Below are 56,572 nucleotides of genomic sequence, written 5' to 3' on the forward strand. Positions count from 1 at the left end.
ATGGATGACCGCTATCGTGGTGTTTATGGTGAGCGGCAGGTGGTGTTTGTCAATCCGGCTGATATGGCGGAAATGGGTGTTGAAGCCGGAGACAGAGCCGATATTATCGGCCAGTTTGATGATGGTATCAAGCGGGTTGCCGAGAATTTCCGCTTCGTGCCATATGATATTCCGCGCGGATGCGTGGCCGGTTATTATCCGGAAATGAATGTGCTGGTGCCATTGGTGAGTTTTGGCGATGAAAGTTATACCCCGACATCTAAATCGGTGATTGTTACTTTTCGAAAAACTGCAAAGCTTGCCGCATGAGCGAGCATGAGACGGCTTACAAAGAAATATCGGATACAATTCAACTGTCTGATTTAACAAAGCATTTTGTTACTTTGGTTGAGGCAATTGAAGCAAAGCAATTGCCGATAACCCGTTTGGGCGCTGGTATTATCGCGGCATTGCTGTTGGATGGGGCGCATGACAGCCGCTCGTTTTCAAGGCTGTTTGAAATTGAACACGCATTGGTGCTGCGTGCGCTTGCCTATCTGGCAGCGGAAGATGGTTTTTTGACAATTACCCGACGGGATGAGCGCACCCAGCGCAGTTTTTATAGTTTGAGCGAAAAAGGTGAGAAACTGAAAGCTCAATTGATCACCTGATCGGCTTAAAAGTTAAAACAGCTCTTGCTAAATGGTTCCATACAGGTTCTATTCATCTATCATGGAGCAAATCAGTTTAAAAGAAGCGATTGAACTTACAGGCTTGCGCGAGCAGGAACGCAGCGGGCCGCTTTATAAACATTTAGCCTCTGTTTTAAAAAAGCTGATCCAACAAGATGTCTTGCCTGCGGGCAGTGCCTTGCCGCCTGAACGTGAATTGGCGGATATGCTCAGTATCGGCCGTGTCACGGTGCGAAGCGCTTATCAGGTGCTAGCTGATCAGCAATTGATTGAAACGCGCCACGGCAGCGGCAGATTTATAGCGGAGCGTCCGGCGCGTATCAGCCAGCCTTTATGGAAACTGACATCGTTTTCGCAAGCCATTTTAGCACGCGGTAAACAGCCCGAAGCCAAAACGCTGGATATGAAGATTGCTTTTCCAAGCGCTGAAGAAGCCGAAATTTTGCAAATTGAACGTAATACGCAGATTGTGCGGTTGCATCGTTTGCGCCTCGTTGACCAGATGCCATTGGCGCTGGAATGGGCTGTGGTGCCGCGTCATTATTTAGGCGATGGGCTTGATAATATCCGCTCGCTTTATAAGGCTTTTATGGCGCAGGGTTATGAACCGGTACGCGCGCAGCAACGATTTCAGGCGGTAGCATTAGACAAGAAAAATGCACAATTGTTAAAAACCCCACCCAATGCACCCGCCTTGCTGATCGAGCGGATATCCTATCTGACAACGGGTGAAGTGGTTGAGCTGACACGCACCATGTATCGCGGTGATGCCTATGATTTTGTCGCCGAACTCAGCATCGACGAACATCCCGACCGATAATCCATCGATTTTCCAAGATTACTCTTGCGGGTGCAATGTGGGCAGTGCATTACAGCTGCCATGCAATTTTGGCGAACGCTCCGGGTGGAGGAGCATGGGGTTTTTTGAGGAAATAAAATGCATAATTATGTTTTGACGGTGAGCTGTCGTGCGTCCCGCGGTATTGTTGCCGCGATTTCGGGCTATCTGACGGCGAAGGGTTGCAACATCATTGACAGTGCGCAATTTGACGATCTCAAACATGGGCGTTTTTTCATGCGCATCAGCTTTATTTCCGAGGAAGGGGCGGGGCTGGAGGAGCTGCGCAGCGGTTTTGGCGAAGTCGGCGCGCCTTTTGAGATGCATTTTGAATTTCACGACACGAATGAGCGCATGAAAGTGCTGCTGATGGTATCGCGTTTTGGCCATTGCCTGAATGATCTGCTTTATCGCTGGAAAATCGGTGCGCTACCGATTGATATTGTCGGCGTTATTTCCAACCATTTTGATTATCAAAAAGTGGTGGTCAATCATGATATTCCGTTCCATCATATTGTGGTGACAAAAAACAACAAGGCGGAAGCCGAAGCCCGCATGATGGCGATTGTTGAAGAAACCGGCACCGAGCTGGTGGTTCTGGCGCGCTATATGCAGATTTTGTCGGATGATCTGTGCCAGAAAATGTCAGGCCGCATCATCAATATTCACCATTCATTCTTGCCGTCATTCAAAGGGGCAAACCCTTATAAACAAGCCTATGAACGCGGGGTAAAATTGATTGGTGCGACCGCGCATTATGTGACAGCCGATCTCGATGAAGGGCCGATTATCGAACAGGATGTGGCGCGTGTGACCCATGCCCAAAGTTCGGCTGATTATGTGTCGATCGGGCGTGACGTGGAAGCGCAGGTATTGGCACGTGCCGTTCATGCCCATATTCATCACCGCACATTTTTAAATGGTGATCGCACCGTTGTGTTTCCGGCAAGCCCGGATTCTTACGCTTCCGAGCGAATGGGATGAATACAAAAAAGCCCCGAAAATCGGGGCTTTTTCCATTATTCAATGTCGAATGATACACCTTGCGCCAGTGGCAAGGCTTTGGAATAATTAATCGTATTGGTGGCGCGGCGCATATAGGCTTTCCATGCGTCGGAACCCGATTCACGGCCACCGCCCGTTTCTTTTTCACCGCCGAACGCACCGCCGATTTCTGCGCCCGATGTGCCGATATTGACATTGGCAATGCCGCAATCAGAGCCTTCAGCCGAAAGAAAACGCTCCGCTTCCTGCAAATTCAGCGTGAAGATGGAAGAGGAAAGCCCAGCGCCAACCGCATTGTGCTTTTCCAGCACATCGTCAAAATCACTGTATTTCATCACATAAAGAATAGGGGCAAAGGTTTCTTCGGTGACGGGTGAGGTTTGGTTCGGCATTTCTACCAAAGCTGGCTTGGTGTAATAGGCATATTCAAATCCTAAATCGACGCGGGTTCCGCCGGTTATTTTGCCGCCATTGGCGGAAGCTTTTTGCAAACTTGCCTGCATCGCATCAAAAGCTTGTTTGTCGATTAAAGGGCCTACCAGTGCGGTGCTGGTGAGTGGGTTGCCGACGGACACTGACTGATAGGCTTTTTGCAGGCGCGGCACAAATTGATCATAGATGCTTTCATGCACAAACAAGCGGCGCATGGTGGTGCAACGCTGACCGGCTGTGCCCATCGCGCCAAAGGCAATAGCGCGCAAGGCCATATCCTGATCGGCTGACGGGCAGACAATACCGGCATTATTGCCGCCAAGCTCAAGAATGGAACGAGCAAAGCGTTTGGCCAGACGAGGGCCCACTTCGCGCCCCATACGGGTGGAACCGGTGGCGGAAACGAGCGCAACTTTTGCGTTGTCAACAAGCGCTTCGCCCATCGCTTTATCGCCAAGCAGCACAGAGGAAAGATTTTTCGGAGCATCACCGAAGCGCTTCAGAGCACGCGCCAGCAGAGCGTCACAGGCAAGTGCTGTGAGTAAGCTTTTTTCGGATGGTTTCCACACGACGCTATTGCCGCAGACAAGCGCCAAAGCGGTGTTCCATGCCCAAACCGCAACAGGGAAGTTGAATGCAGAAATTACACCGACAACGCCCAGCGGATGCCATGTTTCCATCATGCGGTGGCCTGCGCGTTCGGTTGCGATGGTGAGGCCATAAAGCTGACGGGAAAGACCGACGGCGAAATCGCAAATGTCGATCATTTCCTGCACTTCGCCCAAACCCTCGGAGGTGATTTTACCCGCTTCAATGGAAACGAGGCGCCCGAGATCGTCTTTGGCGGCACGCAGTTCCTCGCTGAACAAGCGGATCAATTCACCACGGCGCGGTGCAGGCACCATGCGCCATTCTTTAAAGGCGTCATGCGCGGCATCAATGATAAGTGCCGCATCTTCTGCATTATGCGCTGGGATGGTAGCGATTTTTTCGCCGGTGACAGGCGTATAAGCATCCAGATTGCCGCTGCTAAAAAGAGAGTTTTGCACACCAAGACGGGTCAGAAGCTCTGCGGTTTCTGTTTTCACATTGCTGTTTACGCTTGTCATTGGGTATTTTCCTTTATGCTCACGACACGTCTTCATGAATTTATAGTATTATATCAGCGATTTTTGGCCTAAGATTGCAATTAAAATAACTATGTTGATGCGAGATCGGAATGAAGCTTAATCGTCGGCTGATACCGGATATCGGTAATTTGCAAGCTTTTGAATGTGCAGCGCGTCACGGCAGTTTCACGCAAGCTGGCTTGGAACTTAACCTGACACAAAGTGCTGTGAGCCGCCAGATTAAAGAGCTGGAAAACCAGCTGGGTGTGTTGTTATTCGAGCGGGTACGCCAGCGGATTTTATTGTCTGATGCGGGCAAGAAATTTTTGCCGGAAGTGCGGCGGCTCCTGAGCCAGACAGAAGATACAATGTTGCGGGCGATGGCATCGGCGCAATCCACATCCGCTTTGAGTATTGCCACTTTGCCGACCTTTGGTAATCGCTGGTTGATGCCGCGTTTGCCGGATTTTACCAAAAACCATGCCGGTATCGCTCTGCATATTGCTTCGCGCTCGACGATTTTTGATTTTGACGAGCAGCCTTTTGATTTAGCCATTCATTATGGTAAACCGGTTTGGGCGCATGCCAGTTGCACCTATTTGTGCAGTGAAATGATTGTGCCGGTAGCATCACCGGCTTTGCTTGCAGGGCGGTCATTTAATGTGCCGGAAGATTTGCAGGCAGAGGCTTTGTTGCACTTGGAAACACGGCCGAAATTATGGGCGCAGTGGTTTGAAATGTGCGAATGCGAGATGCAATCTGCCTATCACGGTCATCGTTTTGATCAGTTTTCCATGGTGATTGGTGCGGCCATTGCTGGCATGGGCGTGGCACTTCTGCCGCTCTATCTGATTGAACAGGAGTTGCGATCAGGGCAATTGCAGGTGTTGTTTGAGCAGCCGTTGCAGACGGATAATGATTATTATCTGGTGGTGCCGGAGGGCAAACTTGATAATCCGCTGACGCAGATTTTCTGCCAATGGATTTTGGGGCAGGTGCAGAAGAAATAAAAAAACGGGCTTGTCATCAACTGACAAGCCCGTTTTGTTTTTTACTTTTTGCGCATCGCTTCCAGCAATGCCGCACCAAAAGTGCCTTGCGAGCTTTCGGTACTTTTTGCATTGTTTTGCGGCTTATTTTTAAACTGTGGTGCAGTCTTTTGGGCTGTGCGCGGTGCAGGGGCAGTTTCACCACCACCATCTTTGCGCATGGTCAGGCCGATGCGCTTGCGTGGCACATCGACTTCCGTCACGCGCACCTTTACCACATCACCGGCTTTCACCACTTCATGCGGATCTTTGACGAAACGGTCAGCCAGTTGTGAGACATGCACAAGGCCGTCTTGATGCACACCGATATCTACAAAAGCACCAAAGGCAGCCACATTGGTGACGGTGCCTTCCAGTTGCATACCGGGTTTGAGGTCTTTGATGTCATCAATGCCATCGGCAAAGGTCGCGGTTTTAAAGCCCGGACGCGGGTCGCGGCCTGGTTTTTCCAGTTCTGCGATAATGTCTTTAACCGTTGGCAGACCAAAGCGCTCATCGACAAAAAGTTTTGGATCGAGCGCCTTCAGCATCGAGCTGTCACCCATCAGAGCGCGTACATCGCGGCCACAGGCTGCAACGATTTTTTTGGCAACGCCATAGGCTTCAGGGTGTACTGAAGAGGCATCCAGCGGTTCTTTACCATCCGGAATGCGCAAGAATCCTGCTGCTTGCTCAAAGGTGCGGTTGCCGAGGCGAGGAACCTTCAAAAGCTCTTTACGGGTTTTGAAAGGGCCTGTTTCATTGCGGTGCGTAATGATCGCCTCAGCCAAGGATTGCCCAAGACCGGAAACGCGAGCCAGCAGCGAAGCGGAAGCGGTGTTGAGATCAACGCCAACCGCATTCACCGCATCTTCCACCACAGCATCCAATGAGCGGGCGAGACGTGATTGGTCAACATCGTGCTGATATTGGCCGACGCCAATGGATTTCGGCTCGATTTTCACAAGTTCCGCCAGCGGGTCTTGCAGACGGCGGGCAATGGAAACCGCACCACGGATGGAAACGTCCAGATCAGGAAACTCTGCCGCTGCCGTTTCGGATGCTGAATAGACCGATGCACCCGCTTCAGACACAATGACTTTCAGTGGTTTTGGAGCAGGCATGTCGTTTAACATATCCACCACCAGACGTTCGGTCTCGCGGCTGCCGGTACCATTACCAATGGCGATCAGTTCGATCTTATGTTTGCGGATGAGCGCTGCCAGTTCGGCTTGCGAGCCGCGCAGATCATTTTTCGGTGGAAACGGATAGACGGTCGAGTGGTCAAGCAGTTTGCCGGTGCCATCAACAACCGCGACTTTGACACCGGTGCGGATGCCCGGATCAAGTCCCATGGTAGCGCGCGATCCGGCAGGGGCGGCGAGCAGCAGGTCTTTCAAATTACGGGCAAAAACCTGAATGGCTTCTTCTTCTGCGCGCTCACGCAATTCACGCATTAAATCAAGTGACAGCGACAAAGAAAGCTTGACGCGCCATGTCCAGTTGACCACTTCCATCAGCCATTGATCGGCAGGCAATGTGTTGCCGATCTGGTAGCTGGCGGCAATCATACGGATGACAGGCTTGAGCGGTGAAGTGTCGTCTTCATCGACTTCAATGTCGAGGGAGAGAAAATCTTCATTGCGGCCACGCAACATAGCAAGTGCGCGGTGTCCGGCAATATTGCTCCAGCGCTCTGAATGGTCGAAATAGTCGGAGAATTTAGCGCCCGCTTCTTGCTTGCCTTTCTCCACTTTGGAGCGCAAATGTGCATTAGAGCGCATGTGCTGACGCAAGCGCCCAAGCAGGTCGGCGTTTTCGGTAAAACCTTCAGCGATAATGTCGCGCGCACCTTCAAGGGCAGCTTTCACATCGGCGACATCACCTTGCACATAGGTCTCAGCCAATTTTGCAGGCACAACCGTGCGGTCAGCCATAATAGCTTCGGCCAGTGGTGCAAGGCCACGCTCGCGGGCAATTTCGGCGCGTGTACGGCGCTTAGGCTTATAGGGCAGATAAATATCTTCAAGCTCGGCTTTGGTGGCGACACCGGCAATTTTCAATTGCAGATCAGGTGTCAGCTTGCTTTGTGAATTGATCGATTCAAGAATGGTATTACGGCGTGCTTCCAGCTCGCGCAAATAGGTCAGGCGCTCGGAGAGAGTACGCAATTGCGTGTCGTCCAGCCCACCGGTGACTTCCTTACGGTAACGTGCCACAAAAGGAACAGTGGAACCCTCATCGAGCAACTGAATGGCTGCGGCGGCTTGTTCCGGCCGCGCATTGATTTCCGTTGCGATGAGGGGAGCGATACGCTTGATGTCGTCTGCCATATGTAATTCAACCTTGTTTATTCATTACAGAATGATAGTTGGCTGCGAGCCTTATGCAATCAAACTGCATCATCTATGTAGCACATCCACAGGAAATGAGCTTGCTTTAATGGCTTTATTTATAGACGGGCGCGGGTGCTGCGCGGAGTGGCCAGAAGCAAATTGGTTTCACTTGCGGTAATGCCCGGAAGCAAACGGATGCGGCGCAAAATAGCGTCGAAATCGGAGAGTGTTGCAGCGCCAAGTTCGACGATCAAATCCCAGCGGCCATTGGTGGTGTGGATGGCGGAAATTTCGGCAAAGCCGCCGAGCGAGCGCACAATACGGTCGGTCACATGGCCTTCAATTTCAATCATCATAATGCCGCGTACGGGTAGTTCGACGGCATCGGCGCGCAAAATCACCGTATAACCAAGAATGTCGCCTGATTTTTCCAGACGTTCTATGCGGGCACGCACAGTGGCGCGGGAAAGGTCGGTTTCGAGCGCCAAATCAGAGATGCTGCGCCGCCCGTTATGACGCAATAATGTGATGAGTTTTTCGTCAATCGAATCCATGATTTTCCAAAGTGATAAATTAATCTGCCATTATGATAAGTTAAAATAACATATTTGCCAATTCGACCTGTTCGTTTTGCCAGTGCCTTATGTTCAACTGAAAACTTAAAAAATGAGGATTTGCGGATGGATTGCAAAATTATCGGAGTGCCGGTGCAAGAAGGCACCGGACGTATGGGCTGCAATATGGGGCCAAATGGTTTTCGGGCGGCTGGACTTATTCAGGCGATCACAGAGCTTGGTCATAAAGTGGAAGATCTGGGTGATCTGGTGCCGGCAGAAAAAGGCAATCTCACCCATCCTAATTTGGTGATTAAAAATCTTAATGAGACGGTTGCATGGATTAAAGCCACCAGTGAAAAAGCCTATCAGCTTGCAGGTGAGGGTTTCCCGATCTTTTTAGGCGGAGATCATTTGGTGGCCGCTGGTTCTGTTGCCGGTATGCAGCGCTATGCGAGCGAGAAAGGCAAAAAGCTTTTTGTGCTCTGGCTGGATGCGCATACGGATTTTCATAATCTAAACACCACCGACAGCGGCAATCTGCATGGTACGCCTGTTGCTTATTATACCGGTCAGGCCGGGTTTGAAGGTTATTATCCGGACCTTGCTGCCCCTGTTGACCCGAACAATATTTGCATGATGGGCATTCGCAGTGTTGATCCGGCAGAGCGCCAGATGATCAGCAAAACCGGTGTTACCGTGCATGATATGCGCGTTATTGACGAGCACGGTGTGGGCGTGTTGTTGCGTGATTTTCTGGCTCGTGTGAAACGTGAAGACGGCATGTTGCACGTCAGCCTTGATGTCGATTTTCTTGATCCACAGATAGCGCCAGCCGTTGGCACCACTGTGCCGGGCGGCGCGACGTTCCGCGAAGCGCATCTGATTATGGAAATGCTGCATGATAGTGGCTTGGTCACGAGCCTCGATCTGGTGGAGCTTAATCCGTTTCTGGATGAGCGCGGACGTACCGCGCATGTGATGGTGGATTTAACCGCCAGTCTGTTTGGGCGTCGTGTGATGGATCGCCCGACGGTGAGTTATACGGGGGAGTGAGGTAGCATGTCCGTAAAATTGAATAATGTACCATTTGTCAGTGTCGATCACATGATGAAACTGGTGCTCAATATTGGTGTTGATGTTTTTTTGAAAGAACTGGCAGCCTATGTGGAAGAAGATTTCCGCCGCTGGGAGCTGTTTGATAAAACCCCACGTGTTGCGGCTCATTCCGATGAAGGCGTGATTGAGCTGATGCCGACCAGTGACGGCACGCTTTACGGTTTTAAATATGTCAATGGCCATCCCAAAAACACGCGCGAAGGTTTGCAGACGGTCACTGCCTTTGGTGTGCTTGCCGATGTTGCCACAGGCTATCCGATTTTGCTGACCGAAATGACCATGCTGACGGCGCTGCGCACAGCTGCAACCTCTGCGGTGGTCGCCAAATATCTGGCACCGGAAAATTCCCGCACCATGGCAATGATCGGCAATGGCGCGCAATGTGAATTCCAGGCTCTGGCTTTTAAAGCTTTGCTGGGTGTCGATTATTTGCGTCTTTACGATATTGATCGCACGGCCAGCGAAAAAGTTGCGGTCAATTTAAAAGATGCAGGTTTTGATATTCAAATTTGTTCTTCTGTTGAGGCCGCAGTTGAAGGGGCGCAGATCATCACGACTGTGACGGCTGACAAACAAAATGCCACGATCCTCACCGACAATATGGTGGGCGCTGGTGTGCATATTAATGGTGTCGGCGGCGACTGTCCGGGTAAGACCGAGCTTCATGCCGACATCTTACATCGCTCGGATATTTTTGTTGAATACACCCCTCAGACCCGCATTGAAGGTGAAATTCAGCAACTGCCGCAAGATCACCCGGTCACCGAAATGTGGGAAGTGATTACCGGCAAAAAAGCAGGGCGCACGACCAAGGAGCAAATCACATTGTTTGACTCGGTCGGGTTTGCGACGGAAGATTTTTCGGCATTGCGTTATGTGCGCGACAAATTGGAAGGCACGGATTATTTCGTGCAACTGGATATGCTGGCCGATCCGGATGAACCGCGCGATCTTTATGGCATGTTGATGCGCGCCAAACAGAACTAATTAGTTGATTCAGAAAATCCCTTTGCAACATTGATGGCAAAGGGATTTTTTATTTTGATGCTCTATTCAGGCCGATAATCTATACCCGACGGCTGTGGCGCGGGCTTTTATATTCACCGGCCTGTGTGGAAATTGCCATTTCAAAACTGTCGGCAATGCGCTTGGCACGGTAGATAAAAATATTGGCTGCTTCTTCGGGCCAGATTTCGAGGGCTGTTTTTTCAAACAAATGAAGCCAGCGGTCGAAGTGCTTTTCCTGTAAGCCAAGCCGCAGATGCGGCGGTAGTGGGCGCCCGTCATAGCGCCCAGTCTTCAAAATGATCGACGACCAGAAATCGGTAATGGTTTGAAGGTGATGCTCCCAGTCTTCTACATTGCTGTTGAAGATCTCACCGATCTGGTCATCTTGGCGTGCGCGGGTGTAAAATTCCCGTACCAAACGGGAAATACTAGCCTCATCAATAGCATGATGAACTTCGTTGATAAGTTGATTCATATCCGCGCAACCTTTGGCTTTAATATGATCTGTCGGCGCTCAAACGCGCCCGATCATGTGGGGTATTAAAATCAATTTCCGGCCCTAAAGGCACAACCCCGGTTGGGTTGATAGTTTTATGGCTGGTGTAATAGTGCCCCTTTATATGCTCCATATTCACCGTTTCGGCAATTGTCCCAAATTGATACAGTTCGCGGGTGTAATTTGAAAGAGCCGGATAATCTTCAATCCGGCGCAAATTACATTTGAAGTGCCCGACATAAACCGGATCAAAACGGATCAATGTAGTGAACAAACGCCAATCAGCTTCAGTTAACGCTGAACCTGTTAAATAACGGTTATTTTGCAAACGAATTTCTAACTGGTCAAGGGCTGCAAAAACATCCTTGTAAGCCTCTTCATAAGCTTCCTGAGAGGTTGCAAAACCGGCACGATAAACACCGTTATTGATGTTCGGATAGATGAAATCATTGAGCGCATTAATTTCGGTGCGTAAAGCTTCCGGATAAAAATCGACATCACTCTTGCCGAATTCATTAAAGGCCGTATTAAACATACGAATGATTTCTGCCGATTCATTGGAGACAATGGTTTGCAGTTTTTTGTCCCACAAAACTGGAACTGTAACACGGCCGGAATATTGCGGGTCGGCGCGGGTGTAGATCTGGTGCAGAAATTCTGAACCATAAAGCGTGTCGCCGGTGGCGCCATGTTCGCCTTTAAAAGTCCAGCCGTCTTTGCCCATATAATAATCAACGACAGATACCGAGATAATATCGCTCAAACCTTTGAGCGCACGGAAAATCAATGTGCGGTGTGCCCAGGGGCAAGCATAAGAAACATAGAGATGATAGCGTCCGGCTTCTGCTTTAAAGCCATCGCGTCCCGTGATACCAGCCGAGCCGTCTTTGGTCACCCAATTGCGGAATTGCGATTTGGAACGTTCAAAACGGCCTTGGGTTTTATCGGTATCATACCAGACATCATGCCATTTACCGTCTACCAGCAGTCCCATGGGATAATTTCCTTATATTGAAACATGACGCTTCCGCACCTGTTTTGACCCTGTCTTTTTATATAAATAGCGATCAAACTGTATATTTACAGCCATGATATGAGTGAACACAGTGTAACACCACTTTACGTGAAGATTTATTGGTGCTAGGTGGGAACTGTTCGCGGGCAATGAATGCCCCTTTGGAGACGTGTTTTGACAGGTATGCTTTTCATCCGACGATGAGACTGGTGAGCGCTTTTAAAGCGTTGAACTTGCATGCCTGAAGGCCAACGGCCATCCTTTACACTCTCAAGAATGCGAATATTGCCATGAAGCAAACAGAACTGACCTACGTGCAGGAAAATGCTGCGCATAACCAGCAGATCGAAGACATTAATGCTGAGGCTTTCGGGCCGGGTCGTTTTACCAGAGCTGCGCATTTTATCCGTGAGGGTGGCCCGCATGATGAGGGCTTGTCTTTTGTAGCTCTTGATGGCGACAGAGTGATTGCCTCGGTGCGCTTGACCCGCGTTACAATCGGCAGCACACCAGCTGTGATGCTTGGGCCTTTGGCGGTCAGACCAGAATTTAAAAACCGCGGTATTGGTCGCCATTTGATGCAAATGTCGATGGATGCATCAAAAGCTGTTGGCGACAAGCTGATCGTGTTGGTGGGGGATGAGCCATATTATGGCCCTTTCGGTTTTAAAATGATCAAACCAGGTTCGGTAACCATGCCGGCACCGGTTGATCCGCGTCGTTTGCTGGCTTGCGAATTGCAAGAGGGGGCGATGGAGGGTGTTTCCGGCATGATGCGTTATGCCGGTCAGGCTGCGCCAGCTCTCGTATTGAAAAAAGCGTCCTGAAATTCAAAACAGGTAATCAGGCATCGCATGTCATGTTGATGCCTGATTTTTCATCTTATCGCCCTTCGCGGTACCACAGGCCGGTGAAGATCAGCAGCAGTGCCGCCAGACTTAAAAAGCCGGAGAAAAGTGGTAGACGATTGACGTTTTTAAGCTGTGTATCGGCGGTTTCGCGCAAACCCATCCAGCCATCACCTGAGGCAGCTTTACCATCTTTTACGGCAACGATTTGCGGCAGTTTGACCGCGTCATTTTTTGCTTCATGCAAACGAATGACATTGCCACCGGTAAGCTTTGCCAGCGGGGTAAGCTTGTCAGGTGTTGAAATAATATCGGTAAATTCCGGAGCATCGACTGGCCCGACATGGGCAAGCGTTTCATAATCACCGTTTTTGATCTGATAAAGACCGACTTCTTTAGTCTCCAATACGGTTTCAAACAGGCCGGGTTGGGTTTCTTTTAACTCCAGCTCGATTTCTTTGCCCGAAGGCGTGGTGATAGTGGCTTTATCAGCCTTATCACTCATGGTTTGGCGGGTGATTTTTAATGAGCGCGCATCACCTTTGGCGGTGAGGGCTTCTTCGGCCAGATCCGGTTCCTGCATCAACCAATGGGCAATGCGGCGATAAAGCGGCGCATAGGGGCCGCCACCTTCAAAGCCACGCGCCCACAACCAGCCCTGATCGGAAAGCAACGTGCCCACACGGCCTTTACCCACACGGCTGAGCACCAAAAGCGGCTTGTTGTCCGGCCCGCTCATCACCACTTCGCCTTGCGGGGTATTAATATCAATACTTCGGAACCACCGGCTCCATTGTGGCGGCTCTTGATCACTGCCTTCAAGGCCGCGGGTGACGGGATGGCGTTTTCCGGCATCGGTCAGACGCGGGTAAAAGGCTTTTTCAGTCACTTCACCTGTCGGCAAGGCAGGCAGCACACTATAAAGCGGTGTGCGGGCAATGGATGAGTAGCCAGCATATTCAGGCCCTGCTGCTACCAGCAAAGCACCGCCATTTTCGACATATTGCGCGATGAAATCATAATAGAGCAGCGGCAGCACATCGAGATGCTGATAGCGATCAAAAATGATCAGATCAAAATCATTGACCTTATCGACAAACAGCTCACGCGTCGGGAAGACGATCAGCGATAATTCTTCAATCGGTGTGCCATCCTGTTTTTCCGGCGGACGCAAAATGGTAAAATGCACCAAATCGACAGCGGTGTCGGATTTCAACAGATTGCGCCATGTGCGCTCACCGCTATGAGGTTCACCCGATACCAGCAAAACACGCAGGTTTTCGCGGATTGCATCAACGACCGCAACCGCCTGATTGTTGATGCCGGTCACTTCACCGTCAAGCACATCGGTGCTGAGCTCAATGATGTTTGCACCCGCATGTGGTAGTTCGATGGTAAGCGAGGTTTCCTCACCAATACGGGCTTGTTGCTGGCTTACTTCTTTGCCATTGATGCGAATTTTGACATTGGTAATTGTGTCTTGTGCTGGTAATTTGCCTTGATCTGTTACGGTGAAAGACATTTGCAATGGTTTACCACTGATGCCAAAGCGCGGGGCTTTGTTAAATGCAATACGGCGGTCAAATTCATCCGGCTTACCGGTAATCAGACTATGTACTGGTGCATTAAAACCTAATGCTTGCGCATCTGCAGGAATGTCGTGCACCTGACCATCGGTGAGCATAATGGCACCACCAATGCGAGAGGGTGGCACATCGCGCAAAGCATTGCTCAAAGATGAGAATAACCGGGTTTCGTTGCCGTCATTATTATCATCAACAGCACCTGCTTCCACCACACGTACATCAAATTGCGGCAGTCCTGCCAGATACCCGGTGAGGGCTTTCAACGCTTCATCCGTATCTTGTTTGCGTTTGTCCAGTTCCTGACTTTGGCTGCGGTCAACCACCACGGCGATAGTGCTTTTCAGTGGTTCACGATTTTCATCAATGATAACCGGATTGGCCAATGCCAAACCCAAGGCAACAAGTGCCAGAAGGCGCAAAAAACAACCGCGTTTACGGACATAAAAACCGATCAGCACCATCAGTGTCAGCGGCGCCAATATGAGCAGCAGAGTAACGAGATCAAAAAGCGGTTCGAAATTTACATAAGTCATTTTTTCACCGCTTACTTGCCTAACCGCTCAAGGAGATCGGGAACATGCACCTGATCGGATTTGTAATTACCGGTCAGCATATACATTACGATATTGATGCCGCCACGAAGAGCATAAATGCGCTGCATCGGATCATTAGGAATGGTCGGATAAAGCGGTTCACCCTGTTCATTTACCGCCCATGCACCGGCAAAATCATTGGCCGTAATGAGAATGGAACTGACACCATCGCCGGCACTGACCGGGCGACTGGCATCATCATTGCTGCTTTTGGTGGCTTCAACCCATAAGGGACTGCCGGTAAAGCGCCCCGGAAATTCAGGCATGATGTAAAATGTTTTGCTGATGACGTGATTTTCAGGCACCGGTTCAAGGGCTGGCACATTCATTTGATTGAGAATGGCGCGCAACCGCTGATTGTTTGCCGAACCTGCATTGTTAAAAAGAGAACCGGCAGTCAGTTGATCGCGCGTATCGAATAAAACCGTGCCTCCTTGCTGCATATAGGCACTGATTTTGGCGATTTTTTCGTCGCTTGGCATCGGGGCATCGGCTTCAATCGGCCAATAGATCAACGGATAAAATGCCAAAACATCTTTTTCCGGATCAACACCCATTGCTTCTCCGGCTTCAATCGTTGTTCGGTCGGCAAGGGCAAAGGTCAGCCCGCGCAATCCGGCACGGCTTATATCGTCGGTTTCGGCTTTGCCGGTGATGACATAGGCAAGTCTGGTTTGTGAAAGCGAGTTGATGATCGCATCATCATCGGGCTTGCTGTCATCATGCAGCTGCGGCTCGGTCTGCTCTTGCGCGATGGCTTCCGGCGTTGGCGAGAGATGTTGCATACCGCCAAGTGCACAAAGAATGATCGCAGCTTTTAATAATTGTCGGCGGCGTTTATTGAAAACACCGCTCAAATAAAGCAGCACAGCACTGTCGAGCGCGAGCAATAAAGCGGATGTTGCCAAGAACAGCCCGCGCAATGCAAAGCTTGTTTTTTCAAGGTAGTTTTGGACGGTCACCGGCACGGTTAAAGCGGGGCGTTCTAACGGCTCCAGCTTGACATCTTTATCCAGCAGATTGAGCGCAAAGAGATTGTCTTGCGTGCCGTAAAAACCGGCAGGTGTTTGATAATCCGGCTTTGGAGCCTGATCTCTTTTGATTATTAGCGGTAAACTCTGTTTGGCAGGCGGTATTAAAGTGCCATCGGCAGCAAGGCTTAAAAATGGCGGCAGAGACATAGCTGATTCTGTTGCATTATCTGGCTGGCTGGATTGGCGTGAAAGCGCTAAGGTGCGGCGCAGCATTTCAACAAATGTGCCCGATAGCGACAGGTTCGACCAACTGTTATCCGGCGCGACATGGAACAAGATCAAATGGCCGTTGCCGCGCTGTTCGCCGGTTACAAGTGGGGTGCCGTCGGTGAGGCTTGCATAGGTCTTGTCGAAAAGATCAGGTGACGGCTCGGCAATTACCTGTCGTTTGACCGTGACATCACCAGCCGTTTTCAAACCGGCAAAAGGGCTGTTTTTAGGAAAATCTTGTAAATGCTGTGGCTCTGTCCATGATAAAGCGCCGCCGAGCGAGCGCTCGCCACGGCGCAGCATCACTGGCAGCAGCTTATCATCTGTTTCAGCATTGGCGAGTTTTGAACCTGCAAAACGCAATAAAGTGCCGCCGTTTTCAACCCATTCGACCAGCTGTTTTTCGGCGCTTTCAGGCAATTTACCAACATCGGCCATGATAATCACGGCCGGTTTTTGTGCGATCAATTCCGGCACTGCTTCCAAAAGATCAGCGGCAGCAGGGTTGATCAAATCGGCATATGGTTCAAGCGCTTTATTGATATAATAAAGCGGCGACAGCAACGGCTGTGACATATCGGTTGAGCCGCCCGACAATAGCCCCACACGGCGGCGCTGATTGGCAGCATCGAGCAGATAGGTAGCGCCCGCTTGAAAAGCTCCTTCAATATGCAACATGGTGACATCATTGCGCATTTCGACGGGTGCAAAGAAATCAGCCGTTGTGCTTACCTCATTGGCGAGAAATTGCACATCGGCACGGCCAAGCGAGCGGTTTTTCTGATCATAGGCAATGACAGAAAATTGCTGCGGCGCTTTATTGTCGGCAGCGCGGGTGGCGGTGATTTTCAAACTGTCGTTGGTGTTTTCGGCATTATTGAGAACAACAAGAGAAGCAATATCCGACGGGTACCAATCAACTGATCCGGCAACTTTATTGAGACGCCGGAAAGCCAGTTCATCGTCCGCGGTTTTCAAGCCATCGGAGAGATACGCAATATGCGGGCGTCCCGCTTTTTCAAGCGCTGTTTCTACCCGCTCAAAAGCAAAACCGCGTTGCAACGAAACTGCACGCGGTTTGATGAGATTAAGCGCTTTGCGCGCGCTTTCTCCATCAAACGGGCCGAAAGTCTGTTCAGAATTTTCAGCCGTTGCAAAAAGATAGATCGGTTGCTCAGCCTCTTCAGCTTGTTTGATCAGGCTTTCCGCCGTATCAAGCCGCAATTGCCATTCAAGCGCTGAAGCCCATCCATTATCAATGATGAGTGCGAGCGGTTTTTCAGCAATGCCTGAGCGGGCAGGTGGGTTCCAGACCGGATTTGCCAGAGCGATAATAACCAAAGCAGCAATCAAGAGACGCAATAATGTCAGCCACCACGGGCTTTTGCTCGGGGTGTTTTCATGGTGCAATAACCGCGCCAAAATGGCAAGCGGTGCAAAAACCTCACGTGTCGGACGTGGCGGTGTGATGCGCAACAGCCACCAGATCACGGGAAGTGCGAGTAGTCCTATGAGCAAATAAGGCGCAGTAAAACTTAACGGAAGGCCAGTCATTTAAAATGCCCCGCTTGATGATATGTTGGGTGCAAATGACAAGGCATTATGAATATGGCTCAGAGCTTGGCTCATGGGTTTGTCGGTCCGGCTGATCGTATAGCTCCAGCCTCGGCGCTTGCAAAAATCAATCAGTTCGGCACGGCGCGCCTGATAAAGACGCTGATAATCTTGCGTATAGGTTTCAGCGCGTCCCACCACCAGAACCTCACCGGTTTCCGGATCGGTAAATTCGGTGCGTCCGGAATAAGGAAACAATTCTTCTGCAGGATCGGCCACTTCAACCAGATGTGCGCGCACTCCCTGATTGGCAAGTGATTGTAAAAGGCTTTGCAATTCTTCAACGGGTTGCAAAAAATCACTGCAAAGAATGATTTCGTTAAAGCGTTTCAATGCACCAAATTGCGGCAGTGCCGGTAGGTCTGTTGCATTCATCAATGCCGCCCCAAGCTTTTCAGCACCGCGTCGGTTGCTGAAAGGATTGAGCAATTGCGGCCATGCAATACGCTCGCCGGAGCGCGATAAAATATCGGCCATAGCGAGTGTGAGAATGAGCGCGCGGCTTTCTTTTGACGATTGTGCCAGCTTGGAACGATAAAGCATGGAAGGCGAAACATCGCTCCACAGCCAGATAGTGTGTGCAGCTTCCCATTCTTTTTCGCGGATATAAGTATGGTCGTCACGGGCGGAACGGCGCCAGTCAATATGGCTGATCGTATCGCCTTGACTATAAGGCCGGAACTGCCAGAAATTTTCACCTGCACCGCGTTTGCGGCGGCCGTGCCAGCCATTCATCACCGTATGAGCAATTTGCTGTGCCTGCACGAGAAGTTCAGGAATTTGCGCGGCTAATCTATGCGCATTGGCGAGCGCCTGTCCGCGATCCTGAATTTCGGCTGATGTTCCGATTACTGCCATTAAACTGTGGCCTTCACCAAATCCGCAATCACATCGCGCACATGCAGACCATCGGCACGCGCGGCAAAATTCAACGCCATACGATGTTGCAGCACTGGCTCGGCCAAGGCTTTTACATCATCAATGGATGGTGCAAAACGGCCATGATAAAGCGCGCGCGCACGGGCACACAGCATCAGCGCCTGACTAGCGCGTGGGCCTGGCCCCCAGGCAATGTTTTTGCGGGTGTGATCATTATCAGCGTCAGGGCGGGCAGCGCGCACAAGCGCCAAAATGGCATCCACAACGCTGTCGGTGACCGGCATGCGGCGAATAAGCGCCTGCATTTCCTGCAAACGCTGTGCCGTGATGACTGCTTCTGCTTTGGCATTTTTCGTGCCGGTTGTTTCCAGCAAAATGCGACGCTCGGCATCAAGTTCCGGATAAAGAATGTCGATCTGCATCAAGAAACGGTCAAGCTGAGCTTCCGGCAGCGGATAAGTGCCTTCTTGTTCCAGCGGATTTTGGGTGGCCAGCACATGGAAGGGGGCTGGCAGATCATGGCGCTGACCAGCAACGGTGACGTGATATTCCTGCATCGCCTGCAAAAGGGCAGACTGGGTGCGCGGGGATGCTCGGTTGATTTCATCGGCCATCAGGAGCTGGGTAAAAACAGGGCCTTTGATATAGCGGAAGGAACGTTTGCCGTCGCCATCCTGATCCATCACTTCCGAGCCGGTAATATCGGACGGCATCAGATCGGGGGTAAACTGAATGCGCTGGCCATCAAGCCCTAAAACGGTGCCTAAAGTTTCAACCAGTTTGGTTTTGGCAAGTCCCGGTACACCGACAAGCAGAGCATGACCGCCAGCAAGAACTGCCAGCAAAGTACGCTCAATAACATCTTCCTGCCCGAAAATTGTGGTGGCAATCTGCTCACGGATTTGCGCAATATCGTGCAGCGCCTTTTCCGCCTCAGTGATCATGTTCTGTGGATCCTGCTTGAGAGTTGGGGCGGAAACATGCATGAATGACCTCTTTTGCGGTACTTTGCCAATGGTTTAAATAAATACACATAAACAGATAACTGAATAAGCGCACTGATCAGCGTGAGAATAAAAACTTATGCTATGCTGACGCGTTGTGAGCAAGCCGTGAAACGGTGACCATTTCATGACATGCCCGCAGATTAGAACAGGATTAGCCGAGTCGGATGGTAAAAAGCAGCCCCCCGCAGACAGTGTCCCCGAAAAGGCCGGATTTTAGCGGTAAAAATATCGCTGAAATGGCGGCAATCTTGCAAAATGCCGGCGCGCAGACAAAAAAAACAAAAGATTTGCCACCAGTGGAGCAATGGGCGCCCGATTTTTGCGGCGATATAGACATGGAGATTCGCGCCGATGGCAGTTGGATCCATGAGGGCTCGCCCATCACACGCAAAGAAATGGTGAAGCTTTTTGCCAGTATTTTGCGTAAAGATGCGGATGGTAAAACTTATCTGGTCACGCCGGTGGAAAAAGTTGGCATCAGGGTTGAGGATGCGCATTTTATCGCTGTTGAAATGAGCGTTTCGCCAGATCAGCTTTTGCGTTTTCGCACCCATTTGGATGATTATGTTGAGGCAGATGCACATCATCCGCTTCGTTTTGAAATTGATGCTGTAACCGGTGGTGTGAAACCCTATATTAATGTGCGCGGAAGGTTGGAAGCGCGCCTGACCCGTGCTTTGACCTATGATTTGTTGGCTTTGGGCGAAGAGTCGGATGTGGACGGCGAGGCAATGTTTGTCATCCGTTCCAAGGGGCAGGTTTTCGCCGTGATGGCGATGCGTGATCTTGAGCGATTGTCTGCAGAATTATAAACGGATTGAATGTTTGTGTATGAATGATTTGAGCGAAAAACAAGAATTTAAATTACCTGATTTTAGTGCAGCCGGATTTGCCGAGCGGGCGCGTGGATTTTTAGCGGAAAACGAAAGGCCGTCAGGTGATCACGTGCTCAACCCTGATATCGCGGCCACTATGACGGGGTTAAAATTGCGCGATGCGGCAGTGTTGGTTCCGGTGGTGGACAGAGGCGACCACACCAATGTCATTCTCACATTACGCAACGCAGCATTACGCAGTCATTCCGGCCAAATCGCCTTTCCGGGTGGCACGGTGGACAAGGAAGATCCGAGCATCATGGCTGCCGCCTTGCGTGAGGCGGATGAGGAAATCGGTTTAAAACCGCATTTTGCCGAAACACTGACCCAGATGCCGCGTTATTTATCCGGCAGCGGTTTTTCTATCACGCCGGTTTTGGCGATTATTGATCCCGATGCGCCTTTGCAGGCCAATCCTGATGAGGTGGCGGATATATTTGAAGTGCCGCTGGCTTTTTTAATGAATCCTGCCAACCATAACAAGGAAAGCCGGATGATGAACGGGCGTGAAAGATTTTATTATACAATGCCCTATCGGAAGAGATTTATATGGGGCATTACTGCCGGAATTATTCGCGGCATTTATGAAAGGCTTTACCGTTGAGCGAACCTACACCTATAGCCCAAACAAATTTAAACAGGGCTGAGTGGCTCGAAAACGCTGATCTACAAAGCCTGTTTGCATTGCTTAATCATGATGGTGAGGAAGCACGCGTGGTGGGTGGTGCGGTGCGCAATAGTCTGCTTGGAGTTTCGGTTGGTGATATTGATATTGCAACCAGCTGGAACCCGCAAGAGGTGACGAGCCAAGCAATCGCTGCCGGCTATAAAACGATCCCGACCGGTATTGAGCATGGCACTGTGACTGTGGTGATCAATGGCTCTGCTTTTGAGGTCACAAGCCTGCGTGCTGATATTGAAACCGATGGTCGTCATGCCACAGTGGTGTTTGGTAAGGATTGGAAAGTGGATGCGCTGCGCCGCGACTTTACCATCAATGCACTTTACGTGACCGCTGAAGGTGATGTGATTGATCATGTTGGCGGAATTGCCGATATTGAAAAACGGGTTCTGCGTTTTATCGGCGAGCCGCAAGAGCGTATCCGTGAAGACTATTTGCGTATTATGCGGTTTTTCCGCTTCTTTGCTTGGTATGGTGCAGGGCGCCCCGACACGGATGGTTTGAAGGCGGCAGCGCGTTTGAAAGACGGCATTCATCAATTGTCTGCTGAGCGCATTTGGGCAGAATTGAAAAAACTCCTATCGGCACAAAACCCGTCACGCGCTTTATTATGGATGCGACAGGCTGGTGTGTTGTCGCTGATTTTGCCGGAAAGTGAAAAATGGGGCATTGATGCCGTGCATGGTTTGGTGCAGGCAGAAAAAGACTTAGGTTGGCAGGTGGATGCCTTGCTGCGCTTGGAGAGTCTGGTGCCGCCCGATGCTGCGCGCATGAGTGAATTGGGGAGCCGCATGAAAATGTCCAACGCCGAGCGTGCGCGTTTGGAAGCATGGGCGCGGCTTGAGCCAATCAAACCGGAAATGACTGACATGCAATTGCGCAAATTACTTTATCATAGCAGCCGCCAAGCAGTGACTGATCATATTCATCTGGCTTATGCACGTGCGCGTTTTGAAGCGGTGAATAGTGACGAGGCGATGATTAAAGCCGGGAGTTATGCACGTTTGTTGGAAATCGCCCAGAATTTTGAACTGCCGGTCTTTCCGGTGACGGGTAGCGATTTGTTGGAACGTGGCTTTGAAAAAGGCCCGCAACTGGGGGCAGTTCTTAAAAGCTTGGAAAAGCTTTGGGTTGATTCCGGTTTTCAGGAAAGCCGTGAAAAGCTGCTGACCCATTTGTAAATATTAAAAAAAGCCGGATTGCATAGTGCAGTCCGGCTTTTTTGATATAACTGCTTACGGCCACTTCACCGCTGGTGGCATCGACGACAGGATTGAGTCGACATTGCCGCCGGTTTTTAAGCCGAATGTGGTGCCGCGATCATAAAGCAGGTTGAACTCAACATAGCGACCGCGGCGGATCAACTGTTCATCACGCTCTTCGACCGACCAGTCTTTGTTAAAATTCTGGCGTACAATATGCGGGTAGACAACCGAGAAACCACGTCCCACATCACGGGTGAAGTTGAAATCGGCCTGCCAGCCGCCCAACCCTTCCGGTGATTGCAGCTTGTCGTAGAAAATACCACCAATGCCGCGATGTTCATTGCGATGCGGAAGAAAGAAATAATCATCACACCATTGTTTATAATGGTCGTAATCCACCGTCGCACTGTGCTTGTCGCAGATGAACTTGAACGCTTTATGGAAAGCTTGCGTGTCAGGATCTTCCTGTGTGCGGCGATTATTCAGCATTGGCGTCAAGTCAGCACCACCGCCAAACCATGTCTTGGTGGTGACGATCATGCGGGTGTTCATGTGTACGGTTGGCACATGCGGGTTTTGCGGATGCGCTATCAGCGAAATTCCGCTTGCCCAATAACGCGGGTCTTCTTCAGCGCCGGGAATTTGTGCGCGAAATTCCGGTGAAAACTCGCCGTAAACTTCCGACACATGCACGCCCACTTTTTCAAAAACACGACCATGCATAATCGACATGATGCCGCCACCGCCGCGACCTTCATCTTTTTGCCAAGGGGTGCGCACAAAACGCCCCGGCTCACGGTCGGATAGCGGGCCTGTCAGCTCATCTTCAAGCTGTTCATAGCTTGCACAAATCCGGTCACGCAGTTCACTGAACCATTCATGTGCCAGACGCTTTTTTTCTTCGAGATCCAAGGGAAGGTTTGCAGGATCATGGGAGCTTTGCATGTATTTTCCTTCAAGGAACGCGTGATATTGAAAAATAATTCAATTTAATCTTTAGAGCGGTTCCGGTTAAAACGAAATCACAGAACCACTCTTGTCTTTTGTTATTACGCATTATCCAACGCAAACCGGTATCCACTTCTGCTGGAAATGCTTTATCTTCATCAATTTCTTAGCAAATTATGGTTCTATGGCCAATGAAATCGTTAAAGTTAAGGACCGGCTGACCCATGCTCCCCAAGAAAAGACTCGTTATTTTTCACGAGCCGCCTTATTCTACCTGAAATTGCTACCCAAATTTGGGGGGAGGTGCGTATATGAAAAATATTCCAGCCCGTCCGCCACTTCATGGTTTAAGGCGGCAATTGCGCGAGAATCGCGGTCAGCCCAAGCGGATGCCGAAAGACGGTTTTGTGCGCCAGACCTTCGCTTTGCCCCGTGCGGAGGCGCGTGAAAAAGCACAGGAATGGTTCAAAGCTTTTCCAAAATCCGCTTATTGGACGGAAATTGAAAGTTGGTGCGAGATGCCGGATGATGTCATCCAGTTTACCATCCGCCGTTTACCAACTGCGGATTGATATCTGATAGATCAGTTTTAAAAAAAATGCCGGTGCAAATTTTACACCGGCATTTTCTATTGGGAAGCGATTACTCAGCCGCTTTAACCTGCGGAGCTTCTGCCCACTTGTCCCAATCCTTCATGATGGATGAGGCATAGGTCTTGCCAACGCGGTAAGCATTGGTGGTGGCAAGCGCAAAACCGCCGGAATTGTCTTTAAGTGATTCAAGCGGGGTTTGGTCTTGTCCCTGACGGTCAAAGTTTGAAGCGGTGCGCAGCAAAGCAATGCGGTCGAAATCGAGACGTTTGGCATCAGCGCCGCGCTTCAGTGCGGTCAGGGTAGCGTTATCTTCCATCTGCGAGGTGCAGTAATTGGCTTTGCCATCGGTGAAGAGGCTGACCCATTTCGCCATAGCTTCAGCAAGCTTGGTACCATGCCAGTAGGTGTCGCTGGAAAGCGTGTCGCACTGGCCGACATGCGGTGTGCCAAGCGCTGCTTGCTGGGTGTAATGTTTGCGATATTCTTTTGCACCGTCACCGTCGGCCAACTCGACATTTTTGGTGGTTTCAAAGGCATAATCGGCTAAAGCAGGGTTGAGTGCATAGACTTCAGAACCAGCCGACCATTTGGCTTTTTCTTCCGGTGAATTGGAGCCAAGCGGGAAGCTGTCGGTTGACCAGCCTTCAGGCGCTTCACGCAGATCAATACGGTGATTGAGGCCGGAATTGACCGAATATTTTGCCCATAGTGCCGAACCAAGTGTGCCTTGTTCCGGATCAACGCCAGCAATACCCGCGATCAGGAAGTAGGTTTTGGTCAGGTCAAATTTGTCGCTCAATGTGACAGCGGAAATGGTGCTGGCAGCATTGGCCAGACCCATCGATGTGGTGACGTGGCACAGGCCTTCGTCGGTGCAATCCACATTCGGATATTCCGCGCTCAAGCCCGGCAGGGCGATATGCTTGGTGAATTTTTCACCATCGAGCCAAGGCTTGGCTTCCTGACCGAACATGGTGATGATCATCACTTTCGGTTCAATCTTTTCTTCTGATTGAGCAAAGCTTGCGCCCGCCAGCAAAGCACCAAGTGCGATGGAGGTTTTGAGGGTGGTTTTCATGTTTTTCTCATTCTTTGGGAGGGGAGGGTTGAAACTATAATTTCAATTGTCGCATGGCTTCACCAGTGGTCATAGCGACGGACAAAGCTAAATTCAATGAACGTGCGTCGCCATACATCGGGATGGTCAGCTGCGCATCAGCACTTTCATGCACATCGTCCGGTACGCCGGAGGATTCACGACCGAAAAGCAGAATGTCATTGTCCTGAAATTGAAAATCCGTATAGGCGGTGGCAGCTTTGGTCGAGAGCAGGATGGTGCGCTTGTTTTCAGCTTTACGCCAGTCTTCAAAATGCGCCCAGTCGAGATGACGCTTCAATGTCACTTTGGCCAGATAATCCATACCGGAGCGCTTCAGCGAGCGGTCAGAGAGGTCGAAACCAGCAGGCTCAATCACATCGACGACAAGGCCAAAGCATGCGGCCATCCGCAGTATGGTGCCTGTATTGCCCGGGATATCTGGCTGGTAAAGTGCAATACGTAAATTCATGTCACGCGGGTATCGCAAATTTGAAGATGAGGCAATTCACATTCTGATATTGTCCGCCGTTTAATGCAAGCATGCAGTAAATATTCGTGCTTTGTTCTTTATTTTACTTGGAATAAATTTCTATTTATTGTAGGAAACACCATGTTTAAATGGTTCGAAAATAGACTCAATCCTTATCCCGATACGTTCGACGGCTTGGCGTTGCAACCGCCGCGCGGTCTGATCGCATTTTGTCTCTTTTATTCAAGAGGCGCATGGCCGTGGCTGTTACTGATGGCCTTTTTCACTGCATTGCTGGCGATCATCGAAGTGTCGCTTTTTGCGTTTCTCGGTCATATAGTCGACTGGCTCTCCGAGCAGTCACGTGAGACCTTTTTAAGCAATGAGGGCTGGCGTTTAGGCCTGATTGCCGGTGTTGTCATGGTGGCCTTGCCGGCTGTCGTGCTGGTGCATTCGCTATTGTTCCATCAGGCGTTGATCGGTAATTTCCCGATGCGTATCCGCTGGATGATGCATCGTTATCTGATCCGCCAATCGATGACATTCTTTCAGGATGAATTTGCCGGACGTATCTCTACCAAGCTGATGCAAACAGCTTTGGCGGTGCGTGAATCGGTGATGAAATTGCTGGATGTGCTCAATTATGTCATCATCTACTTCACCGGCACACTGATTATTGCAGCTTCTGCAGATTGGCGCATGATGATGCCGTTTGCCGTCTGGCTCGGCGTTTATATTCTGCTGCTTTATTATTTCATTCCGCGTTTACGGGCGATTTCGCAAAGTCAGGCAGATGCGCGCTCATTGATGACCGGTCGGATTGTTGACAGTTACACCAATATTGCAACCGTTAAACTTTTTTCGCATTCCAGCCGCGAAGAAAGTTATGTGCTTGAAAGCCTTGATGCATTTCAGGTGACCGTCAACAAACAGATGCGCCTGATCACCGTGTTACAGTTCCTGCTTTATTTGAGCAATTGTCTGCTACTGCTGGCTGTCGGTGCTATCGGTATTTGGTTGTGGCTTGGCGCTTTGGTCAGTGTTGGAGCTGTCGCTGTTGGTATTGGTCTGGTGCTGCGCCTCAATGGTATGGCGCAATGGATCATGTGGGAAATGACCGCATTATTTGAAAATATCGGTACGGTTCAGGATGGTATTTCAACTCTTGCCCTTCCGCATGATGTGGTGGATGTACCCAATGCGCCGCAAATCGTTGTCAAATCCGGTGCGCTGGAATTTGATAAAATCGGCTTCCATTACGGCAAAGGCTCTGGTATTATTCAAGATCTGTCGCTTAAAATCCGTGCCGGTGAAAAGGTCGGCTTGGTTGGACGTTCAGGTGCCGGTAAGTCGACTCTGGTCAATTTGTTATTGCGCTTTTATGATCTGGAAAGCGGACGCATTCTGATCGATGGTCAAGATATTGCACTGGTCAATCAGGATAGTTTGCGTGGCAATATTGGTATGGTGACGCAGGACACATCACTTTTACATCGCTCGGTACGCGACAATATTCTTTACGGTCGTCCTGATGCGGGTGAGCAAGCTTTGCGTGACGTTTTGATTAAGGCACAGGCCGATCAGTTCATTCCGAATTTAAGTGATGCGGAAGGCCGCAGAGGACTGGATGCGCATGTGGGTGAACGCGGCGTAAAGCTTTCCGGTGGTCAACGTCAGCGTATCGCCATTGCCCGTGTGATGTTGAAAGATGCACCGATTCTGATTTTGGACGAAGCAACATCGGCACTTGATTCCGAGGTGGAGGCTGCCATCCAGGATAGTCTTTACACACTGATGGAAGGCAAAACCGTGATTGCCATTGCACACCGTTTGTCAACGATTGCCGAGCTTGATCGTTTGATCGTAATGGATCAGGGGCGCATTGTTGAAGATGGTACCCATGAAGAACTGATTGCCAAAGGCGGTATTTATGCCAGTCTTTGGGCGCGACAATCGGGCGGCTTCTTAGGATTCGACGCATAAAAGAAAAAGGCATTTGAGAGGAAATCTTAAGTGCCTTTTTCTTTGAAAACAGTGATTTTAAAAGAAATGGTTTTACTTATAATTTCACTATGCTTGGATGTGAGCCATAAAAAGAACGAGGGAACAGATATTTGATGAATGCAGTGTATCGTTGGTTTGAGCGTTGGGTGGACCCGTTCCGCGAGCCGGATCAGTTGCGCCCGCCATCCACAACACTTGCATTTTTATGGCATTATGCGGTGCAGGCCAAAGGACCGCTTCTTGTTTCATTAGTTTTTGGCGGGCTTTTACCGCTTGTGGAAGCGGGGCTTTTCTATTTTACCGGACGTCTGGTTGATATTCTCGACCAAGCCGGACAAGCGGGCGGCGAGCGCAGCTGGACAGCACTTTGGCACATGGCCGGTACTGAAATTTTATTCATGCTTGTCACTGTGGTGTTGATTCGGTTGCTGGTGACAGCGATCAATACAATGCTGGAAGGACAGACCATGTCTCCCGGCTTTTATAATATGATCCGCTGGCAGGCGAATTCTTATGTGCTGCGTCAGTCTTATGCGTTTTTCCAAAATGATTTCGCTGGACGCATTGCCACCAAGGTTTGGCAAGCGGGGCAGGCAGCAGGCGATCTGATTGAAAGTTTCATTCAGGTGGTCTGGTTTATGGCGATTTATAGCGCTACCACCCTGTTTCTGGTCGGACGGCTGGATTGGCGTTTGGCCGCAGCCGTTATCATCTGGATTGTGGCTTTTGGTATTATCGCCCGCACCTATCTGCCGCGGGTGCGCAAATATGCGGAAGCCTCGGCTGAGGCCGGTTCAATGATCAATGGTCGCATTGTTGATAGTTATTCCAACATTCAAACCATCAAGCTCAATACGATTGATGATGACGAACGTTATTTAAAAAATGGCTTTGAGCGGTATCTTGGATCGATCTGGCCGTTTATGCGTGCGCTTTCCAGTGTGCGTATTCTGCTTACTGCTCTGTCGGGGCTGATGATTGTGACTGTTGCGGCTATTGCCGTCGATTTATGGACGAAAAATCTCATCAGCGTCGGTGAAGTGGCTTTTACCCTTGGCCTTGTTTTGCGTCTTAATATGCTGCTCGGGCGTTTGATGATGCAGCTTAATGGTATGTTGCGCCAGCTTGGGCTGATTGAAAATTCAATGCGTCTGGTGTCCGAGCCGCTCGGGCTTCAAGATCGCAGCAATGCCAAACCATTAGAGATTACCAAAGCCAAAATTGAAATCCGCGATGTCACGTTTCATTATGGCAAAGATGCCGGCGTGCTTGACCGGATCAATTTGACGATTGAAGGTGGTGAGCGTGTCGGATTGGTCGGCCATTCGGGCGCAGGCAAAACCACGCTGATCAATTTGCTGTTGCGCCTTTATGATGTCGAAAAAGGTGCGATTCTGGTTGATGGGCAGAATGTACGGGATGTGACGCAAAGCTCGTTGCGCCAGGCCTTTGCGGTTGTGAGCCAGGAAACAGCACTGCTTCATCGATCACTGCGTGATAATATCATGCTGGCACGCAATGATGCCTCGGAAGCGGATTTGCTGAAGGCGACACGTCAGGCTGAAGCCGACCGCTTTATTGAAGCGCTGGAAGATTTTCAGGGGCGTAGAGCCTTTGATGCCTTTGTGGGCGAGCGCGGTGTTAAACTTTCGGGCGGTCAGCGCCAGCGCATTGCAATTGCGCGTGCAATTTTAAAACAAGCGCCGATCCTGATTTTGGATGAGGCAACATCAGCACTGGATTCGGAAGTGGAGGCTTCCATTCAGGAGAATCTGATGCAGCTGATGCAAGGCAAAACTGTTATTGCTATCGCGCATCGCTTGTCGACCATTGCACAGCTGGACAGACTGGTGGTGATGGATAAAGGGCGGATTGTGGAAGAGGGAACACATCAGCAATTATTGGCACTGGGCGGCATCTATGCGGGCCTTTGGGCGCGTCAGTCCGGTGGTTTTTTAGGTGGCATTCAGCCTGAGCAGTAAAGTGGCTTCGGCATATAGAACGGATAAAACAACCCATGGTTTTACCTGCGACATCGTGCCGTCATGATTGCATACTGACTGGACAAGCTTTTACTCTGCACCTAAACCAAAATAGAAATGTAAATTTCGCGGCCGTTTTATAAGCAATAATGAGATTCTCATTTGATTTTGCTTAATCAAAAAAATGGGCAAGGGGAGAGGATTAATTTGAATATGCAGGTTGGAAAGGAATTGGCACGTGAGCGCACACGACACGGCTGAGCCGACACGGCGTGATTTTCTGTACATAGCGACAGGGATGGTCGGTGTAGTTGGCGCCGGCGGACTGGCTTGGCCATTTATTGATCAGATGCGTCCCGACGCATCGACATTGGCCGCCGCTTCTATTGAGGTGGATGTTTCTTCCGTTCAGGAAGGTGCATCGCTGACAGTGAAGTGGCGCGGTAAGCCGGTCTTTATCCGCAACCGCACCGCTAAAGAAATTGAAGAAGCCAAGTCGACCAGTATGGCCGACCTGAAAGATCCGTTAGCACGCAATGCCAATCTGGCAGCCGACACACCGGCAACCGACATCGCCCGCTCTGCTGGTGAGGGTAAGGAAAACTGGATGGTCATGATCGGTGTCTGTACGCACCTTGGCTGTGTGCCGCTTGGTGAAGCCGGTATCTTTGGCGGCTGGTTCTGTCCGTGCCACGGTTCTCATTATGATACTGCTGGTCGTATTCGCAGCGGCCCTGCACCTGAAAACATGGCTGTGCCACAGTTTTCGTTTGTATCCGATACTGTCGTCAAAATCGGCTAGTGGTTCAGGGGAGAGAAGACATGAGTGGCGGACACTCCACATATACGCCGAGTACCGGCATTGAAAAATGGTTCGATGACAGACTGCCATTACCGCGTCTGGTTTATGATTCATTTGTTTCTTATCCAACACCGCGCAATCTGAACTATATGTACACTTTCGGTGGCATTTTGTCGTTCATGCTGATTGCGCAGTTGCTGACAGGTATTGTTCTGGCCATGCACTATGCTGCATCGACCGGTATTGCCTTCCAATCCGTTGAAAAAATCATGCGCGACGTCAATTTCGGTTGGTTGTTGCGTTATATGCACGCGAATGGTGCATCCTTCTTTTTTGTTGCTGTTTATCTGCATATTGCACGCGGTCTTTATTATGGTTCCTATAAGGCACCACGCGAGCTGTTGTGGATTCTCGGCGTGATCATTTTCCTGCTGATGATGGCGACAGCTTTCATGGGTTATGTCTTGCCTTGGGGACAGATGTCTTTCTGGGGTGCAACAGTGATCACCGGCTTCTTCACCGCGTTCCCGATTATCGGTGAACCGATCCAGCAATTGTTGCTGGGTGGTTTTGCGGTTGATAACCCGACGCTGAACCGCTTCTTCTCACTGCATTATCTCCTGCCGTTCATGATTGTCGGTGTGGTGATCCTGCACGTTTGGGCCCTGCATGTGACCGGTCAGACCAATCCGACAGGTATCGAAGTGAAGTCGAAAACGGATACGCTGCCGTTTACGCCTTATGCAACCATCAAAGATGCATTTGGTGCGTTGGTCTTCTTCTTGTTCTTCGCATATTTCGTTTTCTATATGCCGAACTTCCTTGGCCATCCGGATAACTATATTCCAGCGGATTCATTGAAAACGCCTGCGCATATCGTGCCTGAATGGTACTTCCTTCCGTTCTATGCAATCCTGCGTGCAATTACGTTCAATATCGGCCCGATCGATTCTAAGCTTGGTGGCGTATTGGCGATGTTCGGCTCCATTGCAGTGCTGTTCGTATTGCCTTGGCTGGATACTTCGAAAGTGCGTTCAGCGGTTTACCGTCCTTGGTTCAAGATGTTCTTCTGGCTCTTCGTGTTCAACGCCGTCTTCCTTGGCTGGCTGGGTTCACGTCCTGCAGAAGGTATCTACACAGCCTTGGCACAGATCGGTACCCTCTATTATTTCGCTTTCTTCCTTGTGATCATGCCAGTGCTTGGTCTCATCGAAAAGCCGAAGCGTTTGCCGAATTCGATTACCGAAGCAGTGTTGGAAAAGAAACAAGGCAAGCCTGCGCATCTGACGCCAGAAAAAATCCCTGGTTGAGTGTAGCGAAAGTTAATGAAGGACTAGAAATATGAAAAAGTTCCTCACCGGTTTCGCTGCCCTCGGAATTGCTCCAATGGTTGCGCTCGGTCTGACAATGGGCGGTACTTTTGCTCAAGAAGAGTTCGTTAGCGAACCGGCAGAACCGGATCATTATCCGATTCTAAAGCCACATCAAGAAAGCTGGAGTTTCTCGGGGCCGTTTGGAACCTATGATAAAGGTCAATTGCAGCGTGGTTTAAAAGTGTACAAAGAAGTTTGTGCAGCTTGTCACTCGCTGGAATATGTTCCGTTCCGAAATCTGTCAGATTTGGGTTATTCAGAAGATCAAGTGAAAGCATTTGCTGCTGAATATGAAGTGGAAGATGGTCCAAATGCGGAAGGTGATATGTTTGAACGTAAAGCCGTTCCAACAGATTATTTCCCGTCCCCCTTCCCGAATGTGCAGGCAGCGGCTGCAGCCAATAATGGTGCAGCCCCGCCCGATCTGTCTTTGATTGCCAAAGCACGTGCAGCCGAGCGTGGTTTCCCGACATTTATCTTCGACATTTTCACACAATATGCTGAAGCTGGTCCGGACTACATCTACTCACTGTTGACAGGTTATAGTGCAAAGCCACCTGCAGGGATGGAAATTCCTGAAGGTACGTATTACAATCCGTATTTCTTGTCGGCAAAATCATTGGCTATGGCCAGTCCTTTGAGTGACGATGTTGTCACTTATGATGACGGTAGCCCGCAGACTGTGCAGCAATATGCACATGACGTGTCGGCATTCTTGATGTGGGCAGCAGAGCCGCATCTGGTAAAGCGTAAAGAAATTGGTTTCCGCGTTATGATATTCTTGGCTCTGTTTGCAGGTCTGGTCTATATCGCGAAACGTCAAATTTTTGCACAGCTGAAAGACTAAGCTTTTAAGCGATCATTTTGAAATTAAGGGCGCTGTTCCAGCGCCCTTTTTTATATTTTGGCGCCCTTTTTATGGCGATCAAAAGCTTGTGTGAATTGCTTTAAATCAATTTGTTATCACTGGTTACTCTTATTATGCTCCAATGGTTTGCGATTCCGTTGCTGGAAGTGCATATGCATCATAACAGGGTCTTAAGCCTATAAGCTTGACCTGTTATGGATAATGTCAATTAAAGGATTGTCTCAATGGACAAAGAAATACAGTCGACGCTCAGAGAGGCAATCAGAACAATCAAGGACTACCCAAAACAGGGTGTCCAGTTCCGTGATGTGACCACGCTGATGGGCAATGCACAGGCTTTTCGTCGTGCTGTGGATGAACTTGTTTATCCATATGCCGGTGGCAAAGCCGATAAGGTTGCGGGTATTGAAGCGCGTGGTTTTATCTTGGGTGGTGCGATGGCGCATCAGCTGTCGGCAGGTTTTGTACCGATCCGTAAAAAAGGTAAATTGCCTTATGAAACTGTGCGGATTGCCTATAGTCTTGAATATGGCATCGACGAGATGGAAATGCATCGCGATGCCATCAAGCCGGGTGAAAAGGTTATTCTGGTCGACGATCTGATCGCAACTGGTGGCACGGCTGAGGCTGCTTGTAAATTGTTGCAGCAAATGGGCGCTGAAATTGTTGCGGCCTGTTTTGTGATTGATCTGCCTGATCTGGGCGGCCGTAAAAAGCTTGAAGCTTTGGGTGTGCATGTGCGCACTTTGGTGGCTTTCGAAGGCGACTAAGCTGCTCAAAAATACTTATATAAAAAAGCCCTGTCAAAACTGACAGGGCTTTTTATTTATCTGATAGTGAGACTTGTGAAGCGACTTATGGCAGCTTGATCATCGCTGCATTTTCGAAGCGTAATATTTCTTCGTTTTTCTCGTCACGTGCAGCACAAATCATGGTGATCATCGACCAGCCGGGTTTGGATTCCAGTGCCCGAATAGAGGTGATGATGCGGGTGTAGGTTAATGTGTCACCGACAAAAACAGGTCTTGTCCATGTCAGATTGGTAAAGCCAGGAGAGGGGCCAAAGACGGGTGGTATTTCACCTTTCGCAATCATTTCGGCGACTTCACGTTGCAGTGATTGGATGTTGAGTTTTACCCAGACTGAAGCCGAATGCCAGCCGGAGGCACATAAATTGCCAAACAGGCTGTCTTTGGCAGCTACCGGATCAACATGAAAATATTGCGGATCGAACTGACGCGCATATTCAATGATGTTTTCTTGTGTGAAGGTAAAGCTGCCAAGGATAACTTCTTTGTTCAGCATATCATCGATGACACTCATGATGCAGCTCCTTGTTGAGCGCACATTTGAGCAGCGGCACGCTGTTTCAAAATCAGCTTATGCTGTACTTCGCATACAGTGACGCCATGCTGATTTTTCAACTCATGCAAAAGTGTGACAATGCCAAGCCCCGGACGTGAGTTGAGTACACGTCCGCTGATAACGGTGGTCGTGCCCGTTAGTGTGTCGCCTGCCAGCACAGGGTGCTTCCAATTGGTAAATTCAACGCCTGGTGCGCCTTGCGAGGTGGCTTCCAGCATATAGGCATCACACATCATCCGCATCAGCATGGAGCATGTGTGCCAACCTGAAGCTGCCAAGCCACCCAGAATGCTTTTTTTGCCTGCCGCTTCGTCCAGATGAAAAGGTTGCGGATCATATTCTTTGGCAAAAGCGATGATTTCCTCGGCGCTCACCGTTTTGGGGCCGAGATTGAAAACGCGGCCTTCATGGAAATCTTCATAAGCATATTTTGCGTTCAAAACAGATACCTTTCGACATAAATCACATAAGAAAAAAGGCCAGCGAGGCTGGCCTTAATTGATCATGTATTGAAGCGAAAAAGCAAGACATCGCCGTCTTGTACGACATATTCTTTGCCTTCATCTCGTGCTTTACCGGCTTCTTTGGCGGCAACTTCACCGCCCAAAGTGATGTAATCGTTATAAGCAATGGTTTGGGCGCGAATGAATCCACGCTCGAAGTCTGTGTGAATAACGCCAGCCGCTTGCGGTGCTTTGGTGCCGCGCTGGATCGTCCATGCGCGCGTTTCCTTAGGGCCTGCGGTAAAGTAAGTGATCAGATCAAGCAGCTTGTAGCCGGAGCGGATCAGGCGGTCGAGGCCTGGCTCTTCCAGACCCATCGCATCCAGATATTCTTTTGCTTCTTCATCAGCCAATTGCGCAACTTCTGCTTCAATCGCGGCAGAAATGATGACGTTTTCTGCGCCCTGTGAGGCCGCCATGGCTTCGACAGCTTTGGTATGTTCATTGCCGGTTGAAGATTGGTCTTCGGCAACATTGCAAACATAAAGCACAGGCTTGGAGGTCAGAAGGTTGAGCCCCTGCAAGATTGCCAGATCCTCGGCGGCAATGTCTTTCAGCAACATACGCACCGGCTGGCCGTTTTGCAGGAGTTTTAGCGATTCTTCCATCATCGGCAAAACTGTGAGGGCTTCTTTGTCCTTGCCGGTGGCGCGTTTGCGGATCTGAACGATACGGCGCTCGAGGCTTTCCAAATCAGAAAGCATCAATTCGGTTTCAACGGTCTGCGCGTCGGATACCGGATCAATACGGCCTTCAACATGGGTGATGTCGTCATCTTCAAAACAACGCAACACGTGTACGATGGCGTCTACTTCACGGATATTGGCCAGAAACTGGTTGCCCAGACCTTCACCTTTGGATGCACCGCGCACGAGACCAGCAATATCAACAAAGGAAATACGGGTCGGTATAATTTCCTTGGAACCGGCAATCTTCGCCACTTCGCGCATACGCGGATCAGGCACAGCCACTTCACCAGTGTTGGGCTCGATAGTGCAGAACGGATAGTTGGCAGCTTGTGCAGCAGCGGTGCGTGTCAACGCATTAAAGAGTGTTGATTTGCCGACATTGGGCAGTCCGACGATGCCGCATTTGAAACCCATGACTATACCTGTCTCAATAAGTTTTAAGTTAGAATGGCTATGGGATATGGAAGGGGGCAAGGTCAAGAGCGCGCAATGTCCCGTCCAGAAAAAGTAGTGTTTTAGTCTTTCTTACCAAACAGCTTTTTCAGCATATCAGCCATTGGCCCTGATTCCGGTATATTCGGTCTGCCCGATGTCGGGCGTGCCTGCCGGATATGACTTTGTGCTTTGGGCGCAGCCTTTGGAGCTGCATCCGCGAGTTTGCCGCCTGCATTGGGGCGGTTATTACCTTCACCCATTGCCAACGCAATTTTATTCATGAAGGAGTTGTCTTGTCCCTTGGCAAGAAACACAGCATTGTCGCTGATCGCGCCAAGGAGAAGATCAAGCCATTGTTGGTCAGATTTGGCAAAATCGCCGAGAACATGATTATGCACGAGTTCTTTCGCACCCGGATGACCGATGCCTAAACGGATACGGCGATAGTCTTTAGAGCCCAGCAAACCTTGCATATGCGCATCAGTGGATTTGATGCCGTTATGACCGCCTGAACCACCGCCGGTTTTGATGCGCAATTTTCCTGCCGGTAAGTCCAGCTCATCATAAATCACCACCAGATCAGCAAGTTGCAGCTTGTAAAAGCGCATGGCCTCGCCAATGGACTGGCCGGAAAGGTTCATGAAAGTTTGTGGCTTGATCAGCAGAACTTTTTCACCATCAATGGTGCCGTCGGCAATTTCTGCCTGAAATTTTTTCTGCCATTTGGAAAAGCTATGGCGGCGGAATATTTCATCCACCGCCATAAACCCGATATTATGTCGGTTTTGCGCATAACGGGGGCCGGGATTGCCAAGACCTGCAATGAGGAGCATGGATTTCTAACCTTCGCAACACGCTTCAACAGACATTATTCTGCTTCAGCTTCGCCTTCAGCTTCATCTTTTACACCGCCGCCAGGAGCAGCAATGGTTGCAACTGTAAAGTCGCGATCCTGAATAACAGGGGTCACGCCCTTAGGCAGTTTAACAGATGAAATGTGAATGGTTGCGCCGATGTCGAGACCTTCGAGGTCAACAACGACTGCATCCGGAATTGCGTTCGCAGGTGCAACGAGTTCAACTTCGTGACGAACGACGTTGAGCAGGCCGCCGCGCTTCAGGCCCGGAGCTTTTTCTTCATTGATGAACTGAACAGGTACGTTCACTTCAACAATTGACTTGGCGGAAACGCGCAGAAAGTCAACGTGCTGAGGGAAGTCACGAACTGGATCAAGCTGGTAATCCTTAGGCAGTACCTGGATTTTCTTGCCGTCGAGTTCAATGGTGGTCACTGTGGTTTTGAAGCCACCGCCATGAATTCTGTAGTAAACGTCTTTATAAGAGACAGCAATAGACAGGGGAGCCTGCTTGTCACCATAAATAACAGCTGGAATCAAACCGTTGCGGCGAAGTTCGCGGGAGGACCCCTTACCAACCCGTGTGCGCGCCTCGGCCTTGAGCACTTTGGTTTCGCTCATGGCATTTCCTTTCGAATGTGTATTGGAGTGTTGCCCGTTATCTCATTGAAAACAAACAACATGAAACACAAATAAATCTGCTGTAAGTGGCTTGCCACTTTGCAGATAGACGATGCTCCATTCCGCGTTGCCTCCAAGGGTGTCTACGCGGATGCGGGGTCTATAAAGGATAGAGCGCAAATGTGCAAGTTTTGCTGGTCGTTTTTATCTGATTGAAGCAATTATCCGTGCAAATCCGACCTGCAAATCATGCATCCTGTGGGGCGTTTTGTGTCTGCGACGTTAGAGGCTGGCATTTGGTGGTGCAAAAATGTTAGGCACGGGGAAATGCTTTTAGCATATTGAGTCTGCGATCATCATCGCGACGATATTTTCTTGATATGATTTTAGGAGGCGAGATGAAGGTCGGCATCGACATGGGCACCTTATCGGGGGGAACCGCGTCGGGTAATGCAGGATCGACGGCTGCACTTGGCGCCGGCGGCAAAAATGCCATGCTCGATCTGGAGGAGCTACTTGCAACCCGCTTGTTGGTTCAGGGCAATTCGGGCTCGGGTAAATCTCATCTTCTACGCCGTCTATTAGAACAAAGCGCGCAATGGGTGCAGCAATGCATCATTGATCCGGAAGGGGATTTTGTGACCCTTGCCGATGAATATGGCCATGTGGTTGTGGATGCAGCGCGCACCGAAGCGGAACTGACTCGTATTGCCGGTCGTATCCGTCAGCATCGTGTTTCCGTGGTGCTTAATCTTGAGGGCTTGGATGCCGAGCAGCAAATGCGCGCGGCCGCTGCCTTTTTGGGTGGTCTTTTTGATGCCGAGCGCGATTATTGGTATCCGATGCTGGTGGTGGTCGATGAAGCGCAGCTTTTTGCGCCTGCTGTAGGCGGTGAAGTGTCCGATGAAGCGCGCAAAGTGTCGCTGGGCGCTATGACCAATCTGATGTGCCGTGGCCGTAAACGTGGGCTGGCGGGTGTCATCGCCACGCAGCGTTTGGCAAAACTGGCAAAAAACGTGGCCGCAGAAGCCTCCAACTTTTTGATGGGGCGAACATTTCTTGATATTGATATGGCGCGTGCATCTGACCTTTTAGGCATGGAACGTCGCCAGGCAGAAATGTTCCGCGATTTGCAGCGTGGTCATTTTATTGCATTGGGGCCTGCTTTATCGCGCCGTCCATTGCCGATCAAAATTGGTGCCGTGCAAACATCCGCGCGATCTTCCAGCCCGAAACTGATGCCGCTACCCGATGCGCCGGTTGATGCGATGGATTTGATATTTACACCGTCACCGGATGAAGTACGTCCATTGGTGCGCCGTCCGGCACCGCCGCCACCGGCACCATCCACGGCTGAAATTTTAGCGCAAGTAACAAAACCAAAGCCGGAAGCAGAACAGCCTCCCGAGCCGGTTTTCCCAGGTCTTATCGAGGCTGAGCGTGAAGAGTTGATTGACAAGGTGATGCGCCAAATCATCGAAGATCCGGAAGCTTCATTTCGCTCTGTTGCGGTGCTTTATCAGGATTTTCTGGTGCGCTGCCGCATTCACCGTGTGCCGGGTGAGCCGCTGGCATTGCCTGCTTTCCGCCGCCGTTTGGCTTTGGCACAGGCAAGCATTGATGGCGATACCGCATCGACTGAAACATGGCAGCGGGCTTTGGCCTTGTCTGAAAGCCTGACTGATGATGTGCAAGGCGTGTTTTTGATTGTGGCGCAAGCAGCGGTCACGCAAGCGCCATGCCCCTCTGATGCAGCATTGGCGCGTGCCTATGGCAGCCACTCTACCAGCCGTGCCCGTCGGTTGCTGACCTATTTTGAAGAGCGCGGGCTGCTGGTTGTGCGTAATGATTTTACCGGAAAACGTATTGTCGCTTTTCCTGATCTTGATTGCGAGACGGCCGCAGGTGATCCGAATGCCCGGGATGATGTGGCCGAGGAAAATGCAGCTGCTGAATAAGTATTCACTCTTTTAGGACATAAAAAAAGCCGCCTGATTTTGATCAATCCGGCGGCTTTTTTATATGTCGGTATCAAACGCAGACAGTCTTGGTGATTGTCTGCGTTTTTCAAATATCAGTCGAAGAGGCTGGATACGGATTCTTCCGCAGCTGTGCGCGCAATGGCTTCACCAATCAGTGGTGCAATCGAGAGAACGCGGATATTTGGCGTCGCAATAATGTTGGCTGATGGCTGAATGGAATCGGTGATCACCAATTCTTTTAGCTTGGAAGAAGCAATACGTGCTACCGCACCCCCAGAGAGAACACCGTGGGTGATGTAAGCGGTGACGCTGGATGCGCCTTTTTCAAGCAGAGCTTCAGCCGCGTTGCAGAGCGTGCCGCCGGAATCAACGATATCATCAAACAGCAAGCAATCTTTGCCGGACACTTCACCGATGACGTTCATCACTTCAGATTCGCCAGCGCGTTCACGGCGCTTGTCGACGATTGCCAGATTGGCACCGATGCGTTTTGCCAATGAACGGGCACGAACAACACCGCCTACATCGGGTGAAACCACCATGCAGTTAGATGTTTCGTAATTGGCCTTAACATCACGGGCGATAACCGGAACCGCATAAAGATTGTCGGTCGGGATATCGAAGAAACCCTGAATCTGACCTGCATGAAGATCAAGGGTCAGAACGCGATTTGCACCGGCCTCTGTGATGAGGTTGGCCACGAGCTTGGCAGAAATTGGCGTGCGTGGGCCCGGCTTTCTGTCCTGACGTGCATAACCGTAATAAGGGATCACGGCAGTGATGCGGCGTGCTGATGAGCGACGGAAGGCATCGATCATGATCAGCAATTCCATCAGGTGATCATTGGTCGGATAGGATGTGGACTGAAGAACGAAAACGTCTTCACCACGTACATTTTCCTGAATCTCGACAAAAATTTCCTGATCGGCAAAACGCTTCACAACGGCTTTACCGAGCGGAATGTTAAGATAATTAGCAACAGATTCGGCAAGAACCTGATTGGAGTTGCCCGCGAAAAGTTTCATATTTTGCCTCTGACGCTGTTCTTAAGCGATGACGCACGATCGTGAAACCTGAACCATTCCGGTTACGCTCATGCGCGGATTCCAAACACCACCGCAGATATGCCAATGCTGCAAGCTTCCCAAATCGATAAATTCCAGGGCTTGCGGCGGTTAGAAGCTATATCTCGGATTAGCGGCCTTTTACAAAGACTCGTAGAAATTGCAAAGGGTCGATTGGTCACACTCTGTTAATATTGTGATATAATGTTAGTTTCCCACAGGCTCTGTGGGTTATTTTCCTAAAAAATGACCCATTTCTACTTTTTTGTCATCAAATTAGATTTTTCAGCAATATTTTTATCATAATTTAGAGCTGTTTTTCCAGTTTTGATATTGCTGTATTGTCTGATCGGCGATGGCTTCCATGGCATTTGGTGTCACGGCACCCCAGGAATCAGCAGTTGTACCTTGTACTTTTTGTTCGCCTTGGATTCGGTGCAGACGGTTTCCGGCCGGATCAAGCACATCCCAGACATAAAGAACGGTGGTTTGTCCGGCATCGGCAAGAGCTGAAAAATAACCTTTGAGAACATGTGCGGACGGATTGTTCTCATTGCCGGTTAAAGTTAGCCCTCGTGCCTGTGCTGTTTGATTGAGGCGTTGGGTGAGGGGAGTGACTACATTGAGCGGTGCGCCGATGATTGGTGCGATATAGAGGCTTTGTGCGGCGGCCACAGGGCGGGCAGCTGTGACCGTGCTTGTTGGCGTGGTAGCAGTAGGCATACCGCCAGTGGTGTTTGTTGTGTTGCCAGTTGCTGGGCTTGGCAATGCACTGGCGCTCACAGGTGTTGTCGGAGCACTGGCGACCGTATTGTTATTTCCAATTTCCAGCGCCGACTGCGTATTATTGCAGGCACTCAAAAACGCGCAAAAGAAAAGAACACTCCAAAACTGATATTTATTCATGTCCGTTTATGCTCCTGAAATGCGGCTGCTCAACTCATGAAAAGCCGCATGAAACACGCATTCATAAATAATCATATATTCGTCTATTTAACAATCAGCTCGGTAGAATGACGGCTGAGTGATTGAGGCGCTGCATTGGTGGTCAAATAGGTTTGCCCCAGTGTCATCGCAGTTTCGTTGTCGGAATCCATAATGATGATATTAGCACAAAGCGTCATGTCCGGCTGGATGCGCTCCGGATTTCCGGCATGGAATATTTGCGGCTCCATCCATGTTGGCGCAAATCGTGCGCCTACTGAATATCCGCAGACATTCATGCGATGACGCGTCAGATCGTGCGCTTCCATTACTTTTGCATAAGACTCAAACACATCACCGAAACTGGACGTGGCGTTTAATGATTTTTCCACCATTGCAAGCGCTTCGCTGGCGGCCTCATAAAGCTCCAGATGGCGTTTTGATGGTTTTCCGGTCAGCGCTGTGCGCATCATTGGCGCATGGTAGTGACGGTAAACACCTGACCATTCCATCGTGAGTTGGTCATTTTTGTTCAATTTGCGTCGTCCCGCTTTATAGCGGCAGAGCAGCGCGTCTTTGCCTGAGCCGATAATATAATCATTAGCCGGAAAATCCCCGTGGGCTGCAATATTGGCGCTGATCATGGCGGCAAGTATATCGGCCTCACTGGCTCCGGCCTGAATGAGTTCCAGCGCTTTATCCAGCACTTCATCGCTTAATTCGGCAGCTTTTTTGATAAAGCCGATTTCTGCCGGACTTTTCAGCAAGCGCAGCTGATCGACAAAAGACGAGGCATCGATGATTTTGGCAAAGCTTTGCAATTGATCATCAATCTTGCGGGCATTGGAACCGGTCAGGCCATGGGTTTGATATTCAATGCCGATACGGCTGCCAAGCAGATCCAGTTCGCTCAACAGATTGCGCAAATCTACCGCTGGATTTGCATTGTCTCGATCTGTCCACTGGATGATATTGTCGATATTGGAGGTATGGCGCGCTTGGCGTACATCTGCGGCACGGGTCAACAGCACCATGGAGCCGTCTGATTTAGCGATCAGACATTGGAAAAAACCAAAACCGAAACTGTCATAGCCGGTCAGCCAATACATGCTTTCCTGCGCGAACAGCAAAATCGCATCCAGCTTTTCTTCGTCCATTTTAAGCTTCAGACGATCCCGTCTTGCGGCGTATTCTTCCGGTTCGAAGTGAAGTGCCATCTGTTACTCCCTTATCGCAATAGCTGCGATCTGGCGGCCGTAATCTGGCTCGGCCCGATGTGTGGTACGACGATAGGAAAAGAACCTTTTCTGATCCGCATAGGTGCATTCTTCCAGTGCTGTCGCCTGCACCCCCGCTTTTTCCAAGCGGTCGGTGATAAAGCGCCAGAGATTGAACATATAATGATCTTGCTTCACAGAAGGCGTGAAATATTTGGCAAAATCTTTATTTTGTTGCAAAAACTTCTGATAAAATTCAGTGCCTACTTCATAATTTTCAGGCCCGATGGTCGGCCCCAAAACAGCGACGATATTTTCGCGCGAAGCACCCAGTTCAATCATGGCGGCAATGGTATTTTCCAAAACACCGCCCAAAGCACCGCGCCAGCCGGCATGAGCCGCGCCGATAATACCGGCTTGATGATCGGCAAAAAGCACAGGGCCGCAATCGGCAGTGAGTGCACCAAGTGCCAACCCTGGAACATTGGTGACCATTGCATCGGCTTGTGGCTTTGGCGAACTCAGCGGCTCGGTTACTTTCACCACATCAGGCGAGTGGATCTGATGCACGGTGATGAGATTCTCAGGCTTTACCCCTAAGAAATCCGCCACCAAGCGACGATTTTCCGCCACATGATCCTGATTGTCATTGGAGCCGGTGCCGACATTAAGACCTGCATAGATGCCTTCCGAAATACCGCCGACACGATTGAAAAAACCGTGAACGATTGTTTGGCCGGACTGGCTTCCGGTTTTTTCAAGTTGTGCTGCTTGCTGCGGCTGCGGCTTTGTAACGTCGGTTGGCATTGAAAAAAGCTTTCGTCAAAAAACACGATGGTGGTGGAGCATTGCGCGCTTGTCAATGCGAAGAATGGCGAATGGTTATGGATTAATTGCCAGCAGAAGATAGCACATCATAAGGCAAAGGTGCGATGGAGGGTGAGCTGATGCTTAGGACTTTAAAGAGGTTTCCCATCTGATCTGGAGCGGCCAGCCGCTCGACATCGGCTTGTAATTGTTGCTGTTCGGCTAATGATTTGTCGCGGCCTAATTGTCCGGCGCGGTCAAGTAAGCCCATGCTCAATAAAAATTCACCTTGGGTCTGTGTGGCTGTGTTCGACCCTGCATGCTGTGCAATCTGTTGCAGATGATAAAAATCGACATGGCTGGTGATGTCGGCTTCGCCCGGATGGGCAAAAACATCATCAAAATTGTGTTTGAGCATGGCTTGCAGCGTGTCGCCATAGCCTTGGGTGATATGGCCATAATCGATCAGTAGGGCGCTGCCGGTCAATTGCATGATATGTTCGCTGATTTGTTGCATCAGGCTTGCGCGCGCCGGTGCGACCTCAAAGATCGCGCCCTCCGGCGCAGACTGATGATCGGCGGGCAGGAGGCTTGCATCAATGCTATGATTGCTGAGCGTAAAAATAAATGCGCCATTTTCATCCAATGCAATAACACGCTCGTGAAAACGCCCTTGTTTTCTCACATATTGGCGCATCGGCAAAGCATCGAAAAGCTCGTTGGCAACCATAATCAGCGGTTGCTGTTCAAGCGCTTGGAAATCACTCGTCCATGTGATCGGCAGCTTGAAAGGCGCTAAAGTCTGGCGCTGAATGTCCGCCAAGCGCGGGCTGGTTTCCACCATGGTGATGGTTGCCGCTTCAATGAAAGCAGGGTTTAATTGACGGGCCGTGCGCAGCAAATCATTCATCAATGTGCCGCGACCGGGCCCCATTTCACAAAGGATGAAGGCGTCCGGTTTGCCCATTGCCATCCATTGCGACACACACCAAACGCCGATTAATTCGCCGAACATCTGGCTGATTTCGGGCGCTGTGATAAAATCACCCTCGGCGCCGAATGGTTCCTGCACCATGTAATATCCATCCTCGCGGTTTCCAAGGCAGGCGAGCATATATTCGCTGACCGTGATTGGGCCTTGCGCTTCGATGCGGCGTTTCAAACGCTCAGAGAGACTGGATGAGGACATGGTGCTTTATTGTCCGGTTACGGGCGCATGGCTTCAGGCGCTGAAACTTGCGCGCGGATCATTGCCCAAAGACCGAGCAATACCATTGGCACCGACAAAACCATGCCCATGGTGAGCCAGTCACCAGCTAAATAACCAAGCTGTGCATCCGGCTCGCGGAAGAATTCGACGATAATGCGCGAGATGCCGTAGCCGCCAACAAATGCTCCGGCAATGAAGCCTGGCTTTTTGAGCTTTTTGAACCCCCAAACGAGAATGGCGAGAATGATGAAAAGCACAAAACCTTCCAGCGCTGCTTCATAAAGTTGGCTTGGGTGGCGTGGGAGTTCACCGCCATTAGGGAAGTAAAATGCCCAAGGCACATCACTGACACGTCCCCAAAGTTCCGAATTGATGAAATTGGCAATACGCACAACACCAAGACCGACCGGCACACCAGCGGCGATCACGTCGAACATGCTCCAAACGGCAATTTTGCGCGAGCGGGCAAAAAGGATCATTGCGATGGTAGTGCCGAGAATACCGCCATGAAACGACATTCCACCATCCCAGATTGCCGGAATAGCCAGCGGGTTAGCGATATAAAAGCTGAAATTATAAAACAGCACATAGCCGAGACGGCCACCAATCACGATGCCCAATGCTGCCCAGACGACAAAATCATCAAGCATGACCGGTTGAATCGGCGCTTGATTATGCGCCCAGAGCCGATGGTTTTGCAGCAGTTTTTTGCCATACCACCATGCAAATAAAATGCCGATAATATAGCCCAAACCATACCAGTGGATAGCGAGCGGGCCAATCGAGAAAATAACCGGATCAATATCTGGGAAAGCAAGGCTCGAGAGAGGCAGGAGTGGACTGGACATTCATATTCTCCGGAAATCGTGCAAACCTTGCTGTAAATAAATTCGGACTAAATAACATATCTTCAAGTCCTTTGATCCGCTATATAAACGATCTTGGATGGTTTTTTCCAGTGGCAGATTTCAATTCCCCTGCTTGCATCGAAGCTAGATGGCACTTAAATCTGCAAAGAGGCCTATTAATAGTTAAATCAAACGGGCAGCCTGCCTTTTGTGCAAATGACAAGGATGATAGTCATGACCAGCGGATCGAACAGAATTCTGGATGAATTGGCCAAACTCGTGACCGATGCTGCAGGGGCTGCGCAAGGCGTGCGTGGCGAAGTTGAAACGGCGCTGCGCTCGCAGGGTGAGCGCGTTCTCAATGCATTGGATGTGGTGCAGCGTGAAGAATTCGAAATTGTACGTGATCTGGCCATTAAAGCGCGTGCAGAAAATGCAGCTCTGTTGCAGAAAATTGAAGCGCTTGAAGCTCGGTTAACCAAGCTTGGCTCTGATTCATAAGCAGAATTTGCTGCTTTTATCGTTTTTACGCTGTTGAATAAAGTTTTTAACAAGAAATTTATCAACAGGCTGAAAGTGCGAAAATCCCTTGTGATTGAATCCTTTAACGACGGGCGCGACGGCGCCCGTTTTCATGTTTCCACATCCTTTCGTGTCAGTTTTTATAAAAGGGACTAGCGCTCAGAGTCTGCATCAATAGACTGAAAACACTACATGATTCGAAATCAGGATCATGGAGTTCAAGTGGTGGGGGCTACTTGTGGGGCTATATGTAGGTCTGGGCGTTTTTCAGACTGCTTTCCAGAGTCACTGGGTCAGTTTATTTGGCCTGTATTAGTTGCGTATGTGCGTGTGCCCTTGAACGATAAATCGCCTGAGCGGTGATTTCTGGTTCAGCCTATCAATCCGGTTTCTTTGTTTGCGCGAGTGTTTTGCGCTGCAAACAGAGCGAACCAGGTGAGCATCATGTTCGCCGGACTAAAAATGCGCTTATGCGTGCAGGACAGGAAACAGATATGAGCCTTGTGGAGCTTGAATTCGCACGTGAATTACATCCTGTAGATGTGATTGAACATGTCGCTAATTCAAATGAATGGTCTTTTGAACGCACTGGAGACGACGAAATTGCCATTTCTGTCGCTGGAAGCTGGACTGACTATCATATTTCCTTTTCATGGATGGAAGATTACGAGGCGCTGCATCTGGCCTGCGCCTTTGATATTAAAGTGGCGGAACCGCGTGTAAACGAGGTGCTGCGTTTGCTATCACTGATCAACGAGCAGCTTTTGATGGGGCATTTTGATCTGTGGCGACAGGAAGGGGCGATTATGTATCGCCAATCCCTTTTGCTGGCCGGGGGTGCAGAGCCAACCAGCCGTCAGGTGGAAGTGCTGCTTTCCAGCGCAATTGAAGCTTGCGAAACCTATTTTCAAGCCTTCCAGTTTGTTGTCTGGTCGGGTGTTACAGCGCGTGAAGCGATGGAGAGTGTATTGTTTGAAACTGTTGGTCAGGCTTGAAAATTCAAGCCTGACCAACAGTTGGACTTAATAAAAATAGGGAACGGATATGAGTGAGACAAGCGTGATTGCCGATACGATTACATGGGGCGACTTTGAAAAAGTCGATATTCGTGCCGGTACCATTATTGAAGCACTGCCTTTTCCGGAAGCGCGTAAACCTGCCTTCAAACTGAAAATTGATTTTGGTGCCGATATTGGGGTGAAGAAAACATCGGCGCAGATTACCAAACATTACCAGCCGGAAGATCTGGTGGGCAAACAGGTGATGGCGGTGGTGAATTTTCCTTCGCGCCAGATCGGCCCATTTATGTCGGAAGTGCTGACACTCGGCATGCCTGATGAAGCTGGTGATGTGGTGTTGGTGACAACCGACAAGACCGTCCCGAATGGCGGCAGATTATTTTAATCGTTAGGTTGCTGTTGCAATCTTAAGCGGCCGTATGTTGTGAAATAGAGGGAGGGCACTTTTCCCTCTTAAAGATTGCTATTTGTTTTTCCAGCATTTTTTTGTTGAATAAAATCCTCAATATCTTCATTGGAATATCCCAATAACCAACCATCTAACCGGTGCAGATCATCGGAAGTAAACTCACTTAATAGTTTTTAACCAATGGATTTCCAAATAAGTTCACTTATTTTGACGCGCCACTCTTCTCCTTCGAGGTAGTAATATCGCCTTTCTGTTGGTGGTCCGTTCGTACTTTTCGCGCTGTATGTTTTGATTTTTCCTGACTTTACATGTTGATCAAAGCCTTGGTCTGTGGCTGTTTCAGGTAAGTCCAACTCAATTGCAAAGCGAGCCATTGGTTTTAAACTAGCAAGCATTAATTCCAGTTCTTTATAGTTGTGAGGGCCTATCATCTGCGCTCCATTTTTCGCATGTGGCAACTATTCATACATTCCAGTGAACCGCCGCCACCACCACCACCATCACTTGAAGGAACCCATTTGCCTAAGCCATTATTCCAGACTGGCGAACCATATTCTTTGATGAAACAATCAGGATAAAGAGGTAAATCTGTATTGGGAGCCGTATAAACGCCACCAGTCGGTGTGCCGCAATCAATACATGGTTGGACGGGTGTCTCAGCTGCTCTGACAACAGATAAAGATGTTAAAGCTAGAAGCCCAATTATCTAATATAATAAAAAATATTTTGCAAAATTCATGTTTAATTTCCTATTTTTGAGAATTAACATTTTTAAAAATAATTATAAATTACAATAAGTTGCTGGCTTTTATGCCGCTTATTATGCCGGAATTTGAATGACTGCACGCAAGCCCCCGAGCGGGCTGTCATGCAATGTGATGTCACCGCCGTGGCTACGCGCAATATCGCGTGCAATGGCAAGGCCAAGGCCGGTTCCGCCTGCATCCTGATTACGCGCTGCATCAAGACGCACAAACGGCTTAAACACATCTTCGCGGCTTTCTTCCGGAATGCCTGAGCCGTTATCATCAACCGTGATTTCCAAGAAACCATCCTTATGACGAGCCTGTACCTCTACTTTATGCGCGTATCGCAAGGCATTAGAAACGAGATTGGACACCAGTCGGGAGAAATCATTTGGGCGGACTTTTACTTCCGGAGCGCCGTCGATACTGGCTGTTAAATCCTTGCCGCGCAAAGTGCTGTCATGTTTAAGCCGGTCGAACAAGATCTGCAGATCAAGGACAGACGTTTCTTCTGAACCTTCCCCACGCGCAAAAGCCAGATAACCCTCCAGCATGGTTTGCATGTCGGTGATATCCTGATTGAGCGGCTCTGTATCCAGTGAATTTCCAGCTAGAGCCAGCTGCAATTTAAAGCGTGTCAGGATGGTGCGCAGGTCATGGCTGACCCCGCTCAGCATGGCAGTGCGCTGCTCGATCTGGCGCTCGATACGCTCACGCATCTGGATAAAAGCAATACCGGCTTTGCGCACTTCCTCCGCCCCTTGCGGTTTGAAGCCTTCGGGCATGGCGCGGCCCTTACCAAAGCTTTCGGCGGCATCTGCCAGTTGCTGGATTGGCTTGATCTGATTACGCAGGAAGAAAATTGCGATTGTCAGCAGTACCAGCGCTGTGCCGACCATCCATGTGAGGAAAATTCCGGTATTGGAGGCATAGGCTTGAGAGCGCCGTGCAAAAACGCGCAAGACATTATTTTCAAGTTTAATACGAATTTCAACCAGATCGGAATCGCCGACTGTATCAATCCAGAATGGCCGATTGATCTGACGGGTGATTTCTTCGCTCAAAAAATAATCAAGAATGGAAAAGAATGGTTTCGGGCTTGGTGCTGGCAGCGGATCAGGCGGCAAAATGGAAATATTGAGCGCTAAACGCTGCTGGGCGATGCGGATGACATTTTCATAATCGGCTTCTTGCGGATAGGTTTCAAGCAGATCAATGATAGCGGAAATATCGCGCACAACCGCCGTTGAAAGACGCTCGGTGACCATTTGCCAGTGGCGTTCCATGAAGACAAACGCCACTACCGACTGCAACAGCACCATCGGCGCGATGATAATGATCAGCGAGCGCGCATAGAGACCTTTTGGAACCCACGTGCTGAACCAGTGTTTCAGAGCCTTCCAAGGGTGTGTCATGGTCTGAAAGCCTCAGTCGCCAAATTTTATCCCTTTTCGTTCTGATCTTGTTAAATTGTAAAACCGGCAGGCTTATTCGATACTCAGCTTGTAGCCGATGCCGCGCACAGTTTGTAGCCAGATCGGATTGGCCGGATCTTGTTCGATTTTACGGCGCAGGCGGTTGATCTGCACGTCAATAGTGCGCTCACCTACTTCGCCTTCTGTACCTGTCAGTTCGTGGCGCGGTACAGTGTCACCGGCGCGCTCCGCAAAGATTGCCATAATATCGCGTTCACGGTCGGTGAGTTTGATCACCTCGCTGCCTTTTTTTAATTCACGGCGCGGAATGAAGAATGTGTAAGGGCCAAAGACAATTTGCTCGATTTTTGGTTGCAGCGCAGGCGCACCGCGTCGCAGAATATTATTGATGCGCAGTAGCAATTCGCGCGGATCAAACGGTTTTGGCAAATAATCATCGGCACCGGCCGCCAGACCATCAATGCGGCTGTCGGTTTCCGATAATGCTGTCAGCATCAGAATGGGAACGGTTTTTTTCTCACGCAATGAGCGGGTCAGCGAAACGCCAGTTTCGCCCGGCATCATCACATCGAGTATGAGCAGGTCGAAATCAATGCCTTCCAGCTTACGCCGCGCTTCAGCGGCACTCGCAGCCATTGTGACGCGAAAACCGCTGGTAGTCAGAAACTGTGAAAGCAGGCTGCGGATGCGGGTATCATCATCAACAACCAGCAGGTGCGGTGCATCATCTGAGATAAGTTGATCTTCAACGAGCATAGCGCACTCCATATTTTAAATTATCTTTATCAGGTATCAAGATGAGGTAATACCGTTTTTTACAAAGGGACGTTCCGTCACGTTACCATAATCTGCAGGATCAAAACTGTCGATCTGGGCGCGTTGCTCGGAGTTTACCATTTTATAGAGAAAGCGTTCAATAATATGGCGCTCTTCTTCCGAACAATTTTCCAGTGCCTTGGCAATGCGGTGAGACTGGGGCGTTGCCAGCGATAATGTCAAAGTACGGCCCGCCTCAGTCGGGTAAAGTTTCCGGTGACGTCTGTCATGAGCAGCTGTGATTTGCACCACGTGGCCTGTATCAATCAATTGTTTGAGAACCCGTGACAAGCTTTGTTTGGTGATGCGCAACAACTCCAAAAGTTCCGCGACCGTCATGCCGGGTTTACGATTGATGAAGTAAAGTACGCGGTGATGCGCGCGACCAAAGCCGATTTTCTCAAGGATGAGATCCGGATCAGCGGTAAAATCACGATAAGAGAAGAACAAAAGTTCGATAATATCGAGATTGTCTGCCTCACGTGCAGAAAGCGGGGTCTCAACTGAGGCAGTTATGTTTTCAGAATTCACATCATGGCTCCGGTCATACGGTTATGAATATGTCAGTATGTGCAAATGATTTCAATGACGCAGGCCACTCATGCGTGGCTATTCCTGTGAATGGTAAAAACGTTATTCATCCTGTTTTATTATTATGTTACCCGATTGTTAATTACTCATTTTACAAAAATGATAAACAGATTTTATATGTATGTTTGCCAGTAAAGACTGTGGTTAATGCTTTTTTATGAGTAAATGAATCGTAATTTATTTGACATTATTGGCTTTCTGATGATCATCAAGATGCTGGAACCTTGAATCTCATGCAAAACCTTGATGGAAGGATACGTCATGGAAGCTCTTCTGCCTATCGTGTTACAATTAGTTTCAGGTGCAGTTGGTGGCAATATTGCCGGCGCTGTCAAGAATTTGAGTCTCGGTACAACAGGTAATACAGTTGCCGGTGGTATCGGCGGTGTCATTTTGGGACAATTATTGCCGCTGTTGAACAATGGCAGCCTTGATTCTTTTCTGAATGGCACAATCGGGCAACTTGCCGGTGGTGGTGTCGGCGGTATTGTTTTGACCGCAATCATCGGTATGATCAAAAACGCAACCGCCAATAGAGCATAAAAAACATCCGGAGTATGCCGTACTATCGCGGGCGCTCAATGTGATCATTTGAGCCGGAAATGTTTAATAAGGCAGTCTTGGTATTTCGGCTGCCTTATATTCTGTTGGCTATATGTTTGATTTACAACCGGTCATGAAAGTGATCGGTTTTTTTTATGTTTTAATGACTGTTCGATGTCGGTAATGCCTTGTTTGTATTGCAGAGGCGGCATATTTGTGGATATGGCTTTTAAAAATAACGGAGCAGGTTTTGGGGCAACTACAGGCAATAATCATACCGGTGACGGCATTCCAGCAAAACTGTACTTTGCTGTTTGACAGCGAAACCATAAAAGGTGTTGTGATTGATCCCGGTGGCAATGCTGATCGTATTGCTGAAGCTGTTAAAGCCCATAATGTTGATGTGGAAGCCATTTGGCTCACCCACGGGCATCTTGATCATGTCGGCGGGGCGCTTGATCTGAAAGAAGCGCTGAACGTTGATATCATCGGTCCGCATATCGATGATAAAGAGCTGATGGCTAATGTCGAAAGCTCCGCTGCGCGCTATAATTTGCCGGATAAAATGCGCAATCTTGCTTCAGACAAATGGTTGAACGAAGGCGATCATGTGTCGTTTTCCGGTCATGATTTTGAAGTCTTCCATTGTCCGGGGCATTCGCCGGGGCATGTGGTTTTTTATAATAAAGCGGCATCTTTCGCGCTGGTGGGTGACGTGTTGTTTAATGGCTCTGTCGGTCGAACAGATTTACCTGGTGGTGATCATGATGCCCTGATCAGTTCAATTAAAAACAAATTGCTGCCGCTTGGCGATGAGATCGGCTTCTTATGTGGTCATGGGCCGGGCAGCCGATTTGGTGATGAGCGTCGCGGCAATCCATTTCTTGTTTGAGTGCAACAGATAGAAAAAAAGCCCCTGAACGGTGGAGTTCGGGGGCTTTTTTATTGGGTTTAGTTGGCAACGCAGAAATGGTCGGCACCATCATAGCCGCGGTAAGTGCCGGTTTTCGGGTTGAAAGAACGAAACTTCTGCGAACAGTAATTGTACCAGGCTTGTGACCAAGGCTGAGCGCCGCCGCGATATTGCACTGGAGCCGGAGCTGCCGGATAGGCGTTGTAGGCAGGTTGCGGCGGATAATAAACGCGCGGTGGCGGAGGCGGTGCATAGCTTGGGGTGCTTGGCTGGGACAGGGCGCCGACAATGATTGCGCCTGCTGCCAGACCAATGACACCAGCAGCAATCGCATCGCTTCTGTCGCGCTTGCGTGGGCGATCATAGTTCGGGCGCGGTCTGTTCCAGTCATTAGGGCCGCCATTCCAGCCACCATGACGACCACTGTTCCAGCCACCATTGCCACGCCATGAATCGGCGGATGCAGTGCTGATCGGGGCTGCAACGGCTGCTGCTGCGGCAAGGCCTAAAATTGCGGTCCTCAAAAATTTGTTCATTCTGCTTCTCCTTCGGGAGTAAACTTTTGCTGTGAACTCAGGCGGGAGGGACTGAATTCGTGTCACTGCACATTGGCAGCTGATGATGCATTGATAAACAATGCTGCATGAATGGAAGCTGAACGAAATTCAAACGCTCGAATTTGTGCAAAAACGAGCACAGCTATGGTTGAATAACCACCAGCCGAGATGGAGAGGGAATGTAAAAAGAATTATCTTTGCGCGAAAACCTGCTCATAGACTTCACGTATGGAAGCCGCTTCGCGTTGCAGCGGGAAATATTTTTGGGTGTTCAGCAGTGCTGCTTCAGCATGCTCTTTCGCCATTTCAGGCGATGCCAAATAAGGGCGGATCGCTTCTCTTAAAGCATCGCCATCACCTGCTGGCGCAATCGAACCGGTTTTGCCCTCGATAATCATTTCGGCATAGGCACCGGCATTGCTTGCCACGACCGCGGTTTTGGAAGCCATGGCCTCCAATGGCGTGAGACCGAAACCTTCATTGCGCGATGGTGCAACATAAAGTGTAAGACGGCGATACCAAACGCGAATATCGGGCACTTCACCCAAAATCAAAATGCGATCTTGTAGGCCTGCCTCGGCAATGCGTGTTTTCAGGTCGTTTTCAAAGCCTTGATGTTCTGAGGTAGTGCGACCGGTAATGACGGCTGTCCATTGCGGATAATCCGGCAACAGTTTGATCATAGCATCGACAAAAAGGTCGGTGCCCTTTTGATGCCGTACGCGGCCGAAGCAACCAATGGCGTATTTACCGGTCAGGCCGGAAGCCGCAAAATCATCCTCTTGGCCGACAGGCGGATGAAAGCGCTCCAAATCAACACCATGCATAATGACGGTGTGCGGCACTTTCAAAAAGCTGCCCGAACGAGCACTGGTGGCAATCACCGCATTCATCCGGCGGATCAGCCATTTGGTGAAGGGTTTATGATCGCGTTGTGCGGCGGAGGTAAAAACAAGACGTAATTTCATCCGCAGCACATCACGCATGAGGATACCGGCAATCATTTCAATATTGCGTCTTGCATGCCAGATGCGAAACGGACGGTTTTCCGGCTTGCTCCAGAAGGAGAAGATGGCCGTCCATTTCAGATGTGGCAGATCATCAGGCAATCCGGGGCCCATCGTGGCAATATTCAGCCCTTCGCGCTTTTGCAGTGGGATGAGCTGAACAATGGTGGAGGTGACACCGGATAAGCGCTTTTTGAAGTTGGGCGCGATCACTTCTGTTTGCCTGACGGGAACCTGCATCTACTTTTAAGCTCTTAGACGAACTTGAAACTCAGGATTTCATAAGAACGTGAGCCGCCAGGAGCGTTCACTTCGATCGTATCGCCTTCGCCTTTGCCGATCAGCGCGCGTGCAATCGGGGATGAGATGGAAATACGCCCTTGTTTGACGTCCGCTTCCTGATCACCAACGATCTGGTAGATCTTTTCAGCTTCCGTTTCTTCATCAATCAAAGTGATGGTTGCACCAAATTTAATGCGGTCGCCGCTCAATTTGGTGACATCAATAACTTCGGCGCGGGCAATCAGGTCTTCCAGTTCGGAAATGCGGCCTTCATTGTGGCTTTGCGCTTCTTTAGCAGCATGATATTCGGCATTTTCCGAAAGGTCGCCGTGTGCTCTTGCTTCCGAGATGGCCTGGATAATATTCGGACGTTCCACCTGTTGACGGGTGCGCAATTCTTCTTTCAGTTTTTCGAAACCGCCGGGTGTCATCGGAAATTTGTCCATACCCTGTCCTTTCGTGAGCCAAGCAGGCTAAAATTATGCGAGAGGCACATATGCTGACCACTTATAAGTGCCAGTTCTTTATGTGCCAAACGGTTAAACATCATGACGGCAGACAAAAAGAAAACGGTGACCGAAGGCCGATCTTCGGTACCGTCTATTTCTCATCTTTGCGAGAGTATAGCATTTGTTGCAGGCTTTTCACGCGGAAAATAAACTTTTCCCGAAACATTCTCATCTAAAGGCTTTTTTACGGCTTCGGAGAGCTGAAATAAGGCTGTCATGTCAGACATGGCGGTTTGCTATGCTGGCATTATTATCATGTAGACAGACGCTTAAACTTAAATCTCTGCTTGTGGTAGCGGGTTTTGTTTATTTTTACGTTTTTTGCTTTTGAATTTGTAACAGGACTTGCTAATTCACACGGAATTGATAAAGGCATACTACCAATTTTTAGCGGGCAATTGTCAAACAGTTCTTTTTACGGCATTATGGTGTGAGCTGGTTACATTACAATAGTAGTGTAAAACCCTCATGTTTAAATTGGCTGAGCTGTAAATCCAGCCACCGCGTTGGTTTGAAAAATTTAGCTTTAAAGCACTGCTTGGTAAGTTCTACTTAAGTAGAGCTATTGTTTATGCTTGCATTTACAATTATTTTCTAAATATAATCTTTTGTCCGCAATATATTACTAAAATTGATTGTCATCATAAATAATTTTTATTTGACTGTATTTGGACTAATACTAGTTATGGGGGTTCTGTGGGGGCTATAAGGTCTCACCGATGTCGATACTGAATTATGGTTATCGGATAGTGAAGAGGAACTTTAACAATGAATCGCACAAAAGCGTTTTCGAATTTTACACGCCGGGATTTACTCTCGCTGATCGGCGCTACAGCCGGTGGTGCGGTGATGTATCAGGCAATGACAAGTCTTGGTCATGCCGCTGAATCCGGTTATAAGGGACCGGTTAAACTTGACGGTGACCCAAAGGGTGCAACAGTTTTGATTCTGGGAGCAGGTCTTGCAGGTATGACTGCAGCGCTCGAAATGCGTCAGGCTGGTTACAAGGTTAAGATCCTCGAATATAATGATCGTCCGGGCGGTCGTAACTGGACTGTTCATGGTGGTGACAAGTTTACCGAAATTGATGGAACAACCCAGACATGTGAATTCGACAAAGACCAGTACATTAACTTGGGCCCTTGGCGTATTCCTTACCATCACCATGCACTGCTGGATTATTGTAAGCGTCTCGGCGTCAAGCTGGAGCCGTTCCAGCAGCTGAACTACAATGCATTCCTGCATTCAACCGAAGCTTTTGGCGGTAAGCCACAGCGCGTTCGCGATGTGAAGATCGATTTTCAGAGCCATTCTGCGGGTCTGCTTGCAAAAGCAACCAAGAAGGGTGGTCTTGACGATATCGTCACCAAAGAAGATCAGGAAATCCTGCTTGAAGCCATGCGCTCTTGGGGTGTGCTCGATGAAAACTTCGACTATGTGAAGAGCATGCATACCGCAGAATTCCGTGGTTACGATAAAGATCCAGGTGGCGGTGTGGGTGCCAAGCCGGTTCCAAGCGAACCATACAAAATGGAAGAGCTGCTGCGCTCGGGTCTGTGGAAGTTTTTGAGTAATTTCACCAATTACGAATTCCAGACAACCATGTTCCAGCCGGTTGGCGGTATGGGCGTGATCGGTCAAGCATTTGCCAAAGAAGTGGGCGATCTCATCACCTACAAGTGCAAGGTCACCAAGATCCAGCAGAATGATAAGGGCGTAACCGTCACTTATGAAGATGTTGAAAATCCTGGTACTATGAAAGAAGAAAGCGCTGACTGGTGTATCTGCACCATTCCTCTGCCGATTCTTGCCCAGATCGAAACCAATCTCGGCACTGAAATGAAGGCTGCAATTGCCGCTGTTCCATACGTTTCTTCCGTCAAGTTCGGCTTGCAGTTCAAACGCCGTTTCTGGGAAGAAGACGAGCACATTTTCGGTGGTATCAGCTTCACCAATCTGCCGATTCGCCAGATTTCATATCCAAGCACCAATTACAACATGGGTGGCAAGGGCGTTCTGCTCGGTGGTTACACCTGGAATGGTCCAAACTCATACGAGTTCACATCCCTGTCACCTGCTGATCGCGTTGCGAAAGCTGTTGAATATGGTGCAGAAATTCATCCTCAGTACAAGGAAGAATTTGAAAACGGTGTGACATGGGCATGGCATCGCAGCCCGTACACATTAGGTTGTGCCGGTGACTGGACTGATGAAATGCGCGAAGAGCATTATCAGAATCTCTGCAAAATCGACGGTCGCGTTGTGCTTGCAGGCGAGCATTGCTCTTACATCCCTGGCTGGCAGGAAGGTGCGATCCTTTCGTCACTTGATGCAATCACCAGACTTCATGAGCGCGTGATCAAAGGTTAAGGGGTTTCCCTTTAGCTTTTCTTCGGCTCGATGAAAGGAACATTCAAAT

General features: G+C 49.7%; 55 protein-coding genes and 1 pseudogene (1 of these 56 cut by a window edge). 26 read left to right on the forward strand and 30 right to left on the reverse strand.

The window, feature by feature from the left end; all coding sequences use genetic code 11:
- The 4 genes and pseudogenes from ACI0FR_RS08550 to purU form a co-directional block, all read left to right on the forward strand.
- Positions 1-309: pseudogene (locus tag ACI0FR_RS08550) on the forward strand (CbbBc protein); the annotation flags it as partial.
- Positions 306-650, forward strand: a complete 345-nt coding sequence (locus tag ACI0FR_RS08555) for a hypothetical protein (protein ID WP_404906111.1) — start codon at positions 306-308, stop codon at positions 648-650. The pseudogene ACI0FR_RS08550 and the gene ACI0FR_RS08555, both read left to right, overlap by 4 nt.
- A gap of 61 nt (positions 651-711) precedes the next feature.
- Positions 712-1,491 (forward strand): GntR family transcriptional regulator, encoded by a 780-nt coding sequence (locus tag ACI0FR_RS08560; RefSeq protein WP_404906110.1) that lies wholly within the window; start codon positions 712-714, stop codon positions 1,489-1,491.
- A 117-nt stretch (positions 1,492-1,608) separates the two neighbouring features.
- Positions 1,609-2,493: a formyltetrahydrofolate deformylase gene (gene purU / locus ACI0FR_RS08565; protein WP_374831518.1), complete on the forward strand. Its 885-nt coding sequence runs from the start codon at positions 1,609-1,611 to the stop codon at positions 2,491-2,493.
- A gap of 35 nt (positions 2,494-2,528) precedes the next feature.
- On the opposite strand, the gene amaB is transcribed toward purU, so the two are convergent.
- Positions 2,529-4,055 (reverse strand): L-piperidine-6-carboxylate dehydrogenase, encoded by a 1,527-nt coding sequence (gene amaB / locus ACI0FR_RS08570; protein WP_374831520.1) that lies wholly within the window; start codon positions 4,053-4,055, stop codon positions 2,529-2,531.
- A gap of 110 nt (positions 4,056-4,165) precedes the next feature.
- Between amaB and ACI0FR_RS08575 the strand changes: the two genes are divergently transcribed.
- Complete coding sequence (locus tag ACI0FR_RS08575) at positions 4,166-5,065, forward strand: LysR family transcriptional regulator (RefSeq protein ID WP_374831522.1); 900 nt, start codon at positions 4,166-4,168, stop codon at positions 5,063-5,065.
- A gap of 41 nt (positions 5,066-5,106) precedes the next feature.
- Here ACI0FR_RS08575 and ACI0FR_RS08580 read toward each other — a convergent pair whose 3' ends face one another.
- Together ACI0FR_RS08580 and ACI0FR_RS08585 are read right to left on the reverse strand one after the other, a co-directional pair.
- Positions 5,107-7,416 carry a Tex family protein gene (locus ACI0FR_RS08580; protein ID WP_404906109.1) on the reverse strand — a complete coding sequence of 770 codons (2,310 nt, stop codon included), beginning with the start codon at positions 7,414-7,416 and terminating at the stop codon, positions 5,107-5,109.
- Positions 7,417-7,535: 119 nt separating this feature from the next.
- Complete coding sequence (locus ACI0FR_RS08585) at positions 7,536-7,973, reverse strand: Lrp/AsnC family transcriptional regulator (RefSeq protein WP_374831526.1); 438 nt, start codon at positions 7,971-7,973, stop codon at positions 7,536-7,538.
- A gap of 126 nt (positions 7,974-8,099) precedes the next feature.
- Here ACI0FR_RS08585 and rocF point away from each other — a divergent pair, with 126 nt between their 5' ends.
- Both rocF and ACI0FR_RS08595 read left to right on the forward strand, forming a co-directional pair.
- Positions 8,100-9,029 (forward strand): arginase, encoded by a 930-nt coding sequence (gene rocF, locus ACI0FR_RS08590; RefSeq protein ID WP_404906108.1) that lies wholly within the window; start codon positions 8,100-8,102, stop codon positions 9,027-9,029.
- A 6-nt stretch (positions 9,030-9,035) separates the two neighbouring features.
- Complete coding sequence (locus ACI0FR_RS08595) at positions 9,036-10,079, forward strand: ornithine cyclodeaminase (protein ID WP_374831530.1); 1,044 nt, start codon at positions 9,036-9,038, stop codon at positions 10,077-10,079.
- Between the two features lie 79 nt (positions 10,080-10,158).
- Here the strand turns inward: ACI0FR_RS08595 and ACI0FR_RS08600 are convergent, their stop codons facing one another.
- Positions 10,159-10,575: a group III truncated hemoglobin gene (locus tag ACI0FR_RS08600; protein ID WP_374831532.1), complete on the reverse strand. Its 417-nt coding sequence runs from the start codon at positions 10,573-10,575 to the stop codon at positions 10,159-10,161.
- 19 nt (positions 10,576-10,594) lie between these two features.
- Positions 10,595-11,590, reverse strand: a complete 996-nt coding sequence (locus tag ACI0FR_RS08605) for a glutathione S-transferase family protein (protein ID WP_404906107.1) — start codon at positions 11,588-11,590, stop codon at positions 10,595-10,597.
- A 311-nt stretch (positions 11,591-11,901) separates the two neighbouring features.
- Here ACI0FR_RS08605 and ACI0FR_RS08610 point away from each other — a divergent pair, with 311 nt between their 5' ends.
- A complete protein-coding gene (locus ACI0FR_RS08610; RefSeq protein WP_374831536.1) occupies positions 11,902-12,438 on the forward strand; it encodes a GNAT family N-acetyltransferase in 537 nt (178 codons plus the stop codon).
- A gap of 55 nt (positions 12,439-12,493) precedes the next feature.
- Here ACI0FR_RS08610 and ACI0FR_RS08615 read toward each other — a convergent pair whose 3' ends face one another.
- From ACI0FR_RS08615 to ACI0FR_RS08630, 4 genes are read right to left on the reverse strand one after another with little or no spacing between them, the layout of a single operon-like run.
- Entirely contained in the window at positions 12,494-14,578 is a 2,085-nt protein-coding gene (locus tag ACI0FR_RS08615) for a hypothetical protein (protein WP_404906106.1), read from the reverse strand.
- An 11-nt stretch (positions 14,579-14,589) separates the two neighbouring features.
- Positions 14,590-17,436, reverse strand: a complete 2,847-nt coding sequence (locus ACI0FR_RS08620; protein ID WP_404906105.1) for a DUF4159 domain-containing protein — start codon at positions 17,434-17,436, stop codon at positions 14,590-14,592.
- Positions 17,437-18,354 carry a DUF58 domain-containing protein gene (locus tag ACI0FR_RS08625; protein ID WP_374831542.1) on the reverse strand — a complete coding sequence of 306 codons (918 nt, stop codon included), beginning with the start codon at positions 18,352-18,354 and terminating at the stop codon, positions 17,437-17,439.
- Entirely contained in the window at positions 18,354-19,361 is a 1,008-nt protein-coding gene (locus ACI0FR_RS08630) for an AAA family ATPase (protein ID WP_404906104.1), read from the reverse strand. The genes ACI0FR_RS08625 and ACI0FR_RS08630 overlap by 1 nt, the downstream gene beginning before the upstream one ends.
- Positions 19,362-19,546: 185 nt before the next feature.
- Between ACI0FR_RS08630 and ACI0FR_RS08635 the strand changes: the two genes are divergently transcribed.
- The 3 genes from ACI0FR_RS08635 to ACI0FR_RS08645 are packed head-to-tail and all read left to right on the forward strand — an operon-like array spanning position 19,547 to position 22,120.
- The gene (locus tag ACI0FR_RS08635) at positions 19,547-20,194 is read left to right on the forward strand and encodes a DUF1285 domain-containing protein (RefSeq protein WP_404906103.1); all 648 of its coding nucleotides are present in this window, start codon (positions 19,547-19,549) and stop codon (positions 20,192-20,194) included.
- Between the two features lie 19 nt (positions 20,195-20,213).
- Complete coding sequence (locus ACI0FR_RS08640) at positions 20,214-20,861, forward strand: CoA pyrophosphatase (protein ID WP_404906102.1); 648 nt, start codon at positions 20,214-20,216, stop codon at positions 20,859-20,861.
- A gap of 14 nt (positions 20,862-20,875) precedes the next feature.
- The gene (locus ACI0FR_RS08645) at positions 20,876-22,120 is read left to right on the forward strand and encodes a CCA tRNA nucleotidyltransferase (RefSeq protein ID WP_404906183.1); all 1,245 of its coding nucleotides are present in this window, start codon (positions 20,876-20,878) and stop codon (positions 22,118-22,120) included.
- 54 nt (positions 22,121-22,174) lie between these two features.
- Here ACI0FR_RS08645 and hemF read toward each other — a convergent pair whose 3' ends face one another.
- Entirely contained in the window at positions 22,175-23,089 is a 915-nt protein-coding gene (gene hemF / locus ACI0FR_RS08650; protein WP_404906101.1) for an oxygen-dependent coproporphyrinogen oxidase, read from the reverse strand.
- Between the two features lie 314 nt (positions 23,090-23,403).
- Here hemF and ACI0FR_RS08655 point away from each other — a divergent pair, with 314 nt between their 5' ends.
- Positions 23,404-23,664: a hypothetical protein gene (locus ACI0FR_RS08655; protein WP_343803463.1), complete on the forward strand. Its 261-nt coding sequence runs from the start codon at positions 23,404-23,406 to the stop codon at positions 23,662-23,664.
- Positions 23,665-23,734: 70 nt separating this feature from the next.
- On the opposite strand, the gene ACI0FR_RS08660 is transcribed toward ACI0FR_RS08655, so the two are convergent.
- The gene (locus ACI0FR_RS08660) at positions 23,735-24,763 is read right to left on the reverse strand and encodes a purine-nucleoside phosphorylase (protein WP_404906100.1); all 1,029 of its coding nucleotides are present in this window, start codon (positions 24,761-24,763) and stop codon (positions 23,735-23,737) included.
- Positions 24,764-24,797: 34 nt separating this feature from the next.
- Positions 24,798-25,253 (reverse strand): tRNA (cytidine(34)-2'-O)-methyltransferase, encoded by a 456-nt coding sequence (locus ACI0FR_RS08665; RefSeq protein WP_404906099.1) that lies wholly within the window; start codon positions 25,251-25,253, stop codon positions 24,798-24,800.
- A gap of 141 nt (positions 25,254-25,394) precedes the next feature.
- Between ACI0FR_RS08665 and ACI0FR_RS08670 the strand changes: the two genes are divergently transcribed.
- The 6 genes from ACI0FR_RS08670 (at position 25,395) to ACI0FR_RS08695 (ending at position 33,052) form a co-directional block, all read left to right on the forward strand.
- The gene (locus ACI0FR_RS08670; protein ID WP_404906098.1) at positions 25,395-27,236 is read left to right on the forward strand and encodes an ABC transporter ATP-binding protein; all 1,842 of its coding nucleotides are present in this window, start codon (positions 25,395-25,397) and stop codon (positions 27,234-27,236) included.
- A 134-nt stretch (positions 27,237-27,370) separates the two neighbouring features.
- Positions 27,371-29,239: an ABC transporter ATP-binding protein gene (locus ACI0FR_RS08675; protein WP_404906097.1), complete on the forward strand. Its 1,869-nt coding sequence runs from the start codon at positions 27,371-27,373 to the stop codon at positions 29,237-29,239.
- Positions 29,240-29,477: 238 nt separating this feature from the next.
- Positions 29,478-30,041 carry a ubiquinol-cytochrome c reductase iron-sulfur subunit gene (gene petA, locus ACI0FR_RS08680; protein ID WP_374831560.1) on the forward strand — a complete coding sequence of 188 codons (564 nt, stop codon included), beginning with the start codon at positions 29,478-29,480 and terminating at the stop codon, positions 30,039-30,041.
- Between the two features lie 20 nt (positions 30,042-30,061).
- Positions 30,062-31,351: a cytochrome b gene (locus ACI0FR_RS08685; RefSeq protein ID WP_374831562.1), complete on the forward strand. Its 1,290-nt coding sequence runs from the start codon at positions 30,062-30,064 to the stop codon at positions 31,349-31,351.
- Positions 31,352-31,382: 31 nt separating this feature from the next.
- Positions 31,383-32,261 carry a cytochrome c1 gene (locus ACI0FR_RS08690; protein WP_374831564.1) on the forward strand — a complete coding sequence of 293 codons (879 nt, stop codon included), beginning with the start codon at positions 31,383-31,385 and terminating at the stop codon, positions 32,259-32,261.
- 245 nt (positions 32,262-32,506) lie between these two features.
- The gene (locus ACI0FR_RS08695; protein ID WP_374831566.1) at positions 32,507-33,052 is read left to right on the forward strand and encodes an adenine phosphoribosyltransferase; all 546 of its coding nucleotides are present in this window, start codon (positions 32,507-32,509) and stop codon (positions 33,050-33,052) included.
- Between the two features lie 85 nt (positions 33,053-33,137).
- Here the strand turns inward: ACI0FR_RS08695 and ACI0FR_RS08700 are convergent, their stop codons facing one another.
- The 5 genes from ACI0FR_RS08700 to ACI0FR_RS08720 form a co-directional block, all read right to left on the reverse strand.
- Positions 33,138-33,605, reverse strand: coding sequence for a MaoC family dehydratase (locus tag ACI0FR_RS08700; protein ID WP_374831568.1), 468 nt, complete (start codon positions 33,603-33,605; stop codon positions 33,138-33,140).
- On the reverse strand, positions 33,602-34,087 hold the full coding sequence (locus ACI0FR_RS08705; RefSeq protein ID WP_404906096.1) for a MaoC family dehydratase: 486 nt from the start codon (positions 34,085-34,087) through the stop codon (positions 33,602-33,604). The genes ACI0FR_RS08700 and ACI0FR_RS08705 overlap by 4 nt, the downstream gene beginning before the upstream one ends.
- 62 nt (positions 34,088-34,149) lie before the next feature.
- The gene (ychF, locus tag ACI0FR_RS08710; protein WP_374831572.1) at positions 34,150-35,253 is read right to left on the reverse strand and encodes a redox-regulated ATPase YchF; all 1,104 of its coding nucleotides are present in this window, start codon (positions 35,251-35,253) and stop codon (positions 34,150-34,152) included.
- A 101-nt stretch (positions 35,254-35,354) separates the two neighbouring features.
- A complete protein-coding gene (gene pth / locus ACI0FR_RS08715) occupies positions 35,355-36,107 on the reverse strand; it encodes an aminoacyl-tRNA hydrolase (protein WP_404906095.1) in 753 nt (250 codons plus the stop codon).
- 35 nt (positions 36,108-36,142) lie between these two features.
- On the reverse strand, positions 36,143-36,751 hold the full coding sequence (locus ACI0FR_RS08720) for a 50S ribosomal protein L25/general stress protein Ctc (RefSeq protein ID WP_374831576.1): 609 nt from the start codon (positions 36,749-36,751) through the stop codon (positions 36,143-36,145).
- Between the two features lie 398 nt (positions 36,752-37,149).
- Here ACI0FR_RS08720 and ACI0FR_RS08725 point away from each other — a divergent pair, with 398 nt between their 5' ends.
- Entirely contained in the window at positions 37,150-38,709 is a 1,560-nt protein-coding gene (locus ACI0FR_RS08725) for a helicase HerA domain-containing protein (RefSeq protein ID WP_374831578.1), read from the forward strand.
- A gap of 116 nt (positions 38,710-38,825) precedes the next feature.
- Here ACI0FR_RS08725 and ACI0FR_RS08730 read toward each other — a convergent pair whose 3' ends face one another.
- The 6 genes from ACI0FR_RS08730 to lgt form a co-directional block, all read right to left on the reverse strand.
- Positions 38,826-39,758, reverse strand: coding sequence for a ribose-phosphate pyrophosphokinase (locus tag ACI0FR_RS08730; protein WP_374831580.1), 933 nt, complete (start codon positions 39,756-39,758; stop codon positions 38,826-38,828).
- A 339-nt stretch (positions 39,759-40,097) separates the two neighbouring features.
- Positions 40,098-40,703: a hypothetical protein gene (locus ACI0FR_RS08735; RefSeq protein ID WP_374831582.1), complete on the reverse strand. Its 606-nt coding sequence runs from the start codon at positions 40,701-40,703 to the stop codon at positions 40,098-40,100.
- 83 nt (positions 40,704-40,786) lie between these two features.
- Complete coding sequence (locus ACI0FR_RS08740; RefSeq protein WP_404906094.1) at positions 40,787-41,938, reverse strand: M24 family metallopeptidase; 1,152 nt, start codon at positions 41,936-41,938, stop codon at positions 40,787-40,789.
- 3 nt (positions 41,939-41,941) lie between these two features.
- Positions 41,942-42,745: a peptidoglycan editing factor PgeF gene (pgeF, locus tag ACI0FR_RS08745; RefSeq protein ID WP_374831586.1), complete on the reverse strand. Its 804-nt coding sequence runs from the start codon at positions 42,743-42,745 to the stop codon at positions 41,942-41,944.
- Between the two features lie 82 nt (positions 42,746-42,827).
- Positions 42,828-43,934 (reverse strand): class I SAM-dependent methyltransferase, encoded by a 1,107-nt coding sequence (locus ACI0FR_RS08750; protein WP_404906093.1) that lies wholly within the window; start codon positions 43,932-43,934, stop codon positions 42,828-42,830.
- A 17-nt stretch (positions 43,935-43,951) separates the two neighbouring features.
- Positions 43,952-44,803, reverse strand: coding sequence for a prolipoprotein diacylglyceryl transferase (lgt, locus tag ACI0FR_RS08755; RefSeq protein ID WP_404906092.1), 852 nt, complete (start codon positions 44,801-44,803; stop codon positions 43,952-43,954).
- 234 nt (positions 44,804-45,037) lie between these two features.
- On the opposite strand from lgt, the gene ACI0FR_RS08760 reads away from it, so the two are divergent.
- The 3 genes from ACI0FR_RS08760 to ACI0FR_RS08770 all read left to right on the forward strand — a co-directional run bounded on the left by ACI0FR_RS08760 (position 45,038) and on the right by ACI0FR_RS08770 (position 46,729).
- Positions 45,038-45,304: an accessory factor UbiK family protein gene (locus tag ACI0FR_RS08760; protein ID WP_374831592.1), complete on the forward strand. Its 267-nt coding sequence runs from the start codon at positions 45,038-45,040 to the stop codon at positions 45,302-45,304.
- A 515-nt stretch (positions 45,305-45,819) separates the two neighbouring features.
- Positions 45,820-46,320 (forward strand): type III secretion system chaperone family protein, encoded by a 501-nt coding sequence (locus ACI0FR_RS08765; protein ID WP_184219647.1) that lies wholly within the window; start codon positions 45,820-45,822, stop codon positions 46,318-46,320.
- 49 nt (positions 46,321-46,369) lie between these two features.
- Entirely contained in the window at positions 46,370-46,729 is a 360-nt protein-coding gene (locus ACI0FR_RS08770; RefSeq protein ID WP_374831594.1) for a tRNA-binding protein, read from the forward strand.
- Positions 46,730-46,926: 197 nt separating this feature from the next.
- On the opposite strand, the gene ACI0FR_RS08775 is transcribed toward ACI0FR_RS08770, so the two are convergent.
- From ACI0FR_RS08775 to ACI0FR_RS08790, 4 genes are all read right to left on the reverse strand, one after another.
- The gene (locus ACI0FR_RS08775) at positions 46,927-47,184 is read right to left on the reverse strand and encodes a hypothetical protein (RefSeq protein ID WP_404906091.1); all 258 of its coding nucleotides are present in this window, start codon (positions 47,182-47,184) and stop codon (positions 46,927-46,929) included.
- A gap of 389 nt (positions 47,185-47,573) precedes the next feature.
- Entirely contained in the window at positions 47,574-48,914 is a 1,341-nt protein-coding gene (locus ACI0FR_RS08780; RefSeq protein ID WP_374831596.1) for an ATP-binding protein, read from the reverse strand.
- A gap of 72 nt (positions 48,915-48,986) precedes the next feature.
- On the reverse strand, positions 48,987-49,691 hold the full coding sequence (locus ACI0FR_RS08785) for a response regulator (RefSeq protein ID WP_374831598.1): 705 nt from the start codon (positions 49,689-49,691) through the stop codon (positions 48,987-48,989).
- A gap of 36 nt (positions 49,692-49,727) precedes the next feature.
- Positions 49,728-50,282, reverse strand: coding sequence for a MarR family winged helix-turn-helix transcriptional regulator (locus tag ACI0FR_RS08790; protein ID WP_374831600.1), 555 nt, complete (start codon positions 50,280-50,282; stop codon positions 49,728-49,730).
- Between the two features lie 321 nt (positions 50,283-50,603).
- Here ACI0FR_RS08790 and ACI0FR_RS08795 point away from each other — a divergent pair, with 321 nt between their 5' ends.
- Positions 50,604-50,885 (forward strand): hypothetical protein, encoded by a 282-nt coding sequence (locus ACI0FR_RS08795; RefSeq protein WP_374831602.1) that lies wholly within the window; start codon positions 50,604-50,606, stop codon positions 50,883-50,885.
- 250 nt (positions 50,886-51,135) lie between these two features.
- Entirely contained in the window at positions 51,136-51,777 is a 642-nt protein-coding gene (locus tag ACI0FR_RS08800) for an MBL fold metallo-hydrolase (protein WP_404906090.1), read from the forward strand.
- Positions 51,778-51,836: 59 nt separating this feature from the next.
- On the opposite strand, the gene ACI0FR_RS08805 is transcribed toward ACI0FR_RS08800, so the two are convergent.
- The 3 genes from ACI0FR_RS08805 to greA form a co-directional block, all read right to left on the reverse strand.
- Entirely contained in the window at positions 51,837-52,334 is a 498-nt protein-coding gene (locus tag ACI0FR_RS08805; RefSeq protein WP_404906089.1) for a BA14K family protein, read from the reverse strand.
- A gap of 212 nt (positions 52,335-52,546) precedes the next feature.
- Positions 52,547-53,602, reverse strand: a complete 1,056-nt coding sequence (locus tag ACI0FR_RS08810; protein ID WP_404906088.1) for a glycosyltransferase family 4 protein — start codon at positions 53,600-53,602, stop codon at positions 52,547-52,549.
- A 14-nt stretch (positions 53,603-53,616) separates the two neighbouring features.
- Positions 53,617-54,090, reverse strand: a complete 474-nt coding sequence (greA, locus tag ACI0FR_RS08815; RefSeq protein WP_374831610.1) for a transcription elongation factor GreA — start codon at positions 54,088-54,090, stop codon at positions 53,617-53,619.
- Between the two features lie 831 nt (positions 54,091-54,921).
- On the opposite strand from greA, the gene ACI0FR_RS08820 reads away from it, so the two are divergent.
- Together ACI0FR_RS08820 and ACI0FR_RS08825 are read left to right on the forward strand one after the other, a co-directional pair.
- On the forward strand, positions 54,922-56,523 hold the full coding sequence (locus ACI0FR_RS08820) for a flavin monoamine oxidase family protein (RefSeq protein ID WP_374831614.1): 1,602 nt from the start codon (positions 54,922-54,924) through the stop codon (positions 56,521-56,523).
- Between the two features lie 47 nt (positions 56,524-56,570).
- A protein-coding gene (locus ACI0FR_RS08825) for a c-type cytochrome (protein ID WP_374831616.1) crosses the window boundary here: on the forward strand, positions 56,571-56,572 show a 2-nt sliver of it. It continues 418 nt past the right edge of the window; a 2-nt sliver of its 420-nt coding sequence is all that appears in the window; only part of the start codon is in view: it crosses the right edge, with 2 bases visible at positions 56,571-56,572; its stop codon lies beyond the right edge, outside the window.

This window comes from Paenochrobactrum sp. BZR 201-1, assembly GCF_044987585.2.
Classification (GTDB): Bacteria; Pseudomonadota; Alphaproteobacteria; order Rhizobiales; family Rhizobiaceae; genus Paenochrobactrum; species Paenochrobactrum pullorum.

What these genes read in the sequence shown, in the direction of transcription:
- ACI0FR_RS08630 (WP_404906104.1), bottom strand. Translation starts at nt 19,361, where the DNA reads ATGCATGTTTCCGCCCCAACTCTCAAGCAGGATCCACAGAACATGATC.
- ACI0FR_RS08810 (WP_404906088.1), bottom strand. Translation starts at nt 53,602, where the DNA reads ATGCAGGTTCCCGTCAGGCAAACAGAAGTGATCGCGCCCAACTTCAAA.
- ACI0FR_RS08770 (WP_374831594.1), top strand. Translation starts at nt 46,370, where the DNA reads ATGAGTGAGACAAGCGTGATTGCCGATACGATTACATGGGGCGACTTT.
- ACI0FR_RS08580 (WP_404906109.1), bottom strand. Translation starts at nt 7,416, where the DNA reads ATGGCAGACGACATCAAGCGTATCGCTCCCCTCATCGCAACGGAAATC.
- ACI0FR_RS08720 (WP_374831576.1), bottom strand. Translation starts at nt 36,751, where the DNA reads ATGAGCGAAACCAAAGTGCTCAAGGCCGAGGCGCGCACACGGGTTGGT.
- ACI0FR_RS08765 (WP_184219647.1), top strand. Translation starts at nt 45,820, where the DNA reads ATGAGCCTTGTGGAGCTTGAATTCGCACGTGAATTACATCCTGTAGAT.
- ACI0FR_RS08595 (WP_374831530.1), top strand. Translation starts at nt 9,036, where the DNA reads ATGTCCGTAAAATTGAATAATGTACCATTTGTCAGTGTCGATCACATG.
- ACI0FR_RS08600 (WP_374831532.1), bottom strand. Translation starts at nt 10,575, where the DNA reads ATGAATCAACTTATCAACGAAGTTCATCATGCTATTGATGAGGCTAGT.
- greA (WP_374831610.1), bottom strand. Translation starts at nt 54,090, where the DNA reads ATGGACAAATTTCCGATGACACCCGGCGGTTTCGAAAAACTGAAAGAA.
- ACI0FR_RS08660 (WP_404906100.1), bottom strand. Translation starts at nt 24,763, where the DNA reads ATGAAAACCACCCTCAAAACCTCCATCGCACTTGGTGCTTTGCTGGCG.
- ACI0FR_RS08805 (WP_404906089.1), bottom strand. Translation starts at nt 52,334, where the DNA reads ATGAACAAATTTTTGAGGACCGCAATTTTAGGCCTTGCCGCAGCAGCA.
- ACI0FR_RS08760 (WP_374831592.1), top strand. Translation starts at nt 45,038, where the DNA reads ATGACCAGCGGATCGAACAGAATTCTGGATGAATTGGCCAAACTCGTG.
- ACI0FR_RS08685 (WP_374831562.1), top strand. Translation starts at nt 30,062, where the DNA reads ATGAGTGGCGGACACTCCACATATACGCCGAGTACCGGCATTGAAAAA.
- ACI0FR_RS08700 (WP_374831568.1), bottom strand. Translation starts at nt 33,605, where the DNA reads ATGAGTGTCATCGATGATATGCTGAACAAAGAAGTTATCCTTGGCAGC.
- ACI0FR_RS08655 (WP_343803463.1), top strand. Translation starts at nt 23,404, where the DNA reads ATGAAAAATATTCCAGCCCGTCCGCCACTTCATGGTTTAAGGCGGCAA.
- ychF (WP_374831572.1), bottom strand. Translation starts at nt 35,253, where the DNA reads ATGGGTTTCAAATGCGGCATCGTCGGACTGCCCAATGTCGGCAAATCA.
- lgt (WP_404906092.1), bottom strand. Translation starts at nt 44,803, where the DNA reads ATGTCCAGTCCACTCCTGCCTCTCTCGAGCCTTGCTTTCCCAGATATT.
- ACI0FR_RS08795 (WP_374831602.1), top strand. Translation starts at nt 50,604, where the DNA reads ATGGAAGCTCTTCTGCCTATCGTGTTACAATTAGTTTCAGGTGCAGTT.
- ACI0FR_RS08610 (WP_374831536.1), top strand. Translation starts at nt 11,902, where the DNA reads ATGAAGCAAACAGAACTGACCTACGTGCAGGAAAATGCTGCGCATAAC.
- ACI0FR_RS08780 (WP_374831596.1), bottom strand. Translation starts at nt 48,914, where the DNA reads ATGACACACCCTTGGAAGGCTCTGAAACACTGGTTCAGCACGTGGGTT.
- ACI0FR_RS08730 (WP_374831580.1), bottom strand. Translation starts at nt 39,758, where the DNA reads ATGAAACTTTTCGCGGGCAACTCCAATCAGGTTCTTGCCGAATCTGTT.
- pgeF (WP_374831586.1), bottom strand. Translation starts at nt 42,745, where the DNA reads ATGCCAACCGACGTTACAAAGCCGCAGCCGCAGCAAGCAGCACAACTT.
- ACI0FR_RS08675 (WP_404906097.1), top strand. Translation starts at nt 27,371, where the DNA reads ATGAATGCAGTGTATCGTTGGTTTGAGCGTTGGGTGGACCCGTTCCGC.
- ACI0FR_RS08665 (WP_404906099.1), bottom strand. Translation starts at nt 25,253, where the DNA reads ATGAATTTACGTATTGCACTTTACCAGCCAGATATCCCGGGCAATACA.
- ACI0FR_RS08625 (WP_374831542.1), bottom strand. Translation starts at nt 18,354, where the DNA reads ATGGCAGTAATCGGAACATCAGCCGAAATTCAGGATCGCGGACAGGCG.
- pth (WP_404906095.1), bottom strand. Translation starts at nt 36,107, where the DNA reads ATGCTCCTCATTGCAGGTCTTGGCAATCCCGGCCCCCGTTATGCGCAA.
- ACI0FR_RS08670 (WP_404906098.1), top strand. Translation starts at nt 25,395, where the DNA reads ATGTTTAAATGGTTCGAAAATAGACTCAATCCTTATCCCGATACGTTC.
- ACI0FR_RS08560 (WP_404906110.1), top strand. Translation starts at nt 712, where the DNA reads ATGGAGCAAATCAGTTTAAAAGAAGCGATTGAACTTACAGGCTTGCGC.
- rocF (WP_404906108.1), top strand. Translation starts at nt 8,100, where the DNA reads ATGGATTGCAAAATTATCGGAGTGCCGGTGCAAGAAGGCACCGGACGT.
- ACI0FR_RS08605 (WP_404906107.1), bottom strand. Translation starts at nt 11,590, where the DNA reads ATGGGACTGCTGGTAGACGGTAAATGGCATGATGTCTGGTATGATACC.
- hemF (WP_404906101.1), bottom strand. Translation starts at nt 23,089, where the DNA reads ATGCAAAGCTCCCATGATCCTGCAAACCTTCCCTTGGATCTCGAAGAA.
- ACI0FR_RS08585 (WP_374831526.1), bottom strand. Translation starts at nt 7,973, where the DNA reads ATGGATTCGATTGACGAAAAACTCATCACATTATTGCGTCATAACGGG.
- ACI0FR_RS08735 (WP_374831582.1), bottom strand. Translation starts at nt 40,703, where the DNA reads ATGAATAAATATCAGTTTTGGAGTGTTCTTTTCTTTTGCGCGTTTTTG.
- ACI0FR_RS08695 (WP_374831566.1), top strand. Translation starts at nt 32,507, where the DNA reads ATGGACAAAGAAATACAGTCGACGCTCAGAGAGGCAATCAGAACAATC.
- ACI0FR_RS08785 (WP_374831598.1), bottom strand. Translation starts at nt 49,691, where the DNA reads ATGCTCGTTGAAGATCAACTTATCTCAGATGATGCACCGCACCTGCTG.
- ACI0FR_RS08820 (WP_374831614.1), top strand. Translation starts at nt 54,922, where the DNA reads ATGAATCGCACAAAAGCGTTTTCGAATTTTACACGCCGGGATTTACTC.
- ACI0FR_RS08750 (WP_404906093.1), bottom strand. Translation starts at nt 43,934, where the DNA reads ATGTCCTCATCCAGTCTCTCTGAGCGTTTGAAACGCCGCATCGAAGCG.
- ACI0FR_RS08555 (WP_404906111.1), top strand. Translation starts at nt 306, where the DNA reads ATGAGCGAGCATGAGACGGCTTACAAAGAAATATCGGATACAATTCAA.
- ACI0FR_RS08635 (WP_404906103.1), top strand. Translation starts at nt 19,547, where the DNA reads ATGGTAAAAAGCAGCCCCCCGCAGACAGTGTCCCCGAAAAGGCCGGAT.
- purU (WP_374831518.1), top strand. Translation starts at nt 1,609, where the DNA reads ATGCATAATTATGTTTTGACGGTGAGCTGTCGTGCGTCCCGCGGTATT.
- ACI0FR_RS08775 (WP_404906091.1), bottom strand. Translation starts at nt 47,184, where the DNA reads ATGATAGGCCCTCACAACTATAAAGAACTGGAATTAATGCTTGCTAGT.
- ACI0FR_RS08615 (WP_404906106.1), bottom strand. Translation starts at nt 14,578, where the DNA reads ATGACTTATGTAAATTTCGAACCGCTTTTTGATCTCGTTACTCTGCTG.
- ACI0FR_RS08575 (WP_374831522.1), top strand. Translation starts at nt 4,166, where the DNA reads ATGAAGCTTAATCGTCGGCTGATACCGGATATCGGTAATTTGCAAGCT.
- ACI0FR_RS08725 (WP_374831578.1), top strand. Translation starts at nt 37,150, where the DNA reads ATGAAGGTCGGCATCGACATGGGCACCTTATCGGGGGGAACCGCGTCG.
- ACI0FR_RS08740 (WP_404906094.1), bottom strand. Translation starts at nt 41,938, where the DNA reads ATGGCACTTCACTTCGAACCGGAAGAATACGCCGCAAGACGGGATCGT.
- ACI0FR_RS08690 (WP_374831564.1), top strand. Translation starts at nt 31,383, where the DNA reads ATGAAAAAGTTCCTCACCGGTTTCGCTGCCCTCGGAATTGCTCCAATG.
- ACI0FR_RS08620 (WP_404906105.1), bottom strand. Translation starts at nt 17,436, where the DNA reads ATGACTGGCCTTCCGTTAAGTTTTACTGCGCCTTATTTGCTCATAGGA.
- amaB (WP_374831520.1), bottom strand. Translation starts at nt 4,055, where the DNA reads ATGACAAGCGTAAACAGCAATGTGAAAACAGAAACCGCAGAGCTTCTG.
- ACI0FR_RS08640 (WP_404906102.1), top strand. Translation starts at nt 20,214, where the DNA reads ATGAATGATTTGAGCGAAAAACAAGAATTTAAATTACCTGATTTTAGT.